Raw genomic sequence first — 55,049 nt, 5'->3', positions numbered from 1 at the left:
GCGTACGGCCTCGCCTGCATGGAGCTGGAGGCCGGCGACAGCGGCGTGCGCAGCATGGTCTCGGTGCAGGGCTCGCTGGCGATGTACGCGATCTGGCGCTGGGGCTCGGAGGAGCAGAAGACCCGCTGGCTGCCCGCCATGGCGGCCGGCGAGACGCTCGGCTGCTTCGGGCTGACCGAGCCCGACGCCGGCTCCGACCCGGGCGCCATGCGCACCCGCGCGCGCCGCGACGGCGACGGCTGGATCATCGACGGCCGCAAGATGTGGATCACCAATGGGTCGATCGCCGACGTGGCCGTCGTCTGGGCCGCCACCGACGAGGGCGTCCGCGGCTTCCTCGTCCCGGCCGGCACCCCCGGCTTCACCGCACCGGAGATCCGCAAGAAGATGTCGCTGCGCGCCTCGGTGACGTCCGAACTCGTCCTCGACGGCGTGCGGGTCCCCGCCGACGCCGTCCTCCCCGGGGTCTCGTCCCTGCGCGGCCCGCTGTCCTGCCTGAACGAGGCCCGCTACGGCATCGTCTGGGGCGCCGCCGGCGCCGCCCGCGCCTGCTTCGAGGCGGCGCTCGCGTACTCCAAGGAGCGCACCGCGTTCGGCAGGCCGATCGCCGGGACGCAGATCCAGCAGCAGAAGCTCGCCGCCATGGCCCTTGAGGTCAACCGCGCGACGCTCACGGCCCTGCACCTCGGCCGCCTGAAGGATGCCGGCCGGCTGCGCCCCGAGCAGATCAGCATGGGCAAGCTCGGCAACGTCAACGCCGCGCTGGAGGTCGCCCGCACCGCCCGCCAGGTCCTCGGCGCGAACGGGATCTCGCTGGAGTACCCGGTCATCCGGCACATGAACAACCTGGAGTCCGTCGTCACCTACGAGGGCACCGCCGACGTCCACGCCCTGGTGATCGGCGGTGCGCTGACCGGCATCCAGGCGTTCCGCTGAACCGTGGATAGGCTTCCGGCGGTGAACGGTCCCTCGCCACCCCCGGTCCCCACCGCCCAGCAGCACGCCGTCGACTCGCTGCGGCGGCTCATGGTGTCGGGCGCGCTGCGCCCCGGGCAGCGCGTCAACCAGGAGGACGTCGCGGCGCGGGCCGGGCTCAGCGTCGCGCCCGTACGGGAGGCGCTGCGCGTCCTGGAGCAGGAGGGCCAGCTCACCTACCGCCCGCGGCGCGGCTACTTCGTCACCGAACTCCAGTACGACGACCTGCGCGAGATCTACGAGCTGCGCAAGGTCCTGGAGGAGCGCGCGGCCCGGCACGCGCTGCCGACGATGGACGCCGGCACCCTGGAGCGCATCGAGGAGGCCGCCCGCGCCTGCGCCGCGGCCGCCGCGGCCGGCGACGTCGCCGCCGAGCTGGCCGCCAACCGCACCTTCCACTTCGCGATCGTCGAGGCGCCCGGGCAGCCGCACGTCCTGCGGCTGATCCGGCTGCTGTGGGACTCGACCGAGGTGTACCGGGCGATGTACTACAACCTCCCCGAGGAGCGGACCGCGTCCGTGCACGCCCACGACCGCATCCTCGACGCCCTCCGCGCCGGCGACCCCGACCGCCTCGTCCGCGAGCTCGACGACCACCGCGACCGCGCCCTGGAGGTCCTCCACCGCGTCCTCACCTGACCGCCGCCCCGCCCGTCACCACATCGGTCTCCGCACGCCCTCGGGCCAGTCCTCAGGCGCGGCGCCCCGGCCGACGAGCAGCCCGCGGGACGATCAAGGTCGCGGTGGCGCGGCGGTCTCCGTGCGGCGCCACATCTGCAGGTACGCCTCGGCGCCCCGGGCGAGGTCGTCGATGATCTCGGGGCCGCCGACGGTGCGCATGTCGGCGATCCAGTCCGGGACGAGGCCGTAGTTGGCGACGCCGTCGGTGTTGACGTCCCAGGTGCGCAGGCCGGTGCGCTGCCGGTCGAGCGTGACGGCCGGGTCGATCGGCGACGTGAACGGGTAGCGCACCCCGTTCCCCGCGTTGTTCGCGCGCGGCGGGGGCAGCGGGCCCATGCCGTTGGCGTCGAGGCCGTAGCCGTACCCGAAGGCGAAGCGGGGGTCGCGGAACGCCTTGTTGCGCCTCCACTCGGCGACGAAGCCGTCCGCCGCGTGGCCGTACCCGGTGATCATCCCGCCGAGGGCGTAGATGCGGCGCGCGTAGTTCCCGTCCGTCCAGCTGTGGGACGAGACGACGCCCGAGTAGCGCTCCCGTTCCAGGAGGTCGAGGGTCTGCCCGGCGGCCTTGACGCTCATGTGGTCGATCTCGACGATCATGTTCCGGTCGATCATGCCGCGGAGCATGTGCTCGCCGAGCGCGGTGAGCCCGTGGACGTTGCAGTGCGGCGGGCTCGGATACAGCGGCACCGTGATCCCCGCCCGGCCGAGCCCGCTCAGCGGCCCGCGCAGCAGGTCGCCGAGCCCGCCGGCCGGCTGGATCGCGTTGTCGTGCTCGCGGCCGGCGCACCGCTCGACCTGCCAGAACCGGCCCGTTCCGAGGAAGTTGCCGAGGTTGATGACGGCCCCGGCGGCGTCGCCGTCGAACCGCACCCCGCACAGGGCGTTGTCGAACTTGTGGCACAGGAACATCGAGCTGACGCCGAGCTCCCGCATCTCGTCCAGGCCGCGGTCGATCTGCTCGCGCGTGCAGCGCGCCGTGTCGCCGCTCTTGCGGCAGCCGAACGGCTCGGACGTCTCGACGCCGAGGACCACGGCGAGCCGGCCCGCCTCGATCACCCGCCGGGCCTCCTCCGACCCGGTGACGATGCGGAACCAGCCCTTGCCGGGGCCGCCGTTCAGCCGGTCGATGTAGTCCTGCATCTCGTTCATGCGCCGCGCCTGGAGCCGGATGGAGTCCATCTCGTCGCAGCCGGTGCGCTTGAGCGGGTAGAACTCGCAGATCTGGCGGTTGGCGACCAGGTGGTTGACCAGGACGCGCTGGCCGCCGCGCCAGGAGCGTTCCAGCCAGGCGTGGTAAGCCTGCTGGTGGGTGCGCGAGTTCCAGGCGGGCCAGTCGCGGAACGTGGGCCAGCCGACGGGGTCGTGCAGGCCGAGCGGCGAGCCGTTCTTGAGGAGGTTCTCGAACCAGGCGAGCGCGCCGTTCCCGGCGTGGTCGGGGCAGTCGCGCAGGGCCTCGGGCGCGCCGCCCTCGGCGAACGGGCGCCCGCACATGAGCATGCCGCCGAACGCCTCGTACGACATGAGGTGGCTGTGCGCGTCGATGTAGCCGCGCACCTCTCCGGCGGGAGCCGGGACGGGAGCGGGGGCGGGCTCGGCCTGGGCGGCGGGCGGCAGCAGGCAGGCGCCGAGCAGGGCGGCGATGAGGGAGACGGAGGCGGAACGGCGGAGCGGGCGTCTTGACATGGGGCACCTCGACCATGGGGGAGCGTTCCACGGGCCTTGAGGTACCAGATATCACCGATCCGAAGAAAAGTGAACAACCCTCATGTTACGGGTGGGGCCGCCGTGACGTCGGTGAAGTAGGCACGCAGCAGCCGGGCCCCGAGAGCGATCACGGCGGGGTCGCCGTCCTCCGACGACTGGAACGCCAGCCGCAGCAGCCCGTCGCTGGACGTGATCGCGACCAGCAGCACCCGCCGGTGGTCGGGCAGCGCCGGCAGCCCGGCCTCGCGCGTGGCCAGCTCGTACAGCCGGGCGGCCATCTCCTCGTCGATCCGGCGGACGAGGTCGGTGTCGATCGAGCCGGTGTCGCGGAAGTCGGCCACGAAGAACCCGGCCACGCTGCGGCGCAGCGCGAGGCTCTCCTCGTAGACGAGGACGGCCGCGTCCGCCCAGGTGTCCACGGGCTCGGCCGCGAGCCGTTCCTGGAGCCGGGCGAGCAGCACGGCGAGGTGGCGCATCGCCAGCTCGTGCAGCAGCCCGGACTTGCCGTCGAAGAACTGGTACAGCGTCCCGATCGGCACCCCGGCGCGGCGGGCGACGTCCCGCGTGGTCAGCGCCTCCTGGCCGACCTCGGCCAGGAGTTCGGCGCAGGCGTCGAGGAGCCGTTCGAAGCGTTCGGCGCTGCGGCGCTGCGCGGGCCTGCGGCGTACCCCACCGGACATCGGTCCCCCGTGTTGGACGGCATGCGCGGTGCTGGACGGCACCCGCGGATAAACATGACGCTGACTCATGTTTGAATGAGAGTCCATTCAGGTTAGAAGGAGCGGACATGGGCGCGCTTCCCCGCTTTCCCGAAGGGTTCCTCTGGGGCACGGCCACGGCGGCGTACCAGATCGAAGGGGCGGTGAAGGAGGACGGCCGGGGCGCGAGCATCTGGGACGCCTTCTGCGCCGAGCCGGGCCGCGTCAAGAACGGCGCCACCGGCGAGGTCGCCTGCGACCACTACCACCGCTGGCCGGAGGACGTCGCGCTGATGGCGGACCTCGGCGCCGGCGCGTACCGCTTCTCCGTCGCGTGGCCGCGGATCCAGCCGGAGGGCCGCGGCCCGGCCGACCCCCGCGGCCTCGACTTCTACGAGCGCCTCGTCGACGCCCTCGCCGAGCGCGGCATCGCGCCCGTCCTCACCCTCTACCACTGGGACCTCCCGCAGGCGCTGGAGGACGGCGGCGGCTGGCTGGACCGCGACACCGCGCACCGCTTCGCCGAGTACGCCGGCCTCGTCGCCGGCCGGCTGGGCGACCGGGTGAAGGTGTGGATCACGCTGAACGAGCCGTTCGTCCACATGACCGAGGGGTACGGCATCGGCGTCCACGCGCCGGGCCGGGCACTGCTGCTGGACGCGCTCCCCGCGGCCCACCACCTGCTGCTCGGCCACGGCCTCGCGGTCGCCGCGCTGCGCGAGCGGACCGGCGGGCAGATCGCGCTCACCAACAACCACAGCCCGGTGTGGCCGGCGTCCGGATCGGCGGCCGACCGCGCCGCCGCGGCCGCGTTCGACGCCCTGCAGAACCGGCTGTTCGCCGACCCCGTCCTGCTCGGGCGGTACCCGGACCTGTCGGCGTACGGGGTCACCGAGCTGCCGTTCGTCCGGGACGGCGACCTCGCCGCCATCTCCGCGCCGCTCGACCGGCTCGGCGTCAACTACTACAGCCCCACCAGGATCGCCGCGCCGCGGGCGGCCGCCGCTCCGCGCCCCGGCGGCGCGTCGGTGCTGAGCGAGGTGGAGGACCGCCTGGAGGGCGCCGGGCTGCCGTTCGAGGACGTCCCGATCGAGGGCTACCGGACCACCGCGTTCGGCTGGCCCGTCGTCCCCGGCGGCCTGCGCGAGCTGCTGCTGCGGCTGCGCGACGACTACGGGGACGCGCTGCCGCCGATCCTGATCACCGAGAACGGCTGCTCCGTGCGGGACGAGCCGGGCCGCCCCGACCGGGAGCGGATCGACTTCCTGGACGGCCACCTGCGCGCCCTCCACCAGGCGATGGAGGAGGGCGTGGACGTCCGCGGCTACTTCGTCTGGTCGCTGCTGGACAACTTCGAGTGGGCCGAGGGGTACGAGCAGCGCTTCGGCCTGGTCCACGTCGACTTCGCGACCCTGGAGCGCACCCCGAAGGCGTCCTTCCACTGGCTCCGCGAGCGGCTCGCGGAGCAGCGGGTCAGCCCGGCGCCTTCCGGCTGAGCTCCTCCCAGGCGCGGTACAGCTCGGTGCGGGCCCGGTCCATGTCCTGGACCATGTCGTACGACGCGCCGCCGACGATGAGGCGGCGGGGCGGGTCCGGGAGCGCGGCCAGTTCGAGGATGACGGGCGCCGCCGTGCTCGGGGCCGGGCCCGCCTCGTCGCCCCACATGCGCTCCAGCTCCGCGTGCAGGTCCGCGTACTCGGGACGGCGCTCGGCGGTCGTCGTCCCGGCCGTGAACAGGCCGGTGTCGTAGCCGCCCATCTGGACGACGGTGACCTTGATCCCGAACTGCGCGACCTCCATCGCCAGCGCCTCGCTGACCGAGTCCAGCGCCGCCTTCCCCGCGCCGTAGAACCCGACGGACGCCATGCCGCCGCCGGTCCCCATCGAGGTGACCTGGAGGAGCCGCCCGCCGCCCCGCTCGCGCAGGTGCGGCACCACGGCCTGGGCCACCCAGACGGCGCCGAAGAAGTTGACGTCGAGATGGGCGCGGATCTGCTCCTCCGTCGCCTCCTCGACCATCCCGTACAGCAGGCCGCCGGCGTTGTTGACGACGACGTCGAGCCCGCCGAAGGCCGCGGCCGCGTCGTCGGCGGCGGCGAGGACGGCGGCCCGGTCGGAGACGTCGAGCGGGATCCGGACGAGGCGGTCCGGATGCTCGGCCGCCAGGTCCGCGAGCGGCTCGACGTTCCGCGACGCGGCCACGACGCGGTCCCCGGCGGCCAGGACGGCCTCGGTGAACGCCCGGCCCAGCCCGCGGGTCGCGCCGGTGATGAACCACACTCTGGCGGTCGTCATGATCTGCCCACCTCCCTGAAACGAGACGCACCGTCTCGTCTTGCCACGAGTGTGCACCCTCCCGGCGCCGCCTGTCAAAACGAACCGGTCCGTCTCGTCACCCTGCTACCCTCGCCGCATGCCCAGCAGCAGGAAGCCCGACCGGGCCCGGCGCAGCGAACGCTCGCGGCAGGCGATCCTCGCCGCCACCCGCGACCTGATCTCCGAGGTCGGGTACCGGAAGGTCTCGATCGAGGGCATCGCCGCCCGCGCCGGCGTCGGCAAGCAGACGATCTACCGCTGGTGGCCGTCCAAGGGCGCGGTCATCTTCGACGCGTTCCTCGCGCTCAGCGACGGCGGCGAGGGCATCGCGCTGCCCGACACCGGCGACATCGAGGCCGATCTCAAGGCCGTCATGCGGGCGACGGCCGCCGAGTTCGCCGACGCGGACTTCGAGCGGCCGATCCGGGCGCTCAACGCCGAGATCGTCAACGACCCGGACCTCGCCGCGCAGTACCGGGAGAAGCTGGCCCGCCCCGTGGACGACGCCAAGAAGGCCCGCCTGCGCAGCGCGCAGCGGGCGGGCCAGCTCTCGGCGGAGGCCGATCTCGACCTCGTCCTGGAGGTGCTCTACGCCCCGCTCTTCCAGCGGTGGCTGCACCGGTCGGGGCCGCTCACCCCCGAGTACGCCGACTCCCTCGTCGACATCACGCTCCGCGCGTTCCGCCCCTAGCGGCCGATGTCGCGCCGGGACAGCCGCCAGGCCCCGGCCGCGATCAGGACGGCCGTCGCGGCGGCCAGGACCGCGGCGTCGGCGGGCCGGAGGCCGTTCTTCAGCGGCTCGCCGCCGATGTAGTAGTGGAACGGGGTGAGGTGGCGGAGCCACTCGGCGCCGATCCGGGGGGCGAAGCCGTGCAGGGCGTACGCGGCGACGCCGAGCCCGGCGGTGGCGCCGAAGACCGTGGCCCGGCCCTTGCCGGTGGCCGCGCCGAGCCCGGTGGCCAGCGCGCCGAAGAACATGGCGAGCAGCGCCAGGTTGACCGCCTGGGCGGCGAAGTTCGCGACGCCGATCCCGTCGAGCTGAGCACTGGAGCGCACGGCGAGCATGGCGGCGAGGACGGCGGCCGCGATCCCCGCGGCACCGGCGGCGAGGGCCGCGTACCGGTGCAGGAGCAGGCGCGTACGGCCGAGCGGGTGCGCCAGCAGCAGGTCGAGGTAGCCGCTCTCCTCGTCGGCGGAGATCATGCGGGCGCCGGTGGCGGCGCCGTAGAACGTGGCCAGCAGCGGCACGAGCAGCCCGAACACGGCCCCCTGGAGGTAGCCGGCGGCGCTGGACGCGTCGTCGAGCCCGAACCCCTCCATCGCCTCCGGCACCGACGCCATCGCGTCGGCCGAGAGCTGCGGGTAGAAGCTGCCGTACATCATGGCCAGCAGCCCGGTGGCGGCCGCCCAGACGGTGAAGACGCGCCGGTTGTCGTACAGCGTCTTGGTGAACATCGAGCCGCCGGACGCGCGGGCGAGGCCGGACGCGCCGGGGATCGTGGTGGTGGTGCCCATGGTGCCGCCGTTCGTGAGCTCGTGCGCGGCCGTCAGGCCGCGTGGCCGGTGTAGTACGCGTGGAAGAGTTCTTCGAGGTCCTGGCCGTCGGCGCGCAGGCCGGTGACGGTGTGCCGGGCGGCGGCCTTGACCAGGGCGTCCGGGGCGCCGTCCACCCGGCACGTCAGGACGGTGCCCGCGACGGCCAGGTCCGCGACGCCGGGCAGCCCCGCGAACTCCGCCGCCGGCACGGGCGCGGCGAAGGTGATCCGCACCTTGAGGTACGAGCGGGCGCGCAGGTCCGCCACGGTGTCGAGGGCTACCAGCCGGCCCTCGCGGATGATGGCGACGCGGTCGGCGACCGCCTCCACCTCGCTCATGATGTGGCTGGACATGAACACCGTCTGCCCGTCGGCGCGGGCCTCGGCGACCATGTCCAGGAACGTCTGCTGGACGAGCGGGTCGAGGCCGGAGGTGGGCTCGTCCAGGATCAGCAGCTCGGGCTCGTGCATGAACGCCTGCACCAGCCCGACCTTCTGCCGGTTGCCCTTGGACAGGCTCCTGATCCGGGCGCCCAGGTCCAGCTCCAGCCGGTCGGCCAGCCCGGTGATCCGCGCGGCCGGCACGCCGCCGCGCAGGCCGCCGAGGAAGGCCAGGCACTCGCCCGCCCGCTGCCGGCCGTCGACGGCGAAGTCGCCGGCCAGGTAGCCGATCCGCCGGTGCAGCGCGACCGCGTCGGCGCGCGGGTCCAGCCCCAGGACCCGGGCCGTTCCGGAGGTGGGGCGGATCAGGTCGAGCAGCAGCCGGATGGTGGTGGACTTCCCCGCCCCGTTGGGGCCCAGGTAGCCGACCACCTCACCGGCCCGCACCTGCAAGGACAGGTCGGCCAGGCCCCGGCGGGTGCCGTAGGTCTTGGTGAGCCGGTCGAGCTCGATCGCCGTGTGGGTCATGCCGCGGACACTATCAGAGACTTCAAAGATTTCTGAAGACTCTGAGCTGTTAGGATTCCGCCATGGCGGACACCACCGAGGCGGCCGAGAACCTGGCGCTGGTCCTGGCGCAGGGCGGGCTCCAGAAGGCGACGGCGCGCGTGCTGTCGGCGTTCATGTTCGCCGACGAGGACAGCGTCACCGCACCCGAACTGGCCGAGCGGCTGGGCATCAGCTCCGGCAGCGTCTCGGGCGCGATCAAAATGCTGTCCACCGTCGGCCTGATCGAGCGCGCCCCGGCCCCCGGCAGCCGCCGCGAGCACTACCGCGTCCGCGAGGGGGCCTGGGCCACGCTCATGTCGTCCCAGAACGGCATGGTCCAGGCCATGTTCGAGGCCGCCGACCGCGGCATCGAGGCGGCCGGCCCCGGCACGCCCGCCGCCCGCAGGCTGGACGAGATGCGCGACTTCTACGGCTTCATGTTCCGCGAGATGCCCGCCCTGATCGACCGCTGGCGCGCCGGACGCCGCTCCTGAGCCGGGACCGGCCGGCGGCGGGGCTCAGCCGGCCGGGTCGGCGGTGATGGTCCAGTGGCCGACGTCGTTGTAGGCCGAGTCGTAGACGGCCGAGCCGTCGCCCGGCTTCATGTCGTAGTGGCGGAGGTTGCCGCCCCAGTAGCGCAGGATCCGGCCCAGCTCGTCGACGGCCTTGCCGCCGAACGCGTCATCGCCCATGTCGACTTCCAGAATGAACTTCATGCTTCAATCGTCTCATTGAACTCCTTGTTGAGACTTGGGCGAAGAGTCGCCCGGATGGAGGCCGAAAAGCCTCAAACAGGAGTGGCGGGCGGCGCTGCTGGAGATCACCCGGAACCCGGCGGGGCAGGAGCGGTCAGTTCCTAGCGGGACGGCGTGGATGCAGCAGGTTGGCGAGCCAGGTGGAGGCCAGGGAGGCGTAGAGCGTCAGCAGGATCGAGACGCCCGGCCAGCCCGCGTCCGGCAGCGCGTACGACACGGGGATCAGGACGGCCTGGAGCACCGCGAGCGCGCCCGCGAAGCCGGCGAACAACTCGCGGGGCAGGCCGTCGAGCCGGGGCGTCTCCTGGACCGGTGTGATCAGGGCCAGGACGGCGGCGCCCGCGAGCAGGGTCGGCGCCGACTGGAGGGCGGCGGCCAGGACCAGCAGCACGGCGCCCGTACCGGAGATCCCCGCGCTGAGCCGGGCCGCGTTCACCTCGGCGCGCTCCAGCAGGTCCCGGGCGCGCGGGTCGCGGTTCAGCAGCAGCGTGGTCACGGCCTGGCCCGCCAGGTTCACCCAGGTCGCGAGGGTGAGGGCGAGCATGACGAGGAACCAGGGGACGAACAGGCATCCGGCGAGCATGACCGCGACCCGGCGGCGGGAGTGCGCGCACAGGGACCGCAGCCAGCGGTCCATGCGATGCAGCGGGTTGCGCTGCTTGAGCGCCTGCAGGAGCAGCGCGGGGCCCGGCTCCCAGCCGGGGTCGAGGCGCATCGCCTCGCGGAACGCGTGCGCCGCGGCGTCGCCGTCGCCGGTCGCCAGCGCGACGATCCCGTACGTGCGGTGGACGTCCACGCTCTCGGGGGCCAGCGCGACCGCCCGGGACGCGTGCTCGCGCGCCGCCGCGCGATCGCCCAGTTCCAGCAGCGCCAGGGCCATGACGTGGGCGAGGTCGGCGTCCTCGGGCGCCAGCCGCAGCCCCTGCCCGGCGGCGCCCGCGGCGGCCTGCCACTCGCCGAGCATGTAGTGGTTGCGGGCGAGCAGCTCGTACACCACCGGCTGCTCGGCGTCGCAGGCCAGCGCGTTCTGGAACGCGCCCAGCGCCTCGCGGTGGCGGCCTGCCTCGGTGAGGACCACGCCCGCCGCCCAGTGCCCCGGCCACTCCCCCGGGATCAGCGCGGCGCCGCGGTCGACGGACTCCAGCGCCCCGTCGGTGTCGCCCTGGAGCGCCAGCGCGAGCGCGAGCAGGATGTGCGCGCCCGGGTCGTTCGGGTCCTGGACGAGCGCCGCCCGCGCCTCCCGTTCCGAGTCGGCGGGACGGCGCAGCTCCAGGAGCATCCGCGCCCGCTGAACGAGCGCGTCGCCGCGGGAGGCGGCCGGGGTGCTCATCGGCCGCGGCCGCCCGTGCCGCCGATCCACGGCAGCAGGTCGTCCCAGGCGCCGCTCTCGTTGGAGTGCATGACGTAGTTGCGGGCGGTGTTCATCCACTCGGTGACCGCGGTCGGGCGCATCGTGCGCACCGCGGCCATCAGGTCGTGCGTGGAGAGCGGCAGCGGCCGGCCGGCCCGCATCGCCTCCTGGAGCTTGGCCTCCACCGCCCGGTCCACGGCGCCCTTGAGGTCGGCGCCCGCGAACCAGTCGGTGGCGCCGGCGACCGCGCCGAAGTCCATCTCGGCCAGCGGCACCCGCCGGCACATGAGCGCGAGGATGGCCGCCCGCGCGGCCGCGTCCGGCGGCGGCACGAACACGAGCTGGTCGAACCGGCCCGGGCGGCGGAACGCGATGTCCACGTACCAGGGGGCGTTGGTGGCGGCCAGGACCAGCACGCCGTCGTTGGCTCCGGCGTCCACGCCGTCCATCTCCGCGAGGAACTGGTTGACGATCTGCCGGCTGTGCGCTTGGTTCATGTCGGAGCGGCGGGCCGCGAGCGCGTCGACCTCGTCGAAGAACAGCACGCACGGGCTGTTGCGGCGGGCCGTCTCGAACGTCTCGTGCAGGTTCCGCTCGCTCTGCCCGATGTACATGTCGAGGATGTCGGACAGCCCGATGCTCATGAAGTGGGCGCCCAGCTCCCCGGCGGCGGCCCGCGCGAGGTGCGTCTTGCCGCAGCCGGGCGGGCCGTAGAGCATGACGCCGCCGCCGGCCCGCTTCCCGTACGCGGCGAACATCTCCGGCTGCTGGACGGGCAGCAGCAGCTTCATGCGCAGGGCCTGCTTGACCTGCTCCATCCCGGCCACGTCGGCGAACGTGACCGCGGGCTTCTCGGTCTCCGCGGGCGCCGGCTCCGGCGGGGCGGCGACGGCCGCCTGCGCGTCCGCGAGGACGCGCGCCAGCGCGGGCCCGGGCGCCGCCGCGGCGTCGCCGGAGTGCCCGAGCCGCTCCTCGAACCCGGGGTCGGCGAGCGCGGGGTCGCGCCCGGCCGCGTCCCAGTAGCGGGGCCGCGCGGCCTCCGCGTTCCCCTCGGCCGCGAGCGCCCTGGCGATGACGAGGTTCAGCCGGGGCGGCGCCGCCTCCATCGGGACGGCCTCCAGCGCCGCGAGCACCATGCCGCTGCGGCCCTGCCTGAGGAGCACCTCGCCGAACCCCGTCCACAGGTCGAGGTCGTTCTCCGCGAGCTTGAGCGCGGCACGGAACTCGGCCTCGGCGTCGACCAGCAGATCGGCGTCCAGCAGCTGCTGCGCCAGGTGGCGCCGCAGCGGAAGGTTGTCCGGCGACACCCGCACCGCCTGGCGCAGCGCGTCCAGTGCTCCCCGATCCGTCACTGAAGTCGACCTTTCCCCCGTTGGCGATGAACGTCCCGATGATGCCATGCACGGGGGACGCGGCCGTCCGTACCGGCACGGCGGCACCATCATGATCGAGAGCACCTAGAGATAGGCTCTAGTGAACAACTCTAGACATAGGCTCGCGCCATGGAGAACGTCAAGCGGGCGGACAAGCGGGCCGAGCGGTCACGGCGCACCCGCGCGAAGATCGTGGACGCGGCGCGGGAGCTGTTCCTCGCGCAGGGGTACGGGGCGACGAGCCTCCAGGAGGTCGCGGACCGGGCCGGGGTGGCCGTCCAGACGGTCTACTTCGTCTTCGGCAACAAGCGGGCCCTGTTCAAGGACGTCGTGGACACGTCCATCGCGGGCGACGCCGAGCCGGTGGGCACCATGGACCGGGAGTGGTTCCGTGACGCGTGCGCCGCGCCCACCGCGGCCGGCCAGCTGCGCGCGCACGTCCGCGGCACCCGGCGGATCCTCGGCCGGGTCGCCCCGATCATGCCGCTGATCGCGGCCGCGGCGGCGACCGATCCGCAGATCGCGGCGCACTGGCCGGACGGGCCCGATCCGCGCTACACCGTCCACCGCGCGGCGGCCGAGGCGCTGGCGGGCAAGCCCGGCTTCCGCTCCGAGGTCTCCGTCGAGACGGCCGCCGACGTGCTGTACGGCGTGCTGAGCCCGCAGCTCTACCTGGTCTTCGTCCAGGACCGCGGCTGGTCGCCGGACGCCTGGGAGGACTGGGCGCGCGCCACGCTGGCCGCCCAGCTCTGCGAGCGCGCGGAAGGGGAGCGGTAGCCGGGCCGCGCCGTCAGTAGCCGGGGCCGCTGAGGAGGCCGCCGTCCACCAGGATCTCGGTGCCGGTGCAGTACGCCGACTCGTCGGAGGCGAGGTAGACGGCCGCGCCGGCGACGTCCTGGGGCAGGCCCCAGCGGCCGAGGGGGAGGGCCTTGAAGAAGGCGTCCCCGTCGATGCCGGTCGCCTCCGAGTTGGCGGGGTCGAGGGCCAGTTCGGTGGCGACGCCGCCGGGATGCAGGGAGTTGACGCGGATGCCGGACGCGCCGAGCTCCTGCGCGGCGGCCTTGGTGATGCCGCGGACGCCGAACTTGCTCGCGGCGTACGCCGACAGCCCGGCGGCCGCCGCGTAGCCCTCGATCGAGGACGTGTTGACGATCGAGCCGCCGCCGGCCGCCTTCATCGGCTCGATGACCGCCTTCATGCCGAGCCAGGGGCCGACGAGGTTGACGTCGAGGACGCGGCGCAGCTCGTCCTCGGTCATCGTCTCGATGCGGCGGAAGCGCAGGATGCCCGCGTTGTTGACCAGGACGTTCAGCTTCCCGTGCAGCTCGACCGTCCGCGCGACGGCCGCCGCCCAGCCGGACGCGTCGGTGACGTCCATGTGGACGAACGTCGCGCCCAGCTCGGCGGCGAGGGCCGTCCCGCGGTCGTCGAGGACGTCGCCGATCACGACCTTCGCGCCCTCGGCGGTGAACGCGCGGGCGTGCGCCTCGCCGATGCCGCGGGCGGCGCCGGTGATCAGGGCGACCTTGCCGTCAAGACGTGCCATGGAGTTCCGTCCCCTCATGTTCGGTGATCTTCACGCGGCCCTCCCGCACGGCCCGCTCGATGGAGCCGCGCAGGGCGCCGCAGTGCGGCACCCGCGCCGCGTACTCGCCGGCCGCCACCCGCGCGGCGATCTCCGCGCAGGCGACGGCGGCGTCGGTCGTCCACTGGACGTTGGTGTGCGGGAGGCTGTTCTTCTCGACCAGCACGCGGGTGCCGCAGGACAGGCAGGCGACCTCGGCCGCCGTCATCGCATCGACTGCGGGAGCATGGAGTGGGAGACGCCGTTCGCGACGTTCTCGGCGACCTCCTTCTTCCACACCTCGACGGCCCGGTCGGTGTCGATCTCGAACTCGAACCGGTTGACCATCTCCGGCGTGACGTCCTCGACGTCCACGTAGAACTGCTCGTACCAGCGGCGGAGCTGGTAGACGGGGCCGTCCTGGTCGCAGAGGAGGGGGTTGTCGACCGGGGCCTTGTTCTTCCAGATCTCGACGTCCTGCATGAAGCCGAGCCCGACGCCCTCGGCGACCTGCGCGGCCATCGCGTCGGCGTCCGCGTCCGACATGCCGGGGAACTTCTTCACGATCGCGCCCCACTGGAGCATGAAGCCGTTCGACGTGATCGGGTAGTGGCAGTTGATGAGGACGGTCTCCACGGTCATGCCGGCCGCCTCGTTCCAGAGGTAGTCGATCATGTACGAGGGGCCGTAGTACGACGCCTCCGACCGCTGTTCGATCCTCTGCTCCTCCGCGCCCGGCACCAGGCCGAGGTGGGCGTCCTCGCGGGAGGTCCCGTCGAAGTACTGGGTCGCGACGTGCCCCTCGAAGATGTTCTTGAAGTACGTCGGCAGCGCGTAGTGGACGTAGAAGAAGTGCGCCATGTCCACGACGTTGTCGACGATCTCCCGGCAGTGCGAGCCCTCCACGCGCAGCTGGTTCCACGTCCAGGACGACCACTCGTCGCTGAACGCGCCCTCGATGCGCGGGATCGTCACCTCGGGCGGCGGCGGGTTGCCCTGCGGGTCGTTGTAGACGAAGAGCTGCCGGTTCTCCTCCATGGCGAGCCACGCCCGGGTGCGTGCGACGCGCGGGACGCGGGTGGCGTACGGGATGCCGGCGCACTTGCCGTCGCCGCCCCAGCGCCAGTCGTGGAACGGGCACGCGATCGCGTCGCCCTTGACCGTTCCCTGGGACAGGTCTCCGCCCATGTGGCGGCAGTAGGCGTCCAGGACGTTCAGCTTCCCGTCCCCGCCCTGGAAGACGACGAGCTTGGTGCCGAACGCCTCCACGGCGTGCGGCTTCCCGTCCTTGAACGTGTCGGCCAGGCCGAGGCAGTGCCAGCCGCGGGCGAACCGGGTGGGCGGCGGGGCCGCCTCGATGAGACGGTGGTTCATGCGTGGTCTCCCTGAGCGATGTGGGTGGCGGCGACGTAGCCGAAGGTCATCGCCGGGCCGAGCGTGGCGCCCGGTCCCGGATAGGTCTCGCCGGTGACGGCGGCGGAGCAGTTGCCGGTGGCGTACAGGCCCTCGATCACCGTCCCGTCCGGCCGCAGAACGCGGGCCTCGGTGTCGGTGACCAGGCCGCCCTTGGTGCCGATGTCGCCGGGGACGACCGGCACGGCGTAGAACGGCCCCTTCATCGGGCGCAGGTTGGGGTTGGGCAGGGTCGGGTCGCCGTAGTAGTTGTCGTACGCGCTGTCGCCGCGCCCGAAGTCCTCGTCCTTGGCGTTGGCGGCCATCGCGTTGAAGCGCTCGACGGTGGCCTTGAGGCGCTCGGGCGGGACGCCGATGCCGCGCGCCAGCTCCTCGACGGTGCGGCCGGTCTTGAGGAAGCCGTCCTTCCAGTCCTTCGGGAACGGCTGCCCGGGGAACAGCCCGACCCAGATGTACTTCCTCCGCGCCCAGCCGTCGACGATCATCCACGAGGTCATGGCCTTCTCGCCGTGCGCGTACATGGCGTCGAGGAACTCGTGGTACGGCAGCGACTCGCGCGCGTACCGCACGCCGTCCGCGTCCACGATGACCATCGACGGGATGGCGCGGTCGGCGACGAGGAAGAACAGCCGGCCGTCCGGGGTCGGCACGGACGGCGCGCCCCACACCTTGTCCATCAGGTCGAGCGCGGCCCCGGCCTGGAGCCCGGCGCGCAGCGTGTCGCCGGTCTGGCCCTCCGAGGCGTGCGACCAGTCCGTCCTGGTGGGCTTGGGCAGGTACTTCTCGCGGAGTTCCTGGTCGCGGGAGAAGCCGCCGGCCGCGAGGATCACGCCGCGGCGGGCGCGGATCGCGGTCTCCGTCCCGTTCCGGACGATCGTGATCCCGGTGACCCGGCCGTCCTCGGCGACGAGGTCCCGGAACGGGGCGTTCAGCCACAGCTCGCCGCCCGCCTCCTGGAGCGCCAGCCGCAGCCGCGCCACCAGGGCCTCTCCGAGGGAGAGCGGCTTCTGCCCGGTGAGCAGAGCTTTCACGGCGCGGAGCCCGACGGCCAGGGAGGTCCTCTTCCCCTTCCAGGTCCGCATGACCATGTTGAGCCTGCCGAAGTCGGCCGAGGTCATGGTCAGCCCGTACGTGGGCAGCCCGGCGCGGCGCAGGTTGCGGAACTCGGGGCCGAGCCGTTTCCCGTTCACGATGCACGGCTCGACCGAACGCCCCTGCGGCCGTCCGCCCGGCGCCTCGGGGTAGTAGTCGGAGTAGCCGGGGGTGTACATGAACCGCACCCACGATGTCTTCCGGTCGAAGAACTCGACCATCTCGGGGCCGCGCCTCAGGTACGCGTCCTTGCGGTCCGCCGGTACGCGGTCGCCGACCGTCGCGTCCATGTAGGCGCGGGCGTTCTCCAGCGTGTCGCGCTCGCCGGCGCGCTCCAGGTAGACGTTGTTCGGCACCCAGATCGCGCCGCCCGACAGCGCGGACGACCCGCCGTACCTGCCCGTCTTCTCCACCACGAGGGCGGACAGGCCGCGGAGCCGCGCGGTGGTCGCGGCGGCGAGGCCGCCGGCCCCGGAACCGACCACCACCACGTCGTACTCATGGTCCCAGTCCATCGGGCCCCCTATCCGAAGGTTCCGGCGGCGTACGCGCCGCGGTAGTACAGGAGCGGGAGGCGATCGCGGCGGTCGCGCAGCTCCCGGACGGCGCCGACGACGATCAGGTGGTCGCCCGCCGGGTGGACGTCGGCGATCGAGCAGTCGATCGTGGCGAGGGCGCCGGCCAGGTGCGCGGTGCCGTGCGCGGACGCCGTCCACGGCAGCCCGGCGAACTTGTCGCCGCCGCTCGCCGCGAACCGCGCGCACACGTCCCGCTGGTCCTCGGCGAGGACGTTGACCGCGAACCGGCCGGTCGCCTCGATGCGCGGCCAGCTCGTGGACGCGCGGGACGGGCAGAGCATCACCAGCGGCGGGTCCAGCGACAGCGACGCGAACGACTGGCACGCGAAGCCCACCGGCGCGTCGCCGTCGATGGAGGTCACGACCGTGACGCCGGACGCGAACCGCCCCAGGACGTCCCGGAACCGGTCGCTCACTCGTGGCCCCAGTACGCGTCCTCGGTGATCTCCTTGACCGTCCAGGTGGCGTCGTCGACGAGGACCGCGTCGTAGCCGTACTCGACCTGGAACGGGCCGGGCGTCGCGGCGTAGAACGACACCATCTTGTCGTTGGTGTGCCGGCCGAGGGACTGCTGGACGTCGTACCCGGCCCGGTGGAACCGGTCGAGCCCGCGGCCCACCTCGTCCAGGCTCGACAGCTCCAGCATGAAGTGGAAGATCATGCCGGGCAGCGGCACCTCGCACAGGCCGAGGCTGTGGTGGCGCGGGTTGACGCCGAGGAACCGCACCCAGTTCATGGCGCCCTCCGGGCCGCCGAACGCGGCGGCGGGGAAGCGCAGCGAGTCGCGGTGCCGGAAGCCGAGCACGTCGGTGTAGAACGCGAACGACGCCTCCAGGTCGGACGCCGACAGCACGATGTGGCCGAGGCCGAGGTTCCCGGCGACGAAGCGGTTGCCGTACGGGTTGACCTGCGGCGCGTGGTTCATCGCCGGGGAGGAGTAGATCTCCAGGTGGTTGCCGTTGGGGTCGTCCACGTGGACCAGGCCCTCGACGCGGCGGTCCGCGGCCTCCTCGGGCGTTCCGGGGGTGACGGCGTGGCCGGCCTTCTCCAGCCGCTCCACCGTGTCGGCGAGCGCGCGGGCGTTCGCGACCTCCCAGCCGGCGGCGAGCAGCCGGTCGTTCCCGCCGGGGACGAACGTGAAGCGGTTGGCGTACTCGTCGTGGCGGAAGTACAGGGCGTTCTCGTCCGGGCCGGCGACGGTCTCCAGGCCGAGGACCTCGGCGCCGAACGTCCGCCACTCGCCGAGGTCGGTGGCCTCGAACCGCAGGTAGCCGAGCGAAGTGATCATTATGGGTCCTCCGGTCAGAACATGACGTCGGTGACTTCGAGGCCGAGGGCCCCCTGGCCGTACAGGGCGAGCGCGCGCTCGGGGTCGTTCGCGGCGTGGACGCGGCCGCTGCGGGCGTCCCGCCAGGCGCGCTGGACCGGGTTGCCGGTCTTCAGCGCGCGCCCGCCCGCGTTGTCGACCAGCAGGTCGACCGCCTTGATCGCGCGCTGCGTCGCCATCACCTGGTCGCGCCGGGTGGCGAGCCGCAGCTTGGGCGACGGCTCCTCGCCGGCCGCCGTCACCCGCAGCAGCTCGCCGATGTTGTGCCGGAGCTGGAGCCAGGCCGCGTCGATCTCGCTCGCGGCGGTCGCGATGCGGACCTGCGCGTGCGGGTCCTCGGCCACCTTCTGGCCGCCGTACGAGATCCGGATCCGCTCCCGGGTCGCCTTCAGGTAGTGGTCCAGGGCGCTCTGCGCGATCCCGACGATCGGCGTGCTGATCGTCGTGGTGAAGACGGCGGCGAACGGCAGCCGGTAGAGCGCGGCGGTGTTGACCTCGTTCCCCGGGCAGTCGAGCGCGCTGGTCGCGGCGAAGCTGAGCGTGCGGTGCTCGGGGACGAACGCGTCCTCGACCACGATGTCGTTGCTGCCCGTGCCGCGCAGGCCGATGGTGTCCCACACGTCGTCGATCGCGTAGTCGGCGCGGGGCAGCAGGAACGTGCGCATGTCCACCGGCGCGCCGGACGCGTCCGGGACGAGCCCGCCGAGGAACACCCACTGCGCGTGGTCGCAGCCGGAGGAGAAGCTCCACCGCCCGCTGACCCGGTAGCCGCCCTCGACCGGGGTGATCGTGCCGGTGGGCGCGTACGAGGAGGAGATCCGCGTGTTCTCGTCCTCGCCCCACACCTCGCGCTGCGCCTCGTCCGGGAACAGCGCCAGCTGCCACGGGTGGACGCCGACGACCGAGGCGACCCAGCCGGTGGAGCCGCAGGCCGTCGCGATCTCCTTGACGGCGGTGTAGAAGTCGACCGGGTCGGCCTCGTACCCGCCGTACCGCTTCGGCTGGAGCAGCCGGAAGAAGCCGGTGCCGGCCAGCTCCTTGATCGTGGCGTCGGGCAGCCGGCGCGCCCGCTCGGCCTCGCCGGCGCGCTCGGCGACGGCGGGGAGGAGGGCCCGCACGGCCTCGAGAACCTGCTCGCTCAATTCACGCTCCTTGCTCGTGCGCAGCTCATCGCCCTGGTGGGGACGGCCGCTGTGACCCGGCTCACGGACGGGTTGCGTGTACGTTAAGCGGGATGTTCCGATTAGAAATAGAAAACTTCCCGGTGACCGGGAGACCCGAGTAGGAGGCGCCCATGGCCGTTCCCGCCGCCGCGGAGCTCGATCTGGAGTCGTCGATGCTGGCGCGGGCCGCGCGCATCCTGTACTCCTTCACGGCCGCGACGCCCGAGCTGTCCATGACCGACGTCGTCCGGCGGACCGGGCTGCCGCGCTCGTCCGTGCACCGGATCCTCGACCAGCTCGTCCAGCTGAAGGCGCTGGAGCGGTCCGGGGTGAAGTACCGGCTGGGCCTGGGGCTGATCGAGCTGGGCGCGCTCGCCGCCCACCAGAACCGGCTGCGCGAGGTCGCGCTGCCCTTCCTGCACCGGCTGCACGCCGCCACCGGCGCGCTGGTGCACCTGTCCATCCTGGACGGGCACGAGATCGTCTACCTGGAGAAGATCGGCGGCGCGCCGGACGGGCGCGCGCCGTCCCGGCTGGGCGGCCGGCAGCCCGCGTACTGCACGGCGGCGGGCAAGGCGATGCTCGCGTTCGCCGGCGAGGAGAAGTTCGCCGAGGTGGTCGCGGCGGGCATGACCGCGCGCACCCCGTTCACGGTCACGAGCCCGCAGGTGCTGCGGCGCGAGCTGGCGGGCATCCGGGAGCGCGGGGTGGCGCTGGACCGGGAGGAGAACCACCGCGGCGTCGCCTGCGTCGCGGCGGCGCTGCGGGACGGCGCGGGCCGCCCCGTCGCGGCGATCTCGCTGTCCGGGCCGCCGAACCGGCTGGACCCGCGCGCGCTGACGCCGCCGCTGCTCACGACGTCGCGGGCGGTGTGGCGGGCGCTGTTCGTCCCGTCCCGGCGCGCTCCGGCCCCGGCTCCCGCCCCCGCGCAAGAGCCGGCGCCGGAACGGCCGCGGGCGACCGCCCCGCACTGGTCCGAGGAGGCCCTGAGCGGGATGGTCACCTGGTCGAAGCGCAACGACTGGATGTGAGCCCGCGCCCCGCGGGGGAACCGGCCGGTCAGGCCAGGTTCCTCCGCAGGGCCGCCGCGGCGAGCGCCACGGCCTCCCGCGCCGCCGGCAGGACGTGGGTGACGCCGGCGAAGCCGTGGAACGTCCCGGGGAAGCGGCGGGCCTCGACCGGTACGCCCGCGGCGGCGAGCCGTTCCGCGTACGCCTCCCCCTCGTCCCGCAGCGGATCGTGCTCGGCCGTGATCACGCAGGCGGGCGGCAGGCCGGACAGGTCCGCCGCGCGCAGCGGCGAGGCGTCCCGGCCGTCCGCGCCGCCGAGGTACTGCTCCCAGTACCAGGCCATCGCCTTCGCGGTCAGGAAGCCGTCCGCCGCGTGGTCGCGGTACGAGGCGGTGTCCATGGCCGCGTCGGTCACCGGGTAGACCAGCAGCTGGTGGCGCAGCGGCGGGCCGCCCCCGTCGCGGGCGCGGAGCGCGGTGAGGGCGGCCAGGGCGCCGCCCGCGCTGTCCCCGGCCACGGCCAGCCGTCCGGGGTCGCCGCCCAGCTCGGCCGCGTGCGCGTGCGCCCACGCCGCCGCCGCGTACGCGTCGTCGGCGGCGGCCGGATGGCGGTGCTCGGGCGCCCGCCGGTAGTCCACCGACACGACGATCGCCCCCGCGCCCGCGCACAGGTCCCGGGCCAGGCCGTCATGGCTGTCGAGATCGCACAGCACGAAGCCCCCGCCGTGGAAGAAGACCACGACGGGGGCGGGCGCCGGCGCGTCCGGCCAGTAGATCCGTACCGGCACGTCCCCTGCCGCGCGGTCCTCGACCCGCGCGACCGGCGTGCGGGGCACGTCCGGGACCGGGGCCGCGGCGAGCACGGCCCTGGCCTCCGCCGCGTCGAGGACCGTCTCCCCCAGCGCGGGGAACCCGGCCGTCATCGCGTCCCGGACCCTCCGGGTGAGCCTGTCCACCTCTCCTACCGCCCCTGCCCGGTGACCTGGCCGAGCATGACCACCTCGCCGGCCGTCCAGCCGCCGTCCACCGCCAGCTCCGCGCCGGTCACGTACGACGCCGCGTCCGAGATCAGGAAGCTCACCGCCGCGCCGATCTCGGCCGGCACGCCGACCCGGCCGAGCGCCGCCAGCGGGAACAGTCCCTCGCCGACCTGCGCGCCGTGCTCGGCCGTCATCGCGGTGTACGTCATCCCGGGATGCACCGAGTTGACCCGGATCCGGGACGGCCCGAACTCGATCGCCGCGATCTTGGTGAGCCCGCGCACGCCCCACTTGGACGCCCCGTACCCCGACGTCCCCGGCAGCGCCATCAGCCCCGCCGCCGAGGAGATGTTGACGACCGACCCGCCGCCGCCCGCCCGCATCGGCTCGGCGACCGCCTTCAGCCCGAGGAACACCCCGGTCAGGTTGATCTTCAGTACGCGCTCGAAGTGCTCCAGCGACTCCCGCTCGATGACCAGGTTGGACGAGATCCCGGCGTTGTTGACCAGGCCGTCCACGCGGCCGTGCTCCTTCAGCACCGCGCCGACCACCTCCCGCCAGCTCTCCTCGCTGGTCACGTCGTGCCGGTGGAACGTGCCGCCGTGCTCGGCGGCGGTCGCCCGGCCGTCCTCCTCCAGCAGGTCGGCGATCACGACGCGGGCGCCCTCGCCCGCCATGGCCGCCGCGGCCGCGGCGCCGATGCCCCGCGCGCCGCCCGTCACGATGACGACCTTGTCCTCCAGTCCCGGCATGGGGTGACTCCTTTCCGTTCCGGCGCAGGGCCGTAGTGTTGAATTCCATGGATCGCTCCGCCGGCTCCCCCGAGCTCCCCGCGACCGCCTGGGCGGTCCTCGGCGTGCTGTCCTTCGAGGAGGAGCTGACCGGGTACGGCGTCCGGCAGTGGGCCGACCACGTGCTGCGGTTCTTCTACTGGAGCCCGGCGATGAGCCAGATCTACTCCGAGCTCAAGCGGCTGGAGCGGGTCGGGTACGCGGCGTCCCGCTCCGCGCCCGCCGACGACGGCCGTACCCGCCGCGTCTACCGGATCACCGCCGAGGGCAGGGACGCGCTGGCCGGATGGCTGGCGGACGCGCCGGTCGAGCGGCCCGTCCTCAAGCACGCGCCGATGCTGCGGTTCTGGCTCGGCCACCTGTCCAGCCCCGGGCCGCTGCGCGAGCTGCTGCTGGAGCACCGGGCCGCCAGCGAGCGGGCGCACGCGGAGGCCGAGTACGCGCGGAAGGTGTCCGAGCAGGTCCCGAGCTGGGCGTACGCGGAGCTGGTCACCCGCTGGGCCGCCCGCCGGCACGCCGCCGAGCGCGACCTCGCCGACCGGATGCTCGCCGACCTGGACGCCCTGGCCCGGCGCGGGGAGGAGCGCTCATGACCGCCCCCGCAGCTCCTGCTTGAGGACCTTGCCGCCCGCGTTGCGCGGCAGGGCGTCCACGACGTGGAAGTACCGGGGGACCTTGAAGTTGGCGAGGCGCTCGCGCAGCCACGCGGTCAGCTCGGCCGGCTCCACCGGTGACCGGACGACCAGGTACGCGGCGCCGACCTCGCCGAGCCGCCCGTCCGGGACGCCGACGACCGCGGCGTCGGCGACCGCCGGATGGGTGACCAGCACCCCTTCGATCTCCGCCGGGTAGGCGTTGAACCCGCCGACCACGAACATGTCCTTGAGCCGGTCGGTGACCGACAGGTAGCCGCGCTCGTCCAGGACGCCGACGTCGCCGGTGCGCAGCCAGCCGTCCGGGTCGATCGCCTCGCGCGTGGCGGCCGGGTCGTCGAGGTAGCCGCGCATGACGTTGTAGCCGCGGACGAGGATCTCGCCGGTGCCCGCGTCGATCCGCACCTCGGTGCCGGCCAGCGCGGGCCCGGTCGTGGTCGCGACCGTCTCGGCGTCGGCGTCGGGCGGGCAGACGGACACGACGCCGCACGACTCGCTGAGGCCGTACCCGGTGAAGACGGACGGGACGCCCAGCTCCTCGCGGATCCGGCGGACCAGGTCGACCGGGACGTTCGCGGCGCCCGTCCCGGCGAGCCGGATCGCGTGCCCGGGCCGTTCGGGCAGCTCCAGCAGGGAGGTGAAGACGGTCGGCGGGCCCATCAGGACGCTGATCCGCTCCGCGGCGAGCCGCTCGACCACGCGGCCGAGGTCGAAGACCGGCTCGGGGACCATCGTGACGCCGTTCAGCAGGCACGCGAGGATGCCCGCCTTGTAGCCGAAGGTGTGGAAGAACGGGTTGATGAGCAGGTAGCGGTCGCCGGGGCGGAGCGTCACGCTGCGGGACCACTCGGCGAACACCCGCAGGTTCTGGCCGTGCGTGGTGAGCACGCCCTTGGACTTCCCGGTCGTCCCCGAGGTGAAGATGATGTCGGAGAGGTCGCCGGGAGCGACCTCCGGGAGCTTCGGGAACTCCGCCTCAGAGACTGCATCCCCTTCGCCCTCTTCGTCCAGCAGGACGGTACGGGCCAGGTCGGGGAGGTCCTCGCCGGCGAGCAGGGCCGGGTAGTCCACGCCGAGGAAGCCGTTCACCGTGTAGAGCGCGCTCGCCCGGCCGCGCCGCAGGATGTCGGCGGCCTCGGCGCCCTTGTAGCGGGTGTTGAGCGGCACCAGGACGGCGCCCGCGCAGGCCAGGCCGAGCGCGTGGACGATCCAGTGCCGCCCGTTCGGCGCCCAGATCCCGACCCGGTCGCCGGGCCGCACGCCGCGCGCGGCGGCGGCGTGCGCGGCGCCGCGCACCCGGGCGGCCAGCTCGGCGTAGGTCCACCGGACGTCGCCGTCCACCAGCGCTTCACGATCTCCGTGGGCGGCGGCCGCGTACTCGACGAGCGCCGGGATCGTGCCAGGAACCATCTGTCCCTCTCTCCCTCGCTGGGACGTGTCCTTGACATCGAACCACACCGATGCTTCTAATCGGAATATGCCTGATCGAAATATCTGGAGGTCGCGTACATGACGGTCACGACCCCCGAGGTGAGCCCCGGCGAGATGCGGCGGGTGCTCGGCACGTTCGCCAGCGGGGTGGTCGCCGTGACCGCCGCGCTCGACGGCGCGCCGGCCGGCATGGTCTGCCAGTCGTTCAGCTCGCTCTCGCTGGAGCCGGCGCTGGTGACGTTCTGCCCCGGCAACGCCTCGACCAGCTGGCCCAGGATCCGCGCCGCCGGGCGGTTCGCGGTGAACGTGCTGGCCGCCGACCAGCGGGAGATCTGCGCGGCGCTCGCCGGGCCGCGCAAGTTCGAGGGCCTCGACTGGCACCCGGGCGCGAACGGCGCGCCGCTGCTGCCGGGCGCGCTCGCCTGGATCGAGGCCGACCTGTCCGCCGTGCTCCCGGGCGGCGACCACAGCATCGCCATCGGGGCGGTCACCGCGCTCACCGCCGAGCGCGACGCCGACCCGCTGCTGTTCTTCCGCAGCACCTACGGCCGCCTGGCCTGACGGCCGCCGCGGCTACTTCCTGATGCGGTCGTACTCCCCGCCCTCGGGCTTGGGCGGGGGGCGCCGCGCCAGCTCCTCCAGGTCGTCGAGCATCTGCCGCGCGAGATCGCGTTCGGCCTCGTAGTAGCGCTTGGACCAGCGCAGCACCATCTCCGGGTACGCCCACTCGGCCACCTCGGCCGCGCCCTCGGCGTCCGCCTCGGCGAGCCGGCTCATCCGGTCGGAGTACTCGCGGTGCTGCTCGATCACCTCGCGCAGCCGCTCGGGCTCCATGAGGTGGCCGAGCCACGCCCGCAGCATCACGCCGTGCTTGAGGACGGGCGGCTCGACCGGGGCGTCCCGCGCCCACCGGCTCACCGCCGCGCGCCCCTCGTCGGTGATCGCGTACACCCGCTTGCCGCGGGTGCTCTCGGTCAGCTCGACGCGCGAGACCGCGTAGCCGGCCTTCTCCAGCCGCTTCAGCTCACCGTAGATCTGGCTGTACGACGGGCTCCAGTAGAAGAACTTCAGGCTCCAGTCGGCCCACTTCTTCAGGTCGTACCCGGACAGCTCCTGCCCGAAGGACAGCAGGCCGAGGACGGCCCAGCTCGTCGGCGGCAAGTTCGGCGGCTCCTGCGTCACACCCCGAAGGCTACCGAACCGGGATGTGGCGGCACCGCGGTATATCTGTTAGGAATATTACTAACCGAAATAAGGAGCGAGCCCCGTGCAGTTCTCGATGATCTTTGAGGCGCAGCTGACGAACCCGACCCCCGAGCGCGAGCGGCAGATCCTCCTCGACAGCGTCGACCAGGCCGTCTACGGCGAGGAGATGGGCTTCGACCGCGTCTGGGCGGTCGAGCACCACGGCCTGGAGCGGTACGCGCACATGTCCGCGTCCGAGATCTTCCTCAGCTGGGTCGCCGCGCGGACCTCCACCATCCGGATCGGCCACGGCGTGATCTGCATGCCGTTCAACTACAACCACCCGGTCCGGGTCGCCGAGCGCGTCGGCATGCTCGACGCCCTGTCCGGCGGCCGGCTCGACGTCGGCGGCGGCCGCGGCTCCACCCGGATGGAGATGGGGATGTACGGCGTGCGGCCGTCCGACACCTACCCCCAGATGGAGGAGGGCCTGCGCTTCCTCGCCAACGCCTGGCGCGACGAGCAGGTCGACTGGCACACGGACCTGCTGGACGTCGGCCCCGCGAAGATCCTGCCGCGGCCCGTCCAGACGCCGCACCCGCCGCTGTACATGGCGTGCTCCAAGCGCGACACCGTGACGATGGCCGCCGAGCTGGGCGTCGGCGCGCTGGTCATGGGCTTCGCCGGGCCGGAGGAGGTCCAGGAGATGTACGACCTGTACCACGCGACCGTCCGCACCCGGACCGGCGAGCGGCTCGTCTCCCCGCACACCAACGACAGGTTCGTCGCGCTCTGCCCCACCATCGTGCTGGACGACCCCGCCAAGGCCCTGAAGATCGGCGCGCGCGGGCAGCGGTTCTTCGCCGAGTCGATCGCGCACTGGTACGGCAACGCGCCCGCCCCCAAGGAGGACACCGAGGACGACGACAACATCGCCGCGCTCGCCAGGGACAAGGAGGCCCTGGTCGCCAAGCTGAACGAGGCCAACATCCCGGCCCGCCCGCAGGACACCGGCGCGTTCAACGCCGAGCACGCCTACGGCACCGCCGACCAGGCCATCGAGTACGTGCAGCGGCTCGCCGACATCGGCGTGGACGAGGTCATGTGCCTGATCCAGATGGGCACCGTCCCGCAGGAGGCGTGCATGGAGACCATCCGGCAGTGGGGCGAGAAGGTCATCCCGCACTTCCGGAACGGCGCCTCGTCATGAGCCCCGGAGCGGCGCTCGAAGGCAGGGTCGCCGTCATCACGGGCGCGGCGCGCGGCCAGGGCGAGGCCGAGGCGCGGCTGTTCGCGGCCGAGGGCGCGAAGGTCGTCCTGACCGACGTCCTGGCGGAGGAGGGCCGCGCGGTCGCCGCGTCCATCGGCGGCGCGGCGGTCTTCGTCCCGCACGACGTCACCTCGGAGGACGGCTGGGCGACCGTCGTCGGCACCGCGACCGAGCGCTTCGGGCGGCTGGACGTCCTGGTCAACAACGCGGCGATCTGGCGGACCGCCCCGGTCGACCGGCAGACCCGCGACGGCTTCGAGGAACTCCTCCGGACCAACCTGGTCGGGCCGTTCCTCGGGATCCGGGCGGCCGTGCCCGCGATGCGCGCGGCCGGCGGCGGCTCCATCGTCAACATCTCCTCGACCGCCGGCCTGGTCGGCATCGCCGGGCACGCCGCGTACGCCTCCAGCAAGTTCGGGCTGCGCGGGCTCACCCGGTCCGCCGCGCTCGACCTGGCCGCCGACCGGATCCGCGTCAACAGCGTCCATCCCGGCGTCATCGACACCCCGATGATCGCGGAGTTCACCGCGCGGACCGCGGGCCGGGCCCCGTCCGTGCCGCTGGGGCGGGCCGGGCGGCCGGCGGACGTGGCGGGCCTGGTGCTGTTCCTGGCCTCGGACGCCGCCGCGTACATCACCGGCGCCGAGCACGCCGTCGACGGCGGCCTCACCACCGCCTAGGGCGGCTACCCGTCACCGTCCGCAGGTGACGTCCCGCGCGCGGTGGCTCCGGCGTGTCCGGGGCCACCGCGGGGCGCGGGGTCCGGGTCAGCTCCCGTACGGGTCCTCGCCCGCCTTCAGGCGGCCCGCCATGGCCTTGAACGCGTCCAGCGCCAGCAGGTACGGCATCGGGCCGAACGAGATCCGGGCGACGCCCAGCTCCGCCAGCCGGGCCACGCTGGAACCGGGGAGGACGTTGCCGTTGATCGGGCCGGGGATCTCCTTGGCGAGGACCGCGATGTCGTCCTCGGTCGGGGCCATGATCGGGTAGACGCAGTCGGCGCCCGCGTCCAGGTAGAGGCGGCCGCGCTCGATCGCCTCCGGCAGCGGGTCCGGGCGGCCGGCGACGAAGGTGTCGACCCGGGCGTTGATGACCAGGTCGGTGCCCGCCTCCGCGGCGGCGGCGCGGACGGCGGCGATGTACTCGGCCTGCGCGGACGCGGCGACGAGACCGCCGCCCCGGTGGTCGGTGTCCTCCAGGTTGCAGCCGGCGGCGCCGATGCCGGCGAGCCGCTCCACCAGCTCGGCGGCGGGCAGGCCGTAGCCGGCCTCGGCGTCCACCGACACCGGGACGCCCACCGCGCGGACCACCCGGCCGGCGGCGGCGAGCATCTCCTCCGCCGGGGCGCCCTCGTGGTCCTCGTAGCCGAGCATCGCGGCGATGGCCGCGCTGGCGGTGGCCACGGCCGGGTGGCCGGCCTCGTCGAGGATCTTCGCGCTGGCGGCGTCCCAGACGTTCGGCAGGATCAGCGGCTCGCCGGGGCGGTGCAGCTCGCGGAGCCGGGCGGCCTTGGCGTTGTGGTCGGTCACGTCTCTTCTCTCCCCAAGTGGGACTGCGCTGTCGTACTAGGACTGGACGGCGCCCCATTGTGTGACACGGCCTTGCGGCACGGCCGCGTGGCACGGGCCCGCGGCACGGGCAGAGAAGATCATGGCGCGGCGGGCGGCCGCTCGCCCCGCCGCGCCACGTCCCGCGCGCCCTACTCCTCGAACGTCTTCTGGCCGCCGAACCTCGACTGGAGCTCGTCGTCGTACTTGTCGGCCGCGCCGCTGATGAGGGCGCAGGCCCGCTCCAGCTCCTCGGCCTGGAGGGTGTCGGCGAGCATGTCGGTGCTGAAGATCACCCGGCCGCCGCGGAAGTACGCCTGGATGCCGTAGATGCCGGCGTTGATCTCGTTCAGCGCCTTCAGCAGCTCGTAGCTCTCCTCGACGCCGCTCAGCACCGAGGAGACGACCTCCACGCGGTACGGCTCGGTGCGGCCGACCCGCACGTAGTAGAGGGCGCTGCCGCGCCGGATCGGGACGTCGCCCTGCTCGTCGAAGACCACCTCGTCGGTCTCCAGGTAGGCGGCGAGGATCTTCTCGACGTGGGCGACGGTGTGCTCTCGGCTCATGGCGTGCCTTTCCCCGTGTGAGTTTCGTCGGATGGGCGGAGGCTAGCAGACACCCATCAATCCTGACTTGCGGACTTGTCGGATGGGCAGGGGATTGGCGGGAGGATTGGCATGCCGAGTGGCAATGGCCGCCGCACGGTAATCGCCGGGCCAATTTCGGCAGAAGTCACCGAAGACCGGGAAGTGAGCGCATCGGCTAGCGTCGGGGTGTCGGTCACGTGGAAGGAGCGCCCATGCTGCCCTGGTCCGCCGAACTCGCCGGCCGCCTGGACGAGCACACCGTCACGAGCGAGGTCCTGCGCGGCAACCCGCTGGGCGATCCGCACGAGCGCCCGCTGTGGGTGTACGTGCCGCCCGGGTACGGCGACGACCCCGGCCGCCGCTACCCCGCCGTGTACGTGATCATGGGTTTCACCGGGCACGTCGCGATGTGGCGCAACCGGACCCCGTTCCGGCGGCCGTTCCCGGAGACGGCCGACGAGGTGTTCGCGCGCGGCGACGCGCCGCCCGCGATCGTCGTGTACGTGGACACGTGGACGTCATACGGGGGCAGCCAGTACCTCGACTCGGCGGGCACCGGGCGCTACCACACGTACCTCTGCGACGAGGTCGTCCCGTGGGTGGACGCGCGCTACCGGACGCTCCCGGAGCCCGCCCACCGCGCGATCACCGGCAAATCGTCCGGCGGCTACGGCGCGATGATCACGCCGATGCTGCGGCCCGATCTGTTCGGCGCGCTGGCCACCCATGCCGGCGACGCCCTTTTCGAATACTGCTACCTGCCCGATTTCCCGCAGGCGGTGCGCCATTTGCGCGCTTATGGCGGCGACATCATGGCCTGGTGGGACGATTTCCACACCCGGGTGCCGATGAGCCGCCCCGAGGACGCGAAACTGCTGGAGATCATCGGTTACACCGCGGCCTATTCGGCCCGTTCCGACGGGACGCCGGAACTGCCGTTCGACCCGGTGGACGGCGTGCTGCGTCCCGGCGTGTGGCAGCGCTGGCTGGACCTGGACCCGGTGCGGATGGTACCGCGGTACGCCGACGCGCTGCGCTCCCAGACGGCGATCTGGATCGACGGCGGCACCCGCGACGAGTGGTACCTGGACATCGGCGCGCAGGCGTTCCGGCGGGCGCTGGCCGACAACGGGGTCGAGGAGAAGGCGATCCGCTTCGAGCTCTTCGACGCCCCGCACGGCGGCATCGACTACCGCTACCCGCTGTCGCTCGCGTGGCTCTGCGAGCGCATCGCGCCCGCCGCCTGATCGCTTACTGAGTCCCCGTCCGCACCGGTCCCGGCCGCCCCGCCGGGACCGGTGTCCGGCCTGCCCAGGAGCCGTTTTCAGAACTTCCACAGGGCCGCCGACGAAAACTGAAAATCCAATATGAAGTGGATTCATTGACACATCCCGGCCACCGGGGTGCACTTCTGGGCAACTCATCCGGATGAGCCGATCGGTCCGGTTCACCCCGCCGGTCGGTGGCCCCCCGCGAAGCCGCTCTCACAAGGACCTTCCGGGACGGCGCCCGCCCGGCTCCTGGAAGGAGCTCCCCCGTGAGACACCAGACCGCGCTCGCGGTCGCGGCGATCACCGCCGCCGGCCTCGCCGTGTCGATGTCCGCTCCCGCCTCCGCCCGCACCGCGCCCGCGGCACCCCCCACGCCGCCGTCGCCCGCCGCCGCGGCCGACCGCCTGGTGGCGCAGCGCCCCGCCGCGCTCCACACCGCGCCCGAGGACGAGATCGTCCGCCGCGGCGTCACCGCCGGCGCCGGCGGCCTCCGGTACGTCGCGTACGACCGCGTCCACGCCGGCCTCCCCGTCCGCGGCGGCGACTTCGTCGTCACCACCGACGCCGCCGGGAACGTCCTGTCCACCACGGTCGGCCAGGACGCCCCCATCTCCGTCGAGACCGCGCCCGAGCTGTCCGCGGGCAAGGCGGCGTCCATCTCCCGCTCCCACCTCGCCCGCGCGACCCGTACCTCCGCGCCCGTCCTCACCGTCCTCGCGGAGGGCCGCGGCCGCCTCGTGTACGAGACCGTCGTCGAGGGCACGGCCGCGAACCGGCCCAGCCGCCTGCACGTCCTCGTGGACGCGAACAGCGGCAAGGTCGTCCAGCAGTGGGACGAGGTCCGCGACGCCGACGACGACCAGAGCTACTACCACGGCGGCCGCCAGAACCCCACGCACATCGCCACCACCGCGTCCGGCGGCACGTACAGCATGCGCGACCCCGGCCGCCCCGGCGTCAGCTGCGCCAACCAGAGCGGCACCGTCTTCTCCGGCACCGACGACGTCTGGGGCAACGCCGGCGGCACCAGCCTGGAGACCGCCTGCGTGGACGCGATGCGCGCCGCCCAGGCGCAGTTCGACATGGCCGGGACGTGGCTGGAGCGCAACGGCCTCACCGGCACCGGCCGCGGCTGGCCCATGCGCGTCGGGCTGAACCAGGCCAACGCGTACTGGAACGGCAGCTACGCCAACTTCGGCCGCAACAGCGCCCGCACCCGCCAGGCCGTCCCCACCGACGTCGTCGCGCACGAGCTCGGCCACGGCATCTTCCAGGTCACCCCCGGCGGCTCCGGCGGCGGCAACGAGAAGGGCGGCCTGAACGAGTCGACCGGCGACATCTTCGGCGCCCTCACCGAGTGGTACCTGAACGAGCGCCGCGTGAGCGAGCAGCTGTCCGGCACGACGGCCCTGGTCAACTACGACCCGCCGGACTACCTCGTCGGCGAGGAGGTCGACCTGGCCGGCAGCGGCCCGATCCGCAACATGTACAACCCGTCCGCGGTCGGCGGCCACCCCAACTGCTACAGCTCGTCCGTGCCGAGCATGGAGGTGCACCGCGCCGCCGGCGTCCAGAACCACTGGTTCTACCTGCTGGCCGAGGGCTCGGCCGCGAACGACCCGTCCAACGGCCGCCCGAACAGCCCCACCTGCAACGGCACGGCCGTGACGGGCGTCGGCGTCCAGAAGGCCGGCCGGATCTTCATGGAGACGCTCAACCTCAAGACCACCACCTGGACGCACTCGACGGCGCGCCGCGCGTCCCTCCAGGCGGTGCTCAACCTGGTGCGGGTCGGCAAGGCCACCTGCACCGACTTCACCCGGACCCGGGCCGCTTGGACCGCTGTCAGCGTCCCGGCCGCGAGCGGTGAGCCCACCACCTGCACGGGCTGACCGCTCGGACGGCCGTACGGGGCGCCACCTCCTTGGCCCGTCCCGTACGGCCGTCATTTCCCCGGACGGCGGGGCCGCGGACCCCAGACCGCGGCCCCGCACCCCCGCCCACCAGAGGAGACCCATGAAGACGCGACTCACCGGGTTCGCCGCGGCCCTCGCCCTGACCGCCGCCGCGCTCGGCGCGCCCGGCCCGGCCACGGCCGCCGCCGCGGCGCCGGACATCCCGCTCGCCAACGTCAAGGCCCACCTGAGCCAGTTCCAGTCGATCGCGAACGCCAACGGCGGAAACCGGGCGCACGGCCGCCCCGGGTACCGCGCCTCGCTCGACTACGTGAAGGCCCGGCTGGACGCCGCCGGCTACCAGACCAGCATCCGCTCGTTCAGCTACGGCGGCGCCACCGGCTACAACCTGATCGCCGACCGGCCGGGCGGCGACCCGAACCAGGTCCTGATGGCCGGCGCCCACCTCGACAGCGTCCGGTCCGGCGCCGGGATCAACGACAACGGCACCGGCTCCGCCGCCATCCTGGAGGCGGCCCTCGCGGTCGCCCGCAGCGGCTACCAGCCCACCAAGCACCTGCGCTTCGCCTGGTGGGGCGCCGAGGAGCTGGGCCTGATCGGCTCCAGCCGGTACGTGAGCGCCCTCACCGCGGCCGAACGCTCGCGGATCAAGGGCTACCTCAACTTCGACATGGTCGGCTCGCCGAACGCCGGCTACTTCGTCTACGACGGGGACGACTCCGACGGCGTCGGGTCGGGCCCCGGCCCGGCGGGATCCGCCCAGATCGAGCAGACGATCAACGGCTACTTCGCCGGGATCGGCGTCCCCACCCGGGGCACCGACTTCGACGGGCGGTCCGACTACGGCCCGTTCATCCGGGTCGGGATCCCGGCCGGCGGCACGTTCACCGGCGCCGAGGGCCGCAAGACCACCGCCCAGGCGCAGCTGTGGGGCGGCCAGGCCGGGGTGGCGTTCGACCGCTGCTACCACTCGTCCTGCGACACCACGTCCAACATCAACGACACCGCGCTGGACCGCAACTCGGACGCGATCGCCCACGCCATCTGGGCGCTCTCGTCCTGATCACGCCGCGGCGAGCACCGGCCCGGCCCGACCGCGAGGTACGGAACGTCGTACCTCGCGGTCACAATGGGAGCATGTGCCGCAGCATCAAGACGCTCCGTCCCACGCCCAGCGAGCCGGAGGAGGCGACCGGCGACGACATCAGGGCCGCCGCGCTCCAGTACGTGCGCAAGGTCTCGGGCTTCCGCGCCCCCGCCGCGCACAACGCCGCGGCGTTCGACCGCGCCGTGGAGGAGATCACCCGCAGCACCGCGGAGCTGCTGTCGTCCCTGGAGATCCGGGGCGCCCGCTCCAGATAGCCCCCGCGCCGGGCCGTCTGGAGCGGGTCCCGCATGTCCGTGTCTCCGTGTCTCCGGGTCTCCGGGTCTCCGGGTCTCCGGTCCCGCCTCAGGACTTCTCGGCGGCGACCAGCTCGGCGATCTGGACGGCGTTGAGCGCCGCGCCCTTGCGCAGGTTGTCGCCCGAGCAGAACAGCGCGAGCCCGTTCTCGACGGTCTCGTCGCGGCGGATGCGGCCCACGTAGGTGGGGTCCTGGCCGGCCGCCTGGAGCGGGGTCGGGACGTCCGACAGCGCCACCCCGGCCGCGCCGGTGAGCAGCTCGGCCGCGCGCTCGGGGCCGATCGGCCGCTCGAACCGCGCGTTGATCTGCAGCGAGTGCCCGGTGAACACCGGCACCCGCACGCAGGTCCCGCTGACCTTGAGGTCGGGGATCTCCAGGATCTTGCGGCTCTCGTGGCGGAGCTTCTGCTCCTCGTCGGTCTCGGCCAGGCCGTCCTCAACGATCTTGCCCGCCATCGGGAGCACGTTGAACGCGATCGGCCGCACGTACACCTGCGGGTCGGGGAACTCCACCGCCCGGCCGTCGTGGGTCAGCCGGTCCGCGCCCTCCACGACCTTGCGCGCCTGCTCGTGCAGCTCGGCCACGCCCGCGAGGCCGCTGCCGGACACCGCCTGGTACGTGGACACGACCAGCGCGGTCAGCCCCGCCTCGGCGTGCAGCGGCCGCAGCACGGGCATCGCGGCCATCGTGGTGCAGTTGGGGTTCGCGATGATCCCCTTGGGCCGCCGGAGCGCGGCGTGCGGGTTGACCTCGGACACCACCAGCGGCACGTCCGGGTCCCGCCGCCACGCGGACGAGTTGTCGATCACGACGGCGCCGGCGGCCGCGACCTTGGGCGCCAGCTCCTTCGAGCTGGCGCCGCCGGCGGAGAACAGCACGATGTCCAGGCCGCCGTAGTCGGCGGTGGCGGCGTCCTCCACCGTCACCTCGGTGTCCTGCCACGCCAGCTTCCGCCCGGCCGAGCGCGCCGAGGCGAACAGCCGCAGCTCGTCCAGCGGGAATCCGCGTTCGGCCAGGATCCTGAGCATCACGCTCCCGACCTGTCCGGTGGCGCCGACGATCCCGATCTTCATGCCGCTCCCTCTGTCGCGTACGCGTGGTCGTCCTCGCAGGCCGTCGCTGACCTGGCGGAACGAGTCTGCCCAGGCCGACGGCCCAACGTCCAATCAAAAACCCTTCCATACAACCTTAAGCAACGCTTCACCCTTCCGGGTCAGGGGCGTCCTCAGGGGTGAATCAGGGGAGATCCCGATGTCACACGCGAGGCAAAGGGGGCAGGATCAAGGCATGGACATCGAGAAGAGCACCCAGAAGAAGCTGCGCCGCACCCAGGACGGCCGGATGGTCGCCGGGGTCTGCTCGGGCGCCGCGCGCTACCTCGGCGTGGACGCCAACATCATCAGGCTCGGGCTCGCCGTCTTCACGATCTTCGGCGGGGCCGGGGTCGCGGCCTACGCGATCGCGTGGGTGCTGATCCCCGAGGAGGGGCGCCCCACCTCGATCGCCGAGGACCTGTTCAAGAAGGCCAACGAGAACCCGAAGGTCCAGGAGACGATCCAGAAGACCAAGGACTCCCTCAACAAGGACTCGTCCAAGAAGGACGCCGGCGCCCGGGACCACACCCACATCTGAGCCGTGGACGCCCCCCGCGCGCTCCCGGCGCTCTCGCAGGCCATGCCCCTTCCAGGCCGGGCGGCTCGCCCTCGCCCGGCTCAGGGGGCGGGAGCGGACCGCCACTCACCCGGCTGAGGCCCGTGCTGGGACCCGTGCTGAGGCCCGTGCTGGAGCCCGTGCCGGGGCTCGTGCCGGGGCTCGCCGTGGGGCTGCTCCTCGCCGTTGACCGGTGACGTCCGGCCGTTGCCGCCGGCCGGCCAGGGCACCTCGACCGCCCGCGGCGGCCCGTCCCCGGCGCCGTTCAGCGCTTCGGGCGCGACGACCGGCACCGGTCCGGTGTCCCGGAGTTCCTCGGCCCGCGCCGAGCGCGCGTACATCGAGGCGATCACCTGCCCGCGGGCGCGGTTCCACGAGAACGTCAGGATCGCGGCCAGCGACAGGCCCAGCGCCCCGGCGAACGCGACCACCGTCTCCGGGCCGAGCACCTGCGCGGCGGCGCCCGCCACCAGGATGCCCAGGCCCTGGCCCGCCAGGATGCCCGACTGGGCCAGCCCGAACGCCTGGCCCCGCCCGGACGCCGGCACCGCCGCCACGAACGCGGCGTTCGCCGCCAGCTGGTAGGCGCTGCCCGCCCCCGAGATCGCCCACAGCACCACGACGGCCCACAGCGGCGGATGCATGGCGGCCCCCAGCAGCGGGGCGCAGGCCAGCATCGACATCCAGCCCATCGAGCGGATCCGGTTGCTGGGCCGCACGCACCTGCTGAACAGGAACGCGCCCACGACCATCCCCGTCGGCATCGCCGACATCAGCAGACCGACCGTCACCGCGCCGCCGTCGAACGTCGCCGCGTACGGGGCGGCCAGGCCCTCCGGGATCACGTAGAAGCCGCACAGCCAGGCGAACGCCACCAGCGCGCGCAGCGTCGGGTCGCCGAACACCAGCCGCCCGCCGTCCCAGGTGCCCTTCCACAGCCCCCGCGACTCGCGCTCCCGCCGCTTGGGCGCCGGCCTGCGGCGCAGCCCCGCCACCAGGATCACGGCCGAGAGGGCGAACGTGGCGGAGTTCATCGCGAGCGCCTCGCCGGTGCCGACCATCGCCACGATCGCCCCGCCCGCCAGGAACCCGAGCATCTGCGCGGCCTGGTGCGTGATGTTGTTGATCGCCGAGCCCGCGACGTACCGGTCCCCGGTCAGCACGTCGGGCATCACCGCCGCGCGGGCCGCGCTGAACGGCGCCCCCAGCAGCACGGTCACGAAGACCAGCGCGCACAGCAGCCAGAACGGCATGCCCTGCACGGCCATCAGCGCCACCAGCCCGGCCCGCAGGACGTCGGTCACCACCATCACGCGGCGGCGCGGGAACAGGTCGGCCAGCCCGGACAGCACGGGCCCGCCGACGATCGGGGGGATGTACGTCAGCGCGTACGTGACCGCGGTGAGCAGCGGGGAGTTGGTGCGCTCGTACACCAGCACGGCCAGCGCCACCTGGGCCAGCTGGTCGCCGATGAACGACAGCGCCTGCGCCAGCCAGAGCGCGCGGAACTCCCCTACCGCGAAGACCTCGCGGTAGGTGGCCTGCGACTCCGGTGGGCGGCGGTGCCTCCCGGTCTGCCTCTCAGCCACGCGCGCTCCAGTTCGGTCCGCACGGTCACGGACCCCCCTATTAACTCACGCTGCGTGGCAGTTGTGTAACCTACAGTGCCCGATTGGTGAAACTCTCTGTGGCGGCTCAGTAACCCAGCTCGTGCAGGCGCCGGTCGTCGATGCCGAAGTGGTGGGCGATCTCGTGGACGACGGTGATGCGCACCTCCTCCACCACTTCCTCGGGAGTCTCACAGATGTCAAGGATCTCGTTGCGGTAGATCGCGATGTGATCGGGAAGTACGGCGCCGTACCAGTCGCCCCGTTCTGTCAGGGGTACCCCCTGATATAGGCCGAGCAGACCGGGCTCGGGCGCCTCGTCCTCGACGACGATGACGACGTTGCGCATGTGCGCGGTCAGTTCGGGCGGGACGGTGTCGAGGGCCTCACCGACGAGCTCCTCGAACGCCTCTCGCGACATCTGGATCACGTCATCATTGTGCTTGACGGAAGGAGAAACCGTGCCGTTCGCGCACATCCGGACCGTCCTCTCCAGGGTCCGGCTGCGCCTCCCCGCGAGCCGCCCGCCGCTGAAGCACCTCGCCCGGCTGCGCCGTCCCGGTCCCCGTACCCGCCGCTGGGCCGGGGCCCTGGCCGTCGTCGCCGCCGGGCTGGCCGGCGGCCTGGCCGGCCTTCTCCTCGGCGGGCGCATCGAGACGCCCGTCGGCCCCACGGACGTCTCCCTGCTGCTGCGCCCCCAATGGGGCGGCGGTACGACGATCCAGATCCCGCCGCTAGGAGCGCTCCACCTCGACACGCACTGGGGCCCGCTGGCCCTGGAGGCCCGCGTCACCGAGCTGCGTCCGGAGCCCGCCCGCGAGCTCATCGAGTCCCAGACCGCCCTCGACAAGATCACCGACCGGATCGCGGGCGAGCTCCGCCACGGCGTGATCGTGATGCTGCTCCGCGCCGCCGCCCTCGGCCTCGCCCTCTCCTTCCTGGCCGGCCTCCTGCTCTTCCGCTCCTGGCGCAAGGCCCTCGCCGGCCTGGGCGCCGGCGTCGCCGGGATGCTCGCCCTCGTCCTGCTCACGTGGTCGACGTTCAACCCGCAGGCCATCGCCGAGCCCCGCTACACCGGTATCCTGGCGAACGCCCCGGCGCTCGTCGGCGACGCCCGCAGCATCGTCGAGCGCTTCTCCGCGTACCGCGCCCAGCTCGCCCGCCTCGTCGGCAACGTCTCCGAGCTGTACGCCGCCACCTCCACCCTCCCGGCGTACGAGCCGGACCCGTCCACGATCCGCGTCCTGCACGTCTCCGACATCCACCTCAACCCGGCCGCGTGGTCGGTCATGCGCTCCGTCAGCCGGCAGTTCCAGGTGGACTTCATCATCGACAGCGGCGACCTCACCGACCACGGCAGCGAGCCGGAGGAGCAGTTCGCCGACGAGATCGAGTCGCTGAAGGTCCCGTACGTCTTCGTCCGCGGCAACCACGACTCCAAGCGCGTCGCGGACGCCGTCGACGACCAGAAGAACGCCACCGTCCTCGACGACGGTTCCCACGAGATCGAGGGCCTGCGGATCTACGGCGTCGGCGACCCCCGCTTCACCCCCGACAAGACCACCCGCGACGACCACATGGGCGTCGAGCAGCTCCGCACCCTCGGCTCCCAGCAGGCCCAGAAGCTCCGCGCCTCCGGAACGACCCCCGACATGGTCGTCGCCCACGACCCGTACCAGGGCGAGGGCTTCTCCGGCGCGACGCAGCTCGTCCTCTCCGGCCACGGCCACAAGCGCTCCACGCGCCTCATGCCCACCGGCACCCGCCTGTTCATCCAGGGCTCCACCGGCGGCGCCGGCCTGCGCGGCCTCGAACACGAGCAGCCGACCCCGATCGAGCTGTCCGTCCTCTACTTCAGCCGCGCCAACCACCGCCTCCAGGGCTGGGACGACATCCGCCTCGGCGGCCTGGGCCTCACCTCGGCCCAGATCGAGCGCCACCTGGAGCCGAACCCCGACCGCACCATCGGCCCGCCCGCCACCCAGCCGCCCACGCACAGCCCCACGTTCCCGTCGCTGCCCCCGTCCCAGTGGCCCACCCAGTCCCCCACGACCAGCCCATCCGCCACACGCCCCCCGGAACGGGGCTAAACCGTTTGTGCGTCCGGCCTGGTTGTCCCCTATGCTGGACCGGTCGAGTGGCAGCCATCCCTGCCACCGAGGGCCCCCTTCGTCTAGCGGCCTAGGACGCCGCCCTTTCAAGGCGGTAGCGCCGGTTCGAATCCGGTAGGGGGTACATCACAGACGGCTGCATGATCGTCGCCGGTCACGTGCGACCGGTTGCCCAGCACGGTGGTCACCGCGTCCTGCTGGATCTGGATGATCTCCCGTGTGACGGTCACCTGGCAATGAACCTTCCGAGTCGTGCGGTCGTAGCGCATCTCAAGTCGGAAGGCGTCGAACAGCCTGCGGAGCACCGGCTCGGGAACCGTGGCCAGATCCACGCTCCCCACAGGAAGCTCGTCGAGCAGATCCGGACACTGGCGAACAGGCTGCTCGCTCTCCAACTCCGCAAGCCGCGCTCTCTTCTGATCGCGATCGGCACTGAGCTGGGCGGCGCGAGCGTTGACGTCCCGGGTGAACTCGGGGTCCGGCACCTCCAGATGCTCCAGGCTGCTGATCAGCCGTTCTCGCCGCTGGCTGATGTCCTGGACGGCTTTGCGAACAGCGTCCATGGCCGCTTGGTGCTCGACCGCTGCCTGGTTGGCGGCCTCGACCATGAGGACTGACAGCCGAGAGCGCCGGTGGGGGCCGAAGACGTTACTGGCGAAGAAGTCCGAAAGCCCCCTGAGCAGGGCCTCCTCACGAACCCAGTAGCTCTTCGGGTGCCCTTCAGGGACGTAGCCCTTCGAGGGCTTGCAGACGTAGTAGGGCGTGCCCTTGGGGTTGGTCTTGCCGAACAGTCGGCGGCCGCATTCGTCGCAGGCGATGTAGCTGCGCAGGACGTACGTCCGTTTCGTGCCCGCGCACTTGTTGCGTTCCTGTGTGCTGCGTGATCGTTCGCGACGGCTGCCGGTCTGGCGCGCCACGAGGAAGGTTTCCACGGACACCAGGGGCTCGTGAGTGGGAACGCTCGACCAGACCCATGCTTCGGGCGGGTTGCAGCTTCCACCATCGGACTTGGTGGCTCGCCGGTTCCACACCATGTAGCCGGTGTACTTGGGGTTGCGGAGGATCTCGCGTACTGAGGAGTGCGTCCAGCGCCCCACCGCGCGCCCGGGATCCACAGGCTGTGGAGGCGGGTAGCGGTCGAGGTCGGTGTTCAGGCGATTCGCGAGCGCCTCGTAGCCCATGCTTTCCCCGACCCTCCACTCGAAGATCGTTGTGACCACAGGTCCGCGCTCGGCGTCGGGAACCAGCCGGTGCTTGGACGCCCCCTCGGCTCGTCGGGCGGGCACAGGGTGAGGAATCTTCAGTGCGGCATAGCCGTACGGCGGCTTGCCGATGTTGAAGCCCTGCTCAGTGTGGACCTCGGTACCGCCCCAGGACTTCTCCAACAGCTCCAGGACGTACCACTCAGCGACGCCTTGCTTCACGCGCCGGGTCAGGACCTGCGTCGCCCGGTTACCGCCAAGCGTGATGGGCTCGTCTGCCGCGAAGAGCGGAACGCCCGCCTCCTCCAGGCGGTTCTCGATGAGGGTCCCGACGTACGTGCGGCGCGCGATGCGCTCGATCGACTCGCAGATCACCGCGTCGAAGCGCCGATCCGGGCGGGTGGCTTCATCCAGCAGATCCTGGATACCGCCCTCGCGCGGCACGGGGATCACGAATCGTTCGTGCCCTCTTCCCATCCCGCGGGCAGCCAGGTCCTTGCGCCCGGACTCCACGTCGTAGAAGTGAACGGAGATGACCGATTGTGCGGGGAGAGCCTCCCGGCAGGAGTTGAGCTGCCGAGGAATGGACAGCGTTGGGTCCTGCTGGTCCTCGGTCGAGACGCGCGCCGCGAACGCGACCCGCAGCGGCCCTGGGGCTCGGTGTCCTCCGCCGGGTCCCGTCAGCCGGGTCCGGCGCCCTCCCCGGGATCCGGTTCTGAGGAGTTCGGGCGAGATCGGTGCTGTCTTGCTACCCATGCCAGTACCTCGTTGATCGCACGCGCCTGTGCACGTTCCAGTTGGTCGGCCACATCGCCTTCAGCGGTCACCACCGTCCAGACGAACCCAGCGGGCTCGTCTGGGCGGCCGTTGCGCTCCCGGCCTTCTCGGGTCACCGCTCGCCCGATCGCGAGCCGGTGTCCCGCCGCCACCGATCGCGGGGGCGGGCGTGTGCCCTGTCCGCGCGGTGGCGGTCCCGATATGACCGCTCATCTCGACCCCGAAGCTCAAGGCCAGGCCCTGCCCCCGGTCTTGCCGGGACGAGGGTGACGGGCGAGGTGATGTGCTGGGGATGGCCGGTCGGCGTAGTGAGGTGCCACCAAGGCCCGCATCGGTAGGCGCGGAGCCTGACGCCGGGCGCCGCGACCTTGACGGCGTGGCGAGCCCGCTTCCGAGACCGGTAACAGGCGCGGCCGCAGGCACCGCAGGTACCGAGTTGCAGCCGCGCGAGGACCTCTGCTCCTCTATCCCGGCGAACGACCGGCGGCTTGGCCGCAATGCGGGAGTTCACCGGTCACCTCCACACAGGTCCCGAGAAACCCTGAAAATCAGAAGATCCTCGTGGGCCGTAGCGCAGGCAGGGATGCCCCGTTCCCTGGCACGGCGGGTCTCCAGCATCTGGAAGAACGAGGCGCGGTTGACCAGTTCGCCATCGCGAATCCCGCACAAGAGCGCGGCAAGCCGTCCCACCAGCGCCAGCCCAGCCCGACCGGCGCTCTCGATGACCAGGCCAGGCAGGTCGATCAGTTCGCCCTTGACCCGGATCGGCCGGACCGTGACCGCCACGACTCCACCGGGACGCAGAAGCTCGGCGCTGCCGGCCAGGATGCGCGAGAACCCCTGCAGCAGCTCATCCAGGCCCTGGTGCGCGAGATTGCCCCGGTCGGCCGAGTAGCGGTGATTCCACTTCTCGACCCGGCCACCTCCGTCCCTTGCCCCCGACCTCACATGACCGTGAGTACGAGACCCGTACGGCGGCGAGGTGAGGACCAGCGACGCTTTCCCGCGAAGCGTCGGATATGCGGTCGCGATGTTGCGGGCGTCACCGATGACCAGCTTGGCGGTCCCGGTGGCGCCCTGCCGCTGTGCGTGAAGAACGTTGGCCGCCGCAAGCCGCACCCAGGAGCCCTCGTACTCCATCCCGGCCGCGTCACGCCCGAGATGGATCGCCTCCACCAGGGTGGTCCCGATCCCGCTCATCGGATCGACGACCAGATCCCCAGAGGCGGTGAACGCCTCAATAACGCAGGCGGCGATGGCGGGCAGCATCTTGCCCGGGTGCCGCATCGAGTCGGGCGTGTAACGGCCCGCGCGCTGCAACCGCGACGGCCGCTGCCCCGTCAGCAGCACCGATGCAAGACCCTGGCAGCCAGGGCCAGCGGCGTTGCCCATCGCCTTCACCGGCGGCCCTCCTTCGAGCCGCCGGGGCTAGGAGCGCCTGTGGGCTTGGTGAACAAGCAGACGTCGGCATGCACACTCACCACCGGCGGCAAAGCCCGCGACCGGATATCGCGGAGTTCGGCCAGATCCGTGGGACGGCTCTGCACGACCAGCGCATCACCGTCTACCGGCACGCGGAGCGCGATGACGTGCTGGCCGTAGCGGAACCCGACCCGGCTGGCCTCGCGGACGATGCGCGGAGCGGGGTCGATGAGACGCTCCCCGTCGTATCGGGTGGTCGTGATCACGGCCAGATGCCCGCCAGGACGCAGAACGCGCCACGCGGAGTGCAGGAACGCGCTGAGCTTCTGGTCGGACAGCATCCAGAATTGGGCACGGCACGGCGGACACTCCCTCCCCGCGGCGGGCCGCGGGTTTCCGCCGTTCTCCTCGTATGAGGGAAGGGCGGCGATGACCAGGCTGACCCGGCCCCGATGGTCGACCAACCCGCAGTGCAGCTGGTCCGGCCGGCAAGGCCGCATCCCCACCATGGCCAGCTGCGTCTCGGTCAGATCGGCACGCAGCCGCTGCCCGATGTAGCGAGCGAGCGGATAGTTCGGCACGCAGGCCAGCCCCCTGCGGCCCAGCCGCGCGGCGGTGGCCACCGTTGCCTCACCGGCGGTAAACGCCTCCGCCATGGTGTCACCCTCACGGGTACAGGTCTCGATGAGATGAGCGGCCAACTCCCGCCCGACCAAGCGCTGATGCTGCGGGCACGTCCGGACCGCGCCAGTACCGGCGGCCGCCCTGCCCGCCGCGTCCTTGTCCCGCTGGGATGTCTCGCGAGGGCTGGAGTCGGCCTCCGAGCACAGCCACACGGTCAACGGCAAGAGGCGCCGACTCTTGGCGCCCGTGCTGGGGCGCGGTCGCCCGGCTCCAGGTACTCCCGCATTGGAAGGTGTGTCGTTCATCGTGGATGACCCGAGACGGCCACCCGATCCCCGTTCCCCTTAAAGCACCCGTAGCGTCCCCAGATTCGACAGCGGCCACCTTAAAGTTCCGCCCAAACCGATCCACCACGAGGTACTTACCGCCCGTTCTTGCAGCTCAGCGTCCTCTTGAGTAGGGACGGGGTCGACCTGCGGGAGTGTTGTCTCAGGTAGATGGTTGTGGGACTGTCCGGTTATGGGAAGTTGAACCGTACGCTGCCGGGGTGGGAGAAGTGATCGGCTACGCCCGATGCTCGACCGTTCTGCAAGATCACGCCACGCAACGCGAGAGCCTCGTGTCGTTCGGTTTGCCCAAAGACCGTGCTCCAGGCAGGCCTGACAGTCAGCCCAAGGACAGGCCGAACCCATGAGCGCCGCCGGTGTGGAACGAGTGCTCTCACCAGGGGGAGCCTGCTGGATCTGCGGACTCCCCGCAGTGTGCGGGGAGAAGCTTCCTGGTCGTAAGCGCAAGGTCCGGGGCCTTTGCCAGACACACGCCGACGCCATCTTCGGGGCTGAGGACCCGGCATGGCGCCGCCTCGACGACAAGACTCAGCGCGAGATCGTCGACGATTGGCTACGTGCGATGACCATCCTGGCCAACGGTGGTCATCGCCCCTTGGAGGAGTTGATGGCCGAGATCGCTGCTGTCAACGACACCCGTACCGAGCACATAAAGATCATCACGCCGTTGATGCCGGGCGAGGCCTACGACTTGGACCAGGCTGACCGGGCCCAGCGTCGACTCCGGAGCCGCGAAACCATGGTGCACGCCATGATCACCCAGATCCTGCTCGGCTGGTGCGCCACCGCATCAGGCGAAACCCGCGGTGACGTCCTGCAGCGTTTGGCACTGACACTGGATACCTGGCTTGATCAACCCGAACCTCCAGCTCAAGGACCCAGCGCTGGCTCCTCCTGATCGAACCTCATCAGGTAGGCGCTAACGGAACTGACGAGGACGAGAAGCGAACGGTGTGCCACCTTTGGCGCTTCTTTATTAGCAACCTATCCGACCGGGCTTATGCCCAGATCAGCGACGGCAGGGGGCGTTGACAACTCCTTGAGGATTGCCGCTGGCTGCGAGCGAGCAGGGAGGTGAAAGCGCTGCTCGGCAAGGGGGTTAGTAGCCGGTAGGCGCCGTGACGACCGCCTGGGGCATCACCAGCGTTGTACCTGGTAGCAACTTCCGGACGTGCCGAAGTGAGGGCGACCGATCCGCCTTCGAGCACCTGGGGTTGCCATGGCCACCGCAAGCATCCGTCCACGAAGCGCTTCCACCGGGGCCGGGACCTACGATCCTGGCCTCGTCCCCGAGGGAGAGGGCAATGCCCTCGCCGTTGCGGAAGCGACGTTCCGGCTCTTGGTCGATGGGCCGGGCGCGCTCGAGATCGACGGCCGTGCGCTCGGGACTTGTCTGCCGAGCCGTCGCATCAACCTCGGCGAACTGCGCGGGCTGCTGCTGGCCGATGCCTCCGATGCCGCCAAGGACGCGGCTTGGGCGGAGCTGGTGCGGCGGGCTCGCAGCGGTGACCCGGCCTGGGTGATCGGGTGCGTGGGGGTAGCGATGCCGGGGCTGAAGAACGTCGCGGCACGTGTCCTGCGTACGGCACCCGAGCGGCTCGCCGACGACATCGTCTCCGAGCTGCTGACCGAGTTCGTCGCTCAGCTACACCGAGTGGACCTGGACCGGCCCAACATCGCGCCGCGGCTGCTGCTGTGGGCCCGCAAGGGCGCGCTGCGTGCACGAAGGCGCGAGTCCCGCCTGGTTCCTGTGGATCCAGCGGAGATCTGCGCGGTGCCGGCTGAGCCGGAGTCCGAGCCTTCCGCACTGTTGGCCGACGCGGTCGCACAGGGTGTCGTCGCGCGGGCCGACGCCGATCTCATCGAGGCGACGCGCCTGGAAGGGGTCGCGATGGCTGAGTACGCGAGCGCTTGCGGGGCGCCGGAGAAGCGGCTCTACAAACGCCGTGACCGGGCCGAAGCCCGACTGGCCGCAGCGCTTCTCGCCGGTCATGTTTCGGCAATCTCTTCCGGCTGGGTGTCGAAAAACGGCTCTTGAGCGGTGCTTAAGGGGTGCCAGTGGATCACGGGCTGGTGCGGTACTCGGGCGGACGGTGCACCCGGTCCCCGCCGCATCCACCTTCCGTTCTGAGTCCTTGAGGAGGACGCCCAGAGCCCGGCCGCGCCGGCCCGTGATCCGTCTGGCAGCACTGTCCGTTCGTTCTTGGACTGGGAGACGCTGCCATGCGCCAGCCTTACCGTTCGCAACCCTGGACCCGCTGCACGCACGCGCGTTCCGTTCGTCGCTCGCGCGGCAGGTACCGCCGGTGTCTGCGCCGGGCGAGTACCCGCCGCCGTGTCATCGCCTCGGTGATCTGGACTGCCGGATGCGCGGTCACGGCGCTGATGGTGCCCGGGATCGCCGAGGCCGCCTCGCAGCTGGCCGCTCCGGCGTCGTTGGAGCGGGTCATCACCAATCTGCGCAACGTCATCGTCGGGCTGCTGGTCGGGCTGGCGACCTTGTTCGCCACCATCGGCGGCGTTCGGTACATCCTGGCCGGAGGTGATCCGGCCGAGATCGAGGCGGCCAAGAAGACGCTGCGGTATGCGGCGATCGGCTATGGCGTCGCGGTGCTGGCCCCGGTGCTGGTGAAGATGCTTCAGCAGATCGTTGGCGCCTAGCGATGCGGGCTCGCCACCGGTGTCTACGCCGGGCCCGGCCGTGGCTGCTGCTCGCGGTGGGGCTCGCCGGAGCCGTCGCGGTGCTGCTTCCCGTGGCGTGGGCTGAACGGGCGGAGGTGCGTTCGGTCGCCGCGCTGTCCGTGGCCACCCCGTCTCCCACGCCTCAATCGTCGGGGGCTGGTGGTTTTCCCTCGCCTTCTGCGTCTCCGTCGGCAGGTGGGCAGTGCCCGGGCAAGGAGAAAATCATCACTCCGCCGGGGGCGGCTCGGCCACACGTCTTGTGCGAGGTGTCGCCCGGCCGGTGGGAACCGCCTTCGGCCTCGCCGACGCCTTCGCCGCAGCCGAGCCGGCCGCCGGAGAAGAAGCCGGACGAGGACTGCGGGATCACCGACCTGGGCTGTCACGGCAAGGAGGCGGTGAACGACTGGCTGCAGGAGTTGATCGAGGCGGCGGCCCGGCCCGTGTTCAACATGTTGGGCTCCACGGTGCTGGGCACGCCCGAGCTGAAGTCGCAGGACATGGCGCGGGCACGGCAGTTGTGGGGCGTGTCGCAGACCATCGCCAACACTTGCTTCGTGCTGGTGGTCTCGGCCGCCGGGATCCTCATCATGGCCGGTCAGTCCCTTCCTGGGGAGCTCACGCCTCGGCAGTTGCTACCGCGGGTCGTGTTGGCCTTCCTGGCGGCGAACCTCAGCCTGACGCTCCTGGGGTATGGGGTCTCGCTGGCCAACAGCCTGGCCCAGGCGTTCCTGGACGGCGGCCCCGAGAAGATCGATGCCCGGGTCCTCGCCGACACTCTGGTCGGGAGTGTTCTCACGTCGGTGGCCACTGGTGGGGCGTTCCTGCCGCTGGTGGCTCTGGTGGTGATCGGGCTCGCGGTGTGCGTGGCCTTCATTTATGTCGCCCGGCTCGCGATCACGATGGTTCTTGTCGCGATCGCGCCGCTGGCCTTGATGTTCCACGCGTTGCCGATGACCGATGGCCTGGCGCGGTTCTGGTGGCGGGGCATCTCCGGAATCCTGGCGATCCAGGTCTGCCAGGCCCTCGTACTCGTCACCGCGGTCCAGCTGCTCTTCACCGAGACCAAGGACACCAGCGGTGACTTCGCCGGCGTCCCGACCAAGAACGACCTGACCGACCTTCTACTTGCCATCTGCTTGTTGTGGGTGCTGATCCGTATCCCGGCATGGGTGGCGCGAACGATCTGGCGTCCGGCGCAGCCTCGGATGCTCGTCCAGATGGCCAAGACGTTCCTGCTCTATCGCGGAGTCGGCGCACTGATGGGCAAAGTCGGTCGCCCATCGGCGCTCGGGAAGGGCGCTGGCCAGCGCGCTTCGCGCGGCGGGGCGGTACCGATCGGCAGCGGGAATCGCAAGCGGCGAAGGCCTGGGCCGTACTCCACGAATCCGCGTTCCCCTTCATCTCCGCAAGGGCCATCTCCCTCCGGCGGCTCTGAGACCACACCGACGCCAGGAGGGCGACCCGTGCAACTGACCTTGCCGATCCCGCACGATTTCGAGGCCAAGCCCGCCGCCAAGAAGCGGCCGGTGCAGTTGGCTCTGCCGATCCCGGCTCCGCGCGTGCCGGTACGGCCTGCGCCCCCGCCGCTTCCAGCTCGGCCGGCGGTGCGGTCCCGGCAGTTGATGTTCCCGGGGATGCCGAAGCGGCCGGTTCCGCATCGCCAGATGGTCTTGCGGCTGGATCCGCCCAAGCAGAACCGTAGGAGGGCGCGGTGAGCCGTCATGACGATGATGTCCTGGTCGCGAAGATCCCGGCTGACGTAGATCAACCGGACAAGATCGTCTATGGACTGACGGCGCGGCAGTTGGCCGTGCTGGTGGTGACTGGGCTTGCCGCCTCGGGGCTGTATCTGGCGGTGCAGAGCTGGCTGCCGTTCGCGGCCGTGGTCGCGTCGGTCCTCCCGGTTGTGGCGGTCGGGTGCGTGGTGGCCGTCGCGCGGCGGGATGGCATGAGTCTGGATCGCTACGTTCTCGCCGCTCTGAAGCACATTCAGCTCCCCAGAGCGCGGGTCACCGCGGGGGATGAAGTCGGGGCGCCGCCGGGCTGGTGCCGGATGCGTGGTCGTCCGCCCGCTCCCTTGCGCCTTCCGGTACGGGCGATCCGCCAGGACGGGGTGATGGACCTGGTGGAGGGCGGCGTCGCTGTCATGGTGCGTGCGGGCACGATCCCGTTCGGGCTGCGTACATCCGGTGAGCAGGCGGCGCTGGTGGCGGTGTTCGGGCGGTGGCTCAATTCCTTGGAGAGCCCGGTCCAGATCTTGGTGCGCACGCAGACGGTGGATCTGTCGTACCTGGTTCAGCATTTCGCCGCCGCTGCGACGGGGCTGGCCGATCCGGCGTTGCAGCGGGCCGCTCAGGATCATGCCGGTTTCCTCGCGGAGTTGAACGGAGCCCGGGACCTGCTGATTCGCGAAGTTCTCGTCGTTCTCCGGGACGGTTCTGCCGAACAGTCGGCGCCCGTGCTGGCTCCTTGGGCGCGTTCGCGGAGGCGGAACAAGGCCCGTGATGCCGGCGCCGCTGTGGTGATGCGGCAGGCCGAGGAGGCCGCTCGTGTCTTGGCCGTGCTCGGGCTGACCACCGAGGTTCTGGATGGCGCGCAGTGCGCCGGGGTGCTGGCCGGGGCGTTGTCCCCAGGCGAGCCCCAGCTTGTGGATATCGCCGGGCCCGGCGAAGTGATCACCGCGGAGGGAGAAGTTTCGTGACGTTCTCGAACGTTCTTTGGTCGAAAGTCAAGCCGTCCCCGAGCCCCGACCTTCGTTCGGAGGCGGATGAGGCGATGGGCAGCGGGGATGTGCCTGGTCCGTCCGCGCTCATGGTGGGCGCCAGGGTAGTCGAGCTGCCCGGCTGTGTGTGCGGCTCCTTCGCGGTAGCCGGCTACCCGCGAGAAGTCAGCGCGGGCTGGCTGGAGCCGTTGCTCACCTATCCCGGCCGTCTCGATGTCTCTCTGCATGTGGAGCCGATCCCGCCTTTGGTGGCGGCGCAACGGCTGCGGCGGCAGCTGGCGCGGCTGGAATCGGTCTCCCGATCCAACGCCCAGCAGGGTCGCCTGGCCGACTTCGCCGCCGAGGCCGCCGCCGATGACGCCACCGAGCTCGCGGCGTCCCTGGCGCGGGGACACGGCCGACTGTTCCGGGTCGGCCTGTACTTGACGATCTACGCCGCCGACCACCAAGAGCTGGAGGCCGAGTCGCAGCGGGTGCGGGCCTTGGCGGCATCGCTGCTGCTGGACGTCCAGCCCACCACCTTCCGCGCTTTGCAGGGGTGGGTCACCACGTTGCCGCTGGGAAGCGACGCGGTGAAGACCCGGCGCGCCTTCGACACCGCCGCCTTGGCGGCCGCGTTCCCCTTCACCTCGCCGGACCTGCAACCGCAGGTGAAGGAGACCCCGGTGCTGTACGGCCTGAACGCGCACTCGTCGGGCGTGGTGCTGTGGGATCGGTTCGCGCAGGACAACCACAACTCGGTGACGATCGCGCGTTCGGGAGCGGGCAAGTCGTACTTCACCAAGCTGGAGGTCCTGCGGCTGCTGTATCAGGGCGTCGAGGTCGCCGTCATTGACCCGGAGGACGAGTACCGGCGCCTGGCCCATGCGGTCGGCGGTACGCACATCGGGCTCGGCTCGCCGCGGGTGTGCTTCAACCCGTTCGACCTTCCGAAGGGGCAGGACGCCGACACGTTGACGCGGCGGACGCTATTCGTTCAGACGCTGGTGGCGACGATGCTGGATCATGATCTGTCGCCTGCCTCGCGGGCGGTGCTGGACCGTGCGGTGATCGCCGCGTACGCCGCCCTGGGAATCACCTCCGATCCCGGTACCTGGAAGCGTCCCGCGCCGCTGCTTGCCGACCTAGCGGCTCAACTCGATGTGGCCGCCCAGGCCGGGGGCGGCGAGGCCGCCGATCTCGCCGCACGGCTGGCCCCGTACGTCACCGGCTCCTACAGCGGATTGTTCTCTGGCGCGACCACCACCCGGGCGGACGGGGCCCTGATCGTGTTCTCGCTGCGGGACCTCCCGGACGAGGTCCGTCCGGTCGGGATGCTGCTCGCGCTGGACGCGATCTGGCGGCGGGTCGCCAATCCGGCCGACCGGCGCAAGCGGCTGGTGGTGGTCGACGAGGCATGGACGCTGATGCACCACCCGGCGGGCGCCCAGTTTCTCTACCGGCTGGCCAAGTCCGCGCGTAAGCACTGGGCGGGGCTGGCGGTGGTCACCCAGGATGCCGCCGACCTGCTGTCGTCCAATCTCGGTCGCGCGGTGATCGCCAACTCCGCGACCCAGATCTTGCTGCGCCAGGCGCCCCAGGTCATCGACGAGATCGCGACCGCGTTCGACCTGACCGAGGGCGAGAAGGCGTATCTCTTGGCCGCCGACCAGGGCGAAGGGCTCCTGTGCGGTTCCGGCAACAGCAGCGACCGGGCGGCCTTCAGCGCGCAGGCCAGTGTCTACGAGAACGCGCTGGCCACCACCGATCCCGCCGAGCTGGCCGACCTTGAAGGCGATGCAGGAGGCGACCCGCTGTGAACCTCCCTCTTCTCACGCTCACCGTTGCCGGCCAATGGGCCGACCTGATCGAGGAGCTCGTTGATGATCCGGCACGGTTCACCACCCGCGCTCCCTGGTACGGCCTGCTCCTCGTCGGCACCGCGCTCGCCGGGGCAACGGTCATCTCGGCGGCGCGGTCGCTGGTCTGGCGGTGGCGGAGCGGTCGCCTTGCCGACGGCGCGCGGCTCATCGAGATCGCCGTTCCCTCCAAAGTGGAGGAGAGCAGCGCTGCCGCCTGGTGGTCACATCTGGCCGGATTGACGTCGCCCTGGTGGAAGCGCGCACTGTACGGCCAGCCTCATCTGGCCTGGGAGTTCGTCGCGGACGCTGATGGGCTGCGGGTCCAGGTCTGGGTTCCGGGCACGGTGCCCGCGGGACTGGTGGAGAAGACCGTACGGTCGGCGTGGCCGGGCGCGACTCTCACCACCAAGGAGCCCGGTCCGCCAATTCCGTACGGGGTCGCTTCGGCCGGTGGCCGCCTGGTCGTGGGCCGTCCGGAGCATTTTCCGCTGGCCACCGAGCACAAGGCAGACCCCTTGCGGGCATTGCTGGGAGCGGCGGCGGGGCTTCAGCGCGGCGAGCACCTCGCCGTTCAGGTGCTGGCTCGTCCGGTGGCCGGTCGGCGGTTGTGGCGGGCGCATCGTGCCGCGTCGGCCTTGCGCGGAGGCCGTTCCGCTGCGCCGCAGGGGGCGGCGTTCGATGTGCTCACGCCCGGCGGTTCGGGCTCTCGACAGCCGGGCGAGCTGTTCCGGGCGCATCCTGAACGGGCGGAGCAGGTGCGCACGATCCTCGCCAAGGCCGCGCAGCAGCGGTACGAGGTGCAGATCTTGTACGGGACAGCGACCACTCGTCTCCGGGGAGAGGCTGCGCAGCGGTGGCTACGCGCCCATTCCCATGAAGTCGCCTCGACGTTCGCCCTGTTCACATCCGGTAACCAGTACCTACGGCGAAAGCGGATACGCGAAGCCTCGACCCGGCTCGCCGCCCGCCGCCTGGGGCGCGGCTATCTGCTGTCAGTAGCCGAGCTGGCCGCGATAGCGCACCTTCCCTATGACGCGAGCGCGCCGGGTGTGACGCGCGCAGGAGCATCACCGGTCGCGCCTTCGCCTGCGGTTCCGTCATGCGGTTCGAGCGGTGCGCCGGTACGGATTCTGGGGGACGCGGAGGCGGGCGCGCCTCGGCCGGTCGCCCTCACCGTGGCCGGCGGCCGCCAGCATCTTCACGTGCTCGGCCAGACCGGTGTGGGCAAGTCGACCTTCCTCGCCAATCTCATCCTGTCCGATGCCCATGCGGGTCGTGGCGCGCTGGTGATCGATCCCAAGGGTGATCTGGTCGGTGAGGTTCTGGAACGGCTGCCGGAGCGGGCGGTCGGCCGGACGGTCGTCTTCGATCCGATGCAGGCCGGTCCGCCTCCGTGCGTGAACGTTCTCGCCGGGCCTGATCCCGCCTTCGCCGCCGAATCGATCGTCACCACCTTCCGCCGCTGCTTCTCCTCGGCCTGGGGACCGCGGCTGGACGACCTGATGCGCTCGGCCTGCCTGACGCTCACCCGAGTGCACGGGCACAGAGCGACACTGGCGCAGGTTCCGCCGCTGCTCAGTGACACCGGATTCCGCCGAGAGGTGACCGGCAAGCTGAAAGACGAACTGCTGTCGGGGTTCTGGGCCTCCTATGACGAGTTGTCTCCGGCCGGTCGCGCCGCGGTGATCGGGCCGGTGATGAACAAGCTCCGGGCGGTGCTGCTTCGCCCGTTCGTTCGCGACGCGCTGTCCGGCTCGGCCTCCACCGTCGACCTGCGGCGTGTACTGGACGGCGGCGGGCTCGTCCTGGCCCGCGTCCCCAAGGGAATCCTGGGCGAGGACGCCGCCCGCCTGCTCGGATCCCTCCTGCTCGCGCACACATGGCAGGCCATGACACCGCGCGCCAGACAGGCCGAGAACACCCGGCGGGACGTGGCCGCCTACGTCGACGAGGCGCACAACTTCCTCAACCTGCCCGGCTCGGTCTCCGACATCCTGGCCGAGGCCCGCGCCTACCGCTTCTCGCTCGTCCTGGCCCACCAGCACCTCTCCCAGCTGCCCAAGGACCTGCGCGAGGCGGTGTCAGCGGACGCCCGCAACAAGGTCTACTTCGCCGTATCGCCAGAAGACGCCGCCGCTCTCACTCACCAGGTCAGTCCGCTGGTAACCCCGTACGACCTTTCGCACCTGGGCGCCTACCAAGCCGCCGGACGGGTGGTGACCGACGGCGCCACCTCCGCCGCGTTCACCTTCCGCACCCGCCCGCTGCCCGAGGCGATCCCCGACCGTGCCGAGGCCGTACGCGCGGCGTCCATCGAGCGGTTCGGCGCCCGTCCAGACCGGCTCATGCCCACCGCACTCCCCCGAACCTTCATCAGCCGCATCGAGGAGGAGTGATGGCCAGATCCGGGAACCGCCTACGGAACGCCCCGAGCCGCACGCCACGAATGAACGCGTCCCTCCTCGCCGACGTGGCCCACCGGCTCACCCGACGAGATCGAAGCATCCTCGACCTGGTCTGGGAGCACCGCGTCCTGACCACACATCAGCTGACGACGGTGTTCTTCCCGAGCTCGTCACGCTGCCAGCAGCGCCTTCGCGTGCTCCACCGGCTCTTCGCCCTGGTGAGGTTCCAGCCCTGGGCGCCTGCGGGCGGGTCCGAACCAACGCACTGGGTCCTGGGACCGGCAGGCGCTCACGTCCTGGCCGTGGAACGCGGTCTCACGGTCCGCGAGCTCGGCTATCGCCAAGACTCCGCCTTGGACATCGCAGTCTCACCGCGCCTGGGCCACCAGATCGGCGTGAACGACTTCTTCGTCCGCCTTCACGCCTACTCCCGCCACCGCGCCGACGGCTCCGCCCTACTCAAGTGGCTACCGGAACGAAAGTGCGCGTCCGTTCTGGGAGACCATGTCCGCCCCGACGCCTTCGGCCACTGGTCTGAGGCCCAAGGCTCCGGGACGCCGGCGGCCTCGCCACGCCAGGTCGAGTTCTTTCTCGAACACGACACCGGCAGCGAAACCCTGGCCCGAGTCGCGCAGAAGATCGGCGGGTACGTCTCGCTCGCCCAGGCCACCGGAACCATGACGCCCTTGCTGTTCTGGCTGCCCAGCGCGGCCCGAGAGGCCAACCTCCGAAAGGTGTTGGGCTTGCCCCGGATTCCGGTCGCGACCGCCGTACAGGCCCCTGCGACCTCGGTCGAAGGGCCAGCGGGCGCCGTATGGCTTCCCGTAGGCATCACCGGACCTCGGCAGCGGCTCGCCGCGCTCTCCGATGCGTGGGAGTACCGCGCCGGTTCCTCGGGCGCTCTGCTTGGTGGGGATTGATGCCGCTGCTCGTGGTCGTCCTGGCCGCTGTGCTGCTCTTCCTGGCCGTCTTCCTCGGCGCGCTCGGTGCCGTCACCTCCGGCGGCAGCGATGCGTTGTGCCAGCCCGGACCGGACGACGCGGCGGCGAAAGACATCCCGCCCGCCTACCTGGCTCTCTACCAGAAGGCCGGAACCAAGTACGGCATCGCGTGGAACGTGCTGGCGGCGATCGGAGACACCGAGTCCGACCACGGCCGAGGCCCCGGGCCCGGCATCCGGTCCGGCACCAACGCAGCAGGCGCGGCAGGCCCCATGCAGTTCATGCCGGGCACCTGGCGCGCCTACGCCGTGGACGGCAACGGGGACGGGCGCAAGAACATCTACGATCCGGCGGACGCGATACCGTCCGCCGCCCGGTTGCTGAAGGCCAACGGCGCCCCCGAACGGATGGAACGCGCACTCTTCCACTACAACCATGCGAACTGGTACGTGAAGAAGGTCCTGCGCCGCGCCGCCGAGTACGCCCGCAACGGCGACGCCTCAGCGTGCGCGGGCGGAGTGGTCCCACCTTCAGGACGCGCGGGGCTGGCCGTCAGGGCGGCGTTGCGATGGATCGGGACGCCCTACTCGTGGGGAGGCGGCGGTCCCGGCGGCCCTTCGGAGGGGTTCGGACGCGGCAACGGCATCGTCGGCTTCGACTGCTCCAGCCTCGTCCAGCACGCCTGGCACAAGGCGGGAATCTCGATCGCGCGCACCTCTCAAGAACAGTGGCGAACTTTGCCGCACGTGCCAGCAGGACAAGAGCAGCCGGGCGACCTGGTGTTCTTCACGGGCTCCGGGGGTTCCCGTACGGCACCCGGTCACGTCGGGCTGGTCGTGGGGCGCGGCCGCATGATCGAGGCGCCCCGTACCGGCCTACGCGTCCGCGTCGCCACCATCGGCACCCGTTCGGACCTGGTCGGCTACGCGCGCCCCGTACAACGCCGCTGACGGCCTCACAGGGCGCCCGCCCGTAGCGCGCGGCCGGACGCGACGCCCGGCACCCTCAGCACGTGCACAAACGCCGGTCACGAGGGCGGGCCCGCAGAGAGGACGGCGCCCGCCGCATCGGGCGAACGCCGTCACGAGTCCGGTACTACCAGGCCACCACCGGCCTTCTACCGGGTCACCACCCTCACGACACCTTCCGGGCGGTGACCTCGTCCAGGTGCGCGGTCGCACGGTAGAAGGATCGGGCAGCCTCGACCCGGACCCGCGCGA

Annotated in this window: 54 protein-coding genes, 1 tRNA gene and 1 pseudogene (2 of these 56 running past the window's edge); 28 read left to right on the top strand and 28 right to left on the bottom strand. The window is 71.8% G+C overall.

The annotated features are described in order from the left end of the window. Together ACA361_RS26675 and ACA361_RS26670 are read left to right on the top strand one after the other, a co-directional pair. A protein-coding gene (locus tag ACA361_RS26675; RefSeq protein WP_375016176.1) for an acyl-CoA dehydrogenase family protein crosses the window boundary here: on the top strand, positions 1-936 show its 3' portion. It extends 240 nt beyond the left edge of the window; only the last 936 of its 1,176 coding nucleotides appear in the window; the start codon falls outside the window, past its left edge; its stop codon occupies positions 934-936. Between the two features lie 21 nt (positions 937-957). Continuing rightward, the gene (locus ACA361_RS26670; RefSeq protein ID WP_375016174.1) at positions 958-1,614 is read left to right on the top strand and encodes a GntR family transcriptional regulator; all 657 of its coding nucleotides are present in this window, start codon (positions 958-960) and stop codon (positions 1,612-1,614) included. Positions 1,615-1,707: 93 nt separating this feature from the next. On the opposite strand, the gene ACA361_RS26665 is transcribed toward ACA361_RS26670, so the two are convergent. Together ACA361_RS26665 and ACA361_RS26660 are read right to left on the bottom strand one after the other, a co-directional pair. Then, the gene (locus ACA361_RS26665; RefSeq protein ID WP_375016172.1) at positions 1,708-3,339 is read right to left on the bottom strand and encodes a Coagulation factor 5/8 type domain-containing protein; all 1,632 of its coding nucleotides are present in this window, start codon (positions 3,337-3,339) and stop codon (positions 1,708-1,710) included. An 80-nt stretch (positions 3,340-3,419) separates the two neighbouring features. Continuing rightward, positions 3,420-4,040, bottom strand: a complete 621-nt coding sequence (locus ACA361_RS26660; RefSeq protein WP_375016170.1) for a TetR/AcrR family transcriptional regulator — start codon at positions 4,038-4,040, stop codon at positions 3,420-3,422. A gap of 107 nt (positions 4,041-4,147) precedes the next feature. Between ACA361_RS26660 and ACA361_RS26655 the strand changes: the two genes are divergently transcribed. Beyond that, positions 4,148-5,554: a glycoside hydrolase family 1 protein gene (locus ACA361_RS26655; protein ID WP_375016168.1), complete on the top strand. Its 1,407-nt coding sequence runs from the start codon at positions 4,148-4,150 to the stop codon at positions 5,552-5,554. Here ACA361_RS26655 and ACA361_RS26650 read toward each other — a convergent pair. Then, on the bottom strand, positions 5,532-6,353 hold the full coding sequence (locus tag ACA361_RS26650; RefSeq protein ID WP_375016166.1) for an SDR family NAD(P)-dependent oxidoreductase: 822 nt from the start codon (positions 6,351-6,353) through the stop codon (positions 5,532-5,534). The two genes, ACA361_RS26655 and ACA361_RS26650, sit on opposite strands and share 23 nt — an antisense overlap. A gap of 118 nt (positions 6,354-6,471) precedes the next feature. Between ACA361_RS26650 and ACA361_RS26645 the strand changes: the two genes are divergently transcribed. Then, the gene (locus ACA361_RS26645) at positions 6,472-7,065 is read left to right on the top strand and encodes a TetR/AcrR family transcriptional regulator (protein ID WP_375016164.1); all 594 of its coding nucleotides are present in this window, start codon (positions 6,472-6,474) and stop codon (positions 7,063-7,065) included. Here the strand turns inward: ACA361_RS26645 and ACA361_RS26640 are convergent. Beyond that, a complete protein-coding gene (locus tag ACA361_RS26640; RefSeq protein ID WP_375016162.1) occupies positions 7,062-7,889 on the bottom strand; it encodes an ABC transporter permease subunit in 828 nt (275 codons plus the stop codon). The genes ACA361_RS26645 and ACA361_RS26640 overlap by 4 nt on opposite strands. Positions 7,890-7,921: 32 nt before the next feature. Next, positions 7,922-8,818: an ABC transporter ATP-binding protein gene (locus tag ACA361_RS26635; protein WP_375016161.1), complete on the bottom strand. Its 897-nt coding sequence runs from the start codon at positions 8,816-8,818 to the stop codon at positions 7,922-7,924. A gap of 62 nt (positions 8,819-8,880) precedes the next feature. Here ACA361_RS26635 and ACA361_RS26630 point away from each other — a divergent pair, with 62 nt between their 5' ends. Next, the gene (locus tag ACA361_RS26630) at positions 8,881-9,333 is read left to right on the top strand and encodes a GbsR/MarR family transcriptional regulator (RefSeq protein ID WP_375016159.1); all 453 of its coding nucleotides are present in this window, start codon (positions 8,881-8,883) and stop codon (positions 9,331-9,333) included. A 24-nt stretch (positions 9,334-9,357) separates the two neighbouring features. Here the strand turns inward: ACA361_RS26630 and ACA361_RS26625 are convergent, their stop codons facing one another. From ACA361_RS26625 to ACA361_RS26615, 3 genes are all read right to left on the bottom strand, one after another. After that, positions 9,358-9,555, bottom strand: a complete 198-nt coding sequence (locus tag ACA361_RS26625; RefSeq protein WP_375016157.1) for a hypothetical protein — start codon at positions 9,553-9,555, stop codon at positions 9,358-9,360. A gap of 133 nt (positions 9,556-9,688) precedes the next feature. After that, positions 9,689-10,924: a tetratricopeptide repeat protein gene (locus ACA361_RS26620; protein ID WP_375016155.1), complete on the bottom strand. Its 1,236-nt coding sequence runs from the start codon at positions 10,922-10,924 to the stop codon at positions 9,689-9,691. Further along, on the bottom strand, positions 10,921-12,297 hold the full coding sequence (locus tag ACA361_RS26615; RefSeq protein ID WP_375016153.1) for an AAA family ATPase: 1,377 nt from the start codon (positions 12,295-12,297) through the stop codon (positions 10,921-10,923). The genes ACA361_RS26620 and ACA361_RS26615 overlap by 4 nt, the downstream gene beginning before the upstream one ends. A gap of 150 nt (positions 12,298-12,447) precedes the next feature. Here ACA361_RS26615 and ACA361_RS26610 point away from each other — a divergent pair, with 150 nt between their 5' ends. Continuing rightward, the gene (locus ACA361_RS26610; RefSeq protein ID WP_375016151.1) at positions 12,448-13,095 is read left to right on the top strand and encodes a TetR/AcrR family transcriptional regulator; all 648 of its coding nucleotides are present in this window, start codon (positions 12,448-12,450) and stop codon (positions 13,093-13,095) included. A gap of 13 nt (positions 13,096-13,108) precedes the next feature. Here the strand turns inward: ACA361_RS26610 and ACA361_RS26605 are convergent, their stop codons facing one another. From ACA361_RS26605 to hsaA, 7 genes are read right to left on the bottom strand one after another with little or no spacing between them, the layout of a single operon-like run. Continuing rightward, positions 13,109-13,864, bottom strand: a complete 756-nt coding sequence (locus ACA361_RS26605) for an SDR family NAD(P)-dependent oxidoreductase (protein WP_375016149.1) — start codon at positions 13,862-13,864, stop codon at positions 13,109-13,111. After that, positions 13,851-14,111 (bottom strand): hypothetical protein, encoded by a 261-nt coding sequence (locus ACA361_RS26600; protein WP_375016148.1) that lies wholly within the window; start codon positions 14,109-14,111, stop codon positions 13,851-13,853. Before ACA361_RS26600 ends, ACA361_RS26605 begins: the two co-directional genes overlap by 14 nt. Continuing rightward, complete coding sequence (locus tag ACA361_RS26595; RefSeq protein WP_375016146.1) at positions 14,108-15,256, bottom strand: Rieske 2Fe-2S domain-containing protein; 1,149 nt, start codon at positions 15,254-15,256, stop codon at positions 14,108-14,110. The genes ACA361_RS26600 and ACA361_RS26595 overlap by 4 nt, the downstream gene beginning before the upstream one ends. After that, on the bottom strand, positions 15,253-16,902 hold the full coding sequence (locus ACA361_RS26590; protein ID WP_375016144.1) for an FAD-dependent oxidoreductase: 1,650 nt from the start codon (positions 16,900-16,902) through the stop codon (positions 15,253-15,255). Before ACA361_RS26590 ends, ACA361_RS26595 begins: the two co-directional genes overlap by 4 nt. 8 nt (positions 16,903-16,910) lie before the next feature. Next, positions 16,911-17,381: a flavin reductase family protein gene (locus tag ACA361_RS26585; protein ID WP_375016142.1), complete on the bottom strand. Its 471-nt coding sequence runs from the start codon at positions 17,379-17,381 to the stop codon at positions 16,911-16,913. Next, positions 17,378-18,253 carry a VOC family protein gene (locus ACA361_RS26580; RefSeq protein ID WP_375016140.1) on the bottom strand — a complete coding sequence of 292 codons (876 nt, stop codon included), beginning with the start codon at positions 18,251-18,253 and terminating at the stop codon, positions 17,378-17,380. Before ACA361_RS26580 ends, ACA361_RS26585 begins: the two co-directional genes overlap by 4 nt. A gap of 14 nt (positions 18,254-18,267) precedes the next feature. Then, on the bottom strand, positions 18,268-19,434 hold the full coding sequence (hsaA, locus tag ACA361_RS26575; RefSeq protein WP_375016138.1) for a 3-hydroxy-9,10-secoandrosta-1,3,5(10)-triene-9,17-dione monooxygenase oxygenase subunit: 1,167 nt from the start codon (positions 19,432-19,434) through the stop codon (positions 18,268-18,270). A 152-nt stretch (positions 19,435-19,586) separates the two neighbouring features. Between hsaA and ACA361_RS26570 the strand changes: the two genes are divergently transcribed. After that, entirely contained in the window at positions 19,587-20,486 is a 900-nt protein-coding gene (locus ACA361_RS26570) for an IclR family transcriptional regulator (protein ID WP_375016136.1), read from the top strand. Positions 20,487-20,514: 28 nt separating this feature from the next. Here ACA361_RS26570 and ACA361_RS26565 read toward each other — a convergent pair whose 3' ends face one another. Both ACA361_RS26565 and ACA361_RS26560 read right to left on the bottom strand, forming a co-directional pair. Beyond that, positions 20,515-21,420, bottom strand: coding sequence for an alpha/beta hydrolase (locus ACA361_RS26565; RefSeq protein WP_375016134.1), 906 nt, complete (start codon positions 21,418-21,420; stop codon positions 20,515-20,517). Between the two features lie 5 nt (positions 21,421-21,425). Beyond that, positions 21,426-22,196, bottom strand: coding sequence for a glucose 1-dehydrogenase (locus tag ACA361_RS26560; RefSeq protein ID WP_375016133.1), 771 nt, complete (start codon positions 22,194-22,196; stop codon positions 21,426-21,428). Between the two features lie 47 nt (positions 22,197-22,243). On the opposite strand from ACA361_RS26560, the gene ACA361_RS26555 reads away from it, so the two are divergent. Beyond that, a complete protein-coding gene (locus ACA361_RS26555; RefSeq protein ID WP_375016131.1) occupies positions 22,244-22,828 on the top strand; it encodes a PadR family transcriptional regulator in 585 nt (194 codons plus the stop codon). On the opposite strand, the gene ACA361_RS26550 is transcribed toward ACA361_RS26555, so the two are convergent. Further along, positions 22,823-24,298: a FadD3 family acyl-CoA ligase gene (locus ACA361_RS26550; RefSeq protein ID WP_375016130.1), complete on the bottom strand. Its 1,476-nt coding sequence runs from the start codon at positions 24,296-24,298 to the stop codon at positions 22,823-22,825. The two genes, ACA361_RS26555 and ACA361_RS26550, sit on opposite strands and share 6 nt — an antisense overlap. 99 nt (positions 24,299-24,397) lie before the next feature. Between ACA361_RS26550 and ACA361_RS26545 the strand changes: the two genes are divergently transcribed. After that, complete coding sequence (locus tag ACA361_RS26545) at positions 24,398-24,880, top strand: flavin reductase family protein (protein ID WP_375016128.1); 483 nt, start codon at positions 24,398-24,400, stop codon at positions 24,878-24,880. 12 nt (positions 24,881-24,892) lie between these two features. Here ACA361_RS26545 and ACA361_RS26540 read toward each other — a convergent pair whose 3' ends face one another. Next, entirely contained in the window at positions 24,893-25,480 is a 588-nt protein-coding gene (locus tag ACA361_RS26540; RefSeq protein WP_375016126.1) for a PadR family transcriptional regulator, read from the bottom strand. Between the two features lie 106 nt (positions 25,481-25,586). Between ACA361_RS26540 and ACA361_RS26535 the strand changes: the two genes are divergently transcribed. Further along, positions 25,587-26,714, top strand: coding sequence for an LLM class flavin-dependent oxidoreductase (locus ACA361_RS26535; protein ID WP_375016124.1), 1,128 nt, complete (start codon positions 25,587-25,589; stop codon positions 26,712-26,714). Next, entirely contained in the window at positions 26,711-27,454 is a 744-nt protein-coding gene (locus tag ACA361_RS26530) for a glucose 1-dehydrogenase (RefSeq protein WP_375016122.1), read from the top strand. The genes ACA361_RS26535 and ACA361_RS26530 overlap by 4 nt, the downstream gene beginning before the upstream one ends. A gap of 87 nt (positions 27,455-27,541) precedes the next feature. On the opposite strand, the gene ACA361_RS26525 is transcribed toward ACA361_RS26530, so the two are convergent. After that, the gene (locus tag ACA361_RS26525) at positions 27,542-28,303 is read right to left on the bottom strand and encodes an isocitrate lyase/phosphoenolpyruvate mutase family protein (RefSeq protein WP_375016120.1); all 762 of its coding nucleotides are present in this window, start codon (positions 28,301-28,303) and stop codon (positions 27,542-27,544) included. A gap of 170 nt (positions 28,304-28,473) precedes the next feature. After that, complete coding sequence (locus ACA361_RS26520) at positions 28,474-28,887, bottom strand: YbjN domain-containing protein (protein ID WP_375016118.1); 414 nt, start codon at positions 28,885-28,887, stop codon at positions 28,474-28,476. 233 nt (positions 28,888-29,120) lie between these two features. Here ACA361_RS26520 and ACA361_RS26515 point away from each other — a divergent pair, with 233 nt between their 5' ends. The 4 genes from ACA361_RS26515 (at position 29,121) to ACA361_RS26500 (ending at position 33,457) form a co-directional block, all read left to right on the top strand. Then, on the top strand, positions 29,121-30,155 hold the full coding sequence (locus ACA361_RS26515) for an alpha/beta hydrolase (RefSeq protein WP_375016116.1): 1,035 nt from the start codon (positions 29,121-29,123) through the stop codon (positions 30,153-30,155). A gap of 290 nt (positions 30,156-30,445) precedes the next feature. Further along, positions 30,446-32,071 (top strand): M4 family metallopeptidase, encoded by a 1,626-nt coding sequence (locus ACA361_RS26510; RefSeq protein ID WP_375016114.1) that lies wholly within the window; start codon positions 30,446-30,448, stop codon positions 32,069-32,071. A gap of 124 nt (positions 32,072-32,195) precedes the next feature. Beyond that, positions 32,196-33,158, top strand: a complete 963-nt coding sequence (locus tag ACA361_RS26505; protein WP_375016113.1) for a M28 family metallopeptidase — start codon at positions 32,196-32,198, stop codon at positions 33,156-33,158. Between the two features lie 74 nt (positions 33,159-33,232). Beyond that, positions 33,233-33,457: a DUF2277 domain-containing protein gene (locus ACA361_RS26500; protein WP_375016111.1), complete on the top strand. Its 225-nt coding sequence runs from the start codon at positions 33,233-33,235 to the stop codon at positions 33,455-33,457. Positions 33,458-33,545: 88 nt separating this feature from the next. Here ACA361_RS26500 and ACA361_RS26495 read toward each other — a convergent pair whose 3' ends face one another. Further along, positions 33,546-34,571 carry an aspartate-semialdehyde dehydrogenase gene (locus ACA361_RS26495; RefSeq protein ID WP_375016109.1) on the bottom strand — a complete coding sequence of 342 codons (1,026 nt, stop codon included), beginning with the start codon at positions 34,569-34,571 and terminating at the stop codon, positions 33,546-33,548. Between the two features lie 214 nt (positions 34,572-34,785). Here ACA361_RS26495 and ACA361_RS26490 point away from each other — a divergent pair, with 214 nt between their 5' ends. Then, the gene (locus ACA361_RS26490; protein WP_366621435.1) at positions 34,786-35,130 is read left to right on the top strand and encodes a PspC domain-containing protein; all 345 of its coding nucleotides are present in this window, start codon (positions 34,786-34,788) and stop codon (positions 35,128-35,130) included. An 80-nt stretch (positions 35,131-35,210) separates the two neighbouring features. On the opposite strand, the gene ACA361_RS26485 is transcribed toward ACA361_RS26490, so the two are convergent. Both ACA361_RS26485 and ACA361_RS26480 read right to left on the bottom strand, forming a co-directional pair. Beyond that, a complete protein-coding gene (locus tag ACA361_RS26485) occupies positions 35,211-36,737 on the bottom strand; it encodes an MFS transporter (protein ID WP_375016107.1) in 1,527 nt (508 codons plus the stop codon). A gap of 106 nt (positions 36,738-36,843) precedes the next feature. Then, the gene (locus ACA361_RS26480; protein WP_375016469.1) at positions 36,844-37,176 is read right to left on the bottom strand and encodes a metallopeptidase family protein; all 333 of its coding nucleotides are present in this window, start codon (positions 37,174-37,176) and stop codon (positions 36,844-36,846) included. A gap of 40 nt (positions 37,177-37,216) precedes the next feature. Here ACA361_RS26480 and ACA361_RS26475 point away from each other — a divergent pair, with 40 nt between their 5' ends. The 3 genes from ACA361_RS26475 (at position 37,217) to ACA361_RS26465 (ending at position 39,483) form a co-directional block, all read left to right on the top strand. Continuing rightward, positions 37,217-38,845 carry a metallophosphoesterase gene (locus tag ACA361_RS26475; protein WP_375016106.1) on the top strand — a complete coding sequence of 543 codons (1,629 nt, stop codon included), beginning with the start codon at positions 37,217-37,219 and terminating at the stop codon, positions 38,843-38,845. A 72-nt stretch (positions 38,846-38,917) separates the two neighbouring features. Continuing rightward, positions 38,918-38,990: transfer RNA gene (locus tag ACA361_RS26470), tRNA-Glu, on the top strand. Positions 38,991-39,006: 16 nt separating this feature from the next. Next, entirely contained in the window at positions 39,007-39,483 is a 477-nt protein-coding gene (locus ACA361_RS26465; protein WP_375016104.1) for a hypothetical protein, read from the top strand. Between the two features lie 297 nt (positions 39,484-39,780). On the opposite strand, the pseudogene ACA361_RS26460 reads toward ACA361_RS26465, so the two are convergent. From ACA361_RS26460 to ACA361_RS26450, 3 genes and pseudogenes are all read right to left on the bottom strand, one after another. Next, positions 39,781-40,545: pseudogene (locus ACA361_RS26460) on the bottom strand (recombinase family protein); the annotation flags it as partial. A gap of 807 nt (positions 40,546-41,352) precedes the next feature. Further along, positions 41,353-42,237, bottom strand: a complete 885-nt coding sequence (locus ACA361_RS26455) for a TRM11 family SAM-dependent methyltransferase (RefSeq protein WP_375016467.1) — start codon at positions 42,235-42,237, stop codon at positions 41,353-41,355. Positions 42,238-42,242: 5 nt separating this feature from the next. Beyond that, positions 42,243-42,923, bottom strand: a complete 681-nt coding sequence (locus ACA361_RS26450) for a hypothetical protein (protein WP_375016102.1) — start codon at positions 42,921-42,923, stop codon at positions 42,243-42,245. A gap of 658 nt (positions 42,924-43,581) precedes the next feature. Between ACA361_RS26450 and ACA361_RS26445 the strand changes: the two genes are divergently transcribed. From ACA361_RS26445 to ACA361_RS26405, 9 genes are all read left to right on the top strand, one after another. Next, entirely contained in the window at positions 43,582-44,136 is a 555-nt protein-coding gene (locus tag ACA361_RS26445) for a hypothetical protein (protein ID WP_375016100.1), read from the top strand. 321 nt (positions 44,137-44,457) lie between these two features. Beyond that, positions 44,458-45,276, top strand: a complete 819-nt coding sequence (locus ACA361_RS26440) for an RNA polymerase sigma factor (protein WP_375016099.1) — start codon at positions 44,458-44,460, stop codon at positions 45,274-45,276. A gap of 311 nt (positions 45,277-45,587) precedes the next feature. Further along, entirely contained in the window at positions 45,588-45,899 is a 312-nt protein-coding gene (locus tag ACA361_RS26435) for a pilin (RefSeq protein ID WP_375016098.1), read from the top strand. A 416-nt stretch (positions 45,900-46,315) separates the two neighbouring features. Further along, entirely contained in the window at positions 46,316-47,635 is a 1,320-nt protein-coding gene (locus tag ACA361_RS26430; protein ID WP_375016096.1) for a hypothetical protein, read from the top strand. Next, the gene (locus ACA361_RS26425; RefSeq protein WP_375016094.1) at positions 47,632-48,621 is read left to right on the top strand and encodes a PrgI family protein; all 990 of its coding nucleotides are present in this window, start codon (positions 47,632-47,634) and stop codon (positions 48,619-48,621) included. Before ACA361_RS26430 ends, ACA361_RS26425 begins: the two co-directional genes overlap by 4 nt. Further along, the gene (locus tag ACA361_RS26420; RefSeq protein WP_375016092.1) at positions 48,618-50,441 is read left to right on the top strand and encodes a VirB4 family type IV secretion system protein; all 1,824 of its coding nucleotides are present in this window, start codon (positions 48,618-48,620) and stop codon (positions 50,439-50,441) included. The genes ACA361_RS26425 and ACA361_RS26420 overlap by 4 nt, the downstream gene beginning before the upstream one ends. Further along, complete coding sequence (locus tag ACA361_RS26415; RefSeq protein WP_375016091.1) at positions 50,438-52,879, top strand: type IV secretory system conjugative DNA transfer family protein; 2,442 nt, start codon at positions 50,438-50,440, stop codon at positions 52,877-52,879. The genes ACA361_RS26420 and ACA361_RS26415 overlap by 4 nt, the downstream gene beginning before the upstream one ends. 50 nt (positions 52,880-52,929) lie before the next feature. Then, positions 52,930-53,808 carry a replication-relaxation family protein gene (locus ACA361_RS26410; protein ID WP_375016089.1) on the top strand — a complete coding sequence of 293 codons (879 nt, stop codon included), beginning with the start codon at positions 52,930-52,932 and terminating at the stop codon, positions 53,806-53,808. Beyond that, a complete protein-coding gene (locus ACA361_RS26405; protein WP_375016087.1) occupies positions 53,808-54,779 on the top strand; it encodes an NlpC/P60 family protein in 972 nt (323 codons plus the stop codon). The genes ACA361_RS26410 and ACA361_RS26405 overlap by 1 nt, the downstream gene beginning before the upstream one ends. 184 nt (positions 54,780-54,963) lie before the next feature. Here ACA361_RS26405 and ACA361_RS26400 read toward each other — a convergent pair whose 3' ends face one another. Beyond that, positions 54,964-55,049: the final stretch of a hypothetical protein gene (locus ACA361_RS26400; RefSeq protein ID WP_375016085.1), read on the bottom strand. 295 nt of this gene lie beyond the right edge of the window; 86 of the gene's 381 nt are visible here — the last part of the coding sequence; the start codon falls outside the window, past its right edge; it ends in the stop codon at positions 54,964-54,966.

The sequence above is a fragment of the Actinomadura sp. 21ATH genome (assembly GCF_041951345.1).
Taxonomy (GTDB): Bacteria; Actinomycetota; Actinomycetes; order Streptosporangiales; family Streptosporangiaceae; genus Spirillospora.
This window is presented reverse-complemented; position numbering and strand designations above follow the sequence as displayed.

Excerpts from the sequence above, each read along its gene's own strand:
- ACA361_RS26595 (WP_375016146.1), bottom strand. The coding sequence starts at position 15,256 with ATGAACCACCGTCTCATCGAGGCGGCCCCGCCGCCCACCCGGTTCGCC.
- ACA361_RS26620 (WP_375016155.1), bottom strand. The coding sequence starts at position 10,924 with ATGAGCACCCCGGCCGCCTCCCGCGGCGACGCGCTCGTTCAGCGGGCG.
- ACA361_RS26630 (WP_375016159.1), top strand. The coding sequence starts at position 8,881 with ATGGCGGACACCACCGAGGCGGCCGAGAACCTGGCGCTGGTCCTGGCG.
- ACA361_RS26635 (WP_375016161.1), bottom strand. The coding sequence starts at position 8,818 with ATGACCCACACGGCGATCGAGCTCGACCGGCTCACCAAGACCTACGGC.
- ACA361_RS26445 (WP_375016100.1), top strand. The coding sequence starts at position 43,582 with ATGAGCGCCGCCGGTGTGGAACGAGTGCTCTCACCAGGGGGAGCCTGC.
- ACA361_RS26480 (WP_375016469.1), bottom strand. The coding sequence starts at position 37,176 with ATGTCGCGAGAGGCGTTCGAGGAGCTCGTCGGTGAGGCCCTCGACACC.
- ACA361_RS26495 (WP_375016109.1), bottom strand. The coding sequence starts at position 34,571 with ATGAAGATCGGGATCGTCGGCGCCACCGGACAGGTCGGGAGCGTGATG.
- ACA361_RS26555 (WP_375016131.1), top strand. The coding sequence starts at position 22,244 with ATGGATCGCTCCGCCGGCTCCCCCGAGCTCCCCGCGACCGCCTGGGCG.
- ACA361_RS26580 (WP_375016140.1), bottom strand. The coding sequence starts at position 18,253 with ATGATCACTTCGCTCGGCTACCTGCGGTTCGAGGCCACCGACCTCGGC.
- ACA361_RS26455 (WP_375016467.1), bottom strand. The coding sequence starts at position 42,237 with ATGGGCAACGCCGCTGGCCCTGGCTGCCAGGGTCTTGCATCGGTGCTG.
- ACA361_RS26665 (WP_375016172.1), bottom strand. The coding sequence starts at position 3,339 with ATGTCAAGACGCCCGCTCCGCCGTTCCGCCTCCGTCTCCCTCATCGCC.
- ACA361_RS26550 (WP_375016130.1), bottom strand. The coding sequence starts at position 24,298 with ATGGTTCCTGGCACGATCCCGGCGCTCGTCGAGTACGCGGCCGCCGCC.
- ACA361_RS26465 (WP_375016104.1), top strand. The coding sequence starts at position 39,007 with ATGATCGTCGCCGGTCACGTGCGACCGGTTGCCCAGCACGGTGGTCAC.
- ACA361_RS26505 (WP_375016113.1), top strand. The coding sequence starts at position 32,196 with ATGAAGACGCGACTCACCGGGTTCGCCGCGGCCCTCGCCCTGACCGCC.
- ACA361_RS26625 (WP_375016157.1), bottom strand. The coding sequence starts at position 9,555 with ATGAAGTTCATTCTGGAAGTCGACATGGGCGATGACGCGTTCGGCGGC.
- ACA361_RS26405 (WP_375016087.1), top strand. The coding sequence starts at position 53,808 with ATGCCGCTGCTCGTGGTCGTCCTGGCCGCTGTGCTGCTCTTCCTGGCC.
- ACA361_RS26450 (WP_375016102.1), bottom strand. The coding sequence starts at position 42,923 with ATGGCGGAGGCGTTTACCGCCGGTGAGGCAACGGTGGCCACCGCCGCG.
- ACA361_RS26655 (WP_375016168.1), top strand. The coding sequence starts at position 4,148 with ATGGGCGCGCTTCCCCGCTTTCCCGAAGGGTTCCTCTGGGGCACGGCC.
- ACA361_RS26410 (WP_375016089.1), top strand. The coding sequence starts at position 52,930 with ATGAACGCGTCCCTCCTCGCCGACGTGGCCCACCGGCTCACCCGACGA.
- ACA361_RS26605 (WP_375016149.1), bottom strand. The coding sequence starts at position 13,864 with ATGGCACGTCTTGACGGCAAGGTCGCCCTGATCACCGGCGCCGCCCGC.
- ACA361_RS26645 (WP_375016164.1), top strand. The coding sequence starts at position 6,472 with ATGCCCAGCAGCAGGAAGCCCGACCGGGCCCGGCGCAGCGAACGCTCG.
- ACA361_RS26520 (WP_375016118.1), bottom strand. The coding sequence starts at position 28,887 with ATGAGCCGAGAGCACACCGTCGCCCACGTCGAGAAGATCCTCGCCGCC.
- ACA361_RS26650 (WP_375016166.1), bottom strand. The coding sequence starts at position 6,353 with ATGACGACCGCCAGAGTGTGGTTCATCACCGGCGCGACCCGCGGGCTG.
- ACA361_RS26490 (WP_366621435.1), top strand. The coding sequence starts at position 34,786 with ATGGACATCGAGAAGAGCACCCAGAAGAAGCTGCGCCGCACCCAGGAC.
- ACA361_RS26600 (WP_375016148.1), bottom strand. The coding sequence starts at position 14,111 with ATGACGGCGGCCGAGGTCGCCTGCCTGTCCTGCGGCACCCGCGTGCTG.
- ACA361_RS26545 (WP_375016128.1), top strand. The coding sequence starts at position 24,398 with ATGACGGTCACGACCCCCGAGGTGAGCCCCGGCGAGATGCGGCGGGTG.
- ACA361_RS26570 (WP_375016136.1), top strand. The coding sequence starts at position 19,587 with ATGGCCGTTCCCGCCGCCGCGGAGCTCGATCTGGAGTCGTCGATGCTG.
- ACA361_RS26610 (WP_375016151.1), top strand. The coding sequence starts at position 12,448 with ATGGAGAACGTCAAGCGGGCGGACAAGCGGGCCGAGCGGTCACGGCGC.
- ACA361_RS26660 (WP_375016170.1), bottom strand. The coding sequence starts at position 4,040 with ATGTCCGGTGGGGTACGCCGCAGGCCCGCGCAGCGCCGCAGCGCCGAA.
- ACA361_RS26560 (WP_375016133.1), bottom strand. The coding sequence starts at position 22,196 with ATGCCGGGACTGGAGGACAAGGTCGTCATCGTGACGGGCGGCGCGCGG.
- ACA361_RS26515 (WP_375016116.1), top strand. The coding sequence starts at position 29,121 with ATGCTGCCCTGGTCCGCCGAACTCGCCGGCCGCCTGGACGAGCACACC.
- ACA361_RS26640 (WP_375016162.1), bottom strand. The coding sequence starts at position 7,889 with ATGGGCACCACCACCACGATCCCCGGCGCGTCCGGCCTCGCCCGCGCG.
- ACA361_RS26530 (WP_375016122.1), top strand. The coding sequence starts at position 26,711 with ATGAGCCCCGGAGCGGCGCTCGAAGGCAGGGTCGCCGTCATCACGGGC.
- ACA361_RS26440 (WP_375016099.1), top strand. The coding sequence starts at position 44,458 with ATGGCCACCGCAAGCATCCGTCCACGAAGCGCTTCCACCGGGGCCGGG.
- ACA361_RS26500 (WP_375016111.1), top strand. The coding sequence starts at position 33,233 with ATGTGCCGCAGCATCAAGACGCTCCGTCCCACGCCCAGCGAGCCGGAG.
- ACA361_RS26590 (WP_375016144.1), bottom strand. The coding sequence starts at position 16,902 with ATGGACTGGGACCATGAGTACGACGTGGTGGTGGTCGGTTCCGGGGCC.